Here is a 57,671-nt window from a genome sequence, read left to right as displayed (position 1 = left end):
CGCACGGCCGCCCAGCAACACGATCAATTGATGTTCGAGTTCCTTCTTGCTCATGCTCAAACGGTCTTCGTTTGGCACGTACTGCGTGACGCCGAGTGCGCGACCACGAGGGATGATCGTCACCTTGTGAACGATGTGTGACCCCTCGAGGTGCCACGCCGTGAGCGTGTGGCCGGCCTCGTGGTAGGCGGTCTTTTCTTTTTCGTCTTCTTGCAAGACTTCTTCGCGTTTCGCCCCCATCAGGATTTTGTCGCGGGCAAAATCGAAGTCGCACATTTCGACGACCTTCTTGTCTTGTCGAGCCGCCCAAAGAGCCGCTTCGTTGACCATGTTGCGGATGTCCGCACCGGTCAAACCGACCGTTCCCGCAGCGAGTCGTCGCAGGTCGACGTCATCGGCGAGAGGCACATCACGGACGTGAACCTTGAAGATTTCCTCGCGACCCTTCATCGTCGGGCGACCAACGGTGACGTGACGGTCGAAACGGCCGGGACGAAGCAACGCGGGGTCGAGAACGTCAGGGCGGTTCGTAGCCGCGATGACGATCACCGCATGCGTGCCACTGAAGCCGTCCATCTCGCCGAGAATTTGGTTCAGGGTTTGTTCGCGTTCGTCGTGACCGCCGCCCAGACCGGCACCCCGTTGTCGACCGACTGCATCGATTTCGTCGATGAAGATGATCGATGGCGAGTGTTCTTTGGCGGTCTTGAACAGGTCCCGCACGCGGCTGGCACCGACACCGACGAACATCTGAATGAATTCACTACCGTTGACGCTGTAAAACGGAACCTCCGCCTCACCGGCGACGGCCCGAGCGAGCAACGTCTTCCCGGTGCCGGGAGGTCCATTGAGCAGCACGCCTTTGGGGACTTGGCCACCCAAACGAGAAAACTTGTCAGGCGTTTTGAGGTAGTCGACGATTTCTTCGAGGTCAGCTTTGACACCTTGCAGGCCCGCGACGTCGTCGAAAGTGATGACTTTGTCGGTCGCTTCAAAGCGTTTTGCCGGGCTCTTGCTGAACCCGGAGAGAAAACCGCCCCCGCCCATCATTTCGTTGCGGCTGCGGCGAATCATCGTGAAGATCAGGAACAGGATCCCGAGCGGCAGGACCAGCATCAGCAGAATCTGCATGATCGCAGCGGTCGAATCCGGTTTGCGGAATTCGTAGTCGTCGACGCCATTCTCTTTCAGGCGCTTTTCCAGAGCGGCCGCGTACTCGTTGCCAGCCGGACGCGTGAATACGAATTCCTTCGAATAAACTTCAGGTTGGGTGTCTTCGTCGACGTTCTTTTCTTTTGGAAACGGCTTTTCTGGGCGAACCTTGAATTTGCCCGTCACCTCCAAATCGCCGATCTGAACCGATTCAACGTTCTTTTTCTCCAACTGTTCCTGGAAGAAGCTCGCCGAAATGCTAGAACGGTCGTCAGGACGGTTGACGAACAGAATCGCAGCGAGCGCGGCAATCACCAGTGCAATCATGATCGGATTGCTTCGTCGACCACCATCCTGGTCTGGATCTTTCGAGGGGGACTCAGAGTCCTTGGCCATATTGTTTTCCTATCGTGTCTATTGGCTCTGTAAAAACGAGCCGATTTGGCATTCGCTGCGGGAGTGTAGCAAGGAGTGTACCGGGAATTCGAAATCACGGCCAACCGAGTCTTTTTAGTTACCGATTAGGTACAAAAAGTTTTTGGTTCGCAGGGCCAGTCGGTCACCCAGCGAGATCGGGCTCGACACCGTGTATTCCTGGGTATCGGCGACCTCATTGGTCGAAACAAGCTCTGCTTTCCCGCCGTTTTCTGATTCGGTTCCCCCCAACGGAGCGATGACGGAAGTCCGAGCATCTTCGCCGGTGACGTACAGCCGATCCCCAGCGATCAGCGGTGAACTGCTGTAACTTTGGCGAGTTCGGGGTAATTGCACGGTCCACAAAGTTTCACCGGTTTTTTGTGAAAGTGCGTAGACCGTTCCTTTGTCACGTTTGCCGTCGGAAACGACGTACAGGACGCCGTCACGAGCCGCTGGCGTGGGCACATCGCTGCCGACGTCGTCTCGGAACCAAACGATCGCGTCTTTCCCTTTGCCGGCGACCAACTGTTCCATGTCCACCGCAGTAAGCGTCGCTCCTCGCGAGTACGGGCAGAAAATCAGGTTGCCGTCGGCGACCGGTGAGGAGATTGATCGAAAGAACTTTTCGCCGCCCGGGTTGAATCCGCCGAGCCGGGCGAGTTCTTTGCCGTCGGAGGCGCGGTTGATCGTCAGGTTGTCGGCACCCATGACGGCGATCGCCGATTCGCCATTGATCTCAACGGCGAGGGGAGTCGTGTAACTCTGAGCGGCTTCTTCGGGAGCTTCCGTCGATCGATCGGTCTTCCATTTCATTTCGCCGCTCGCGACGTCAAACGCGACGAGATAACTCGGGCCGGTTTGCATCACGGGGATAACGACCATGGAATCAACGAGCAGCGGTGATGAGCCGAGGTCCCACCACAGCGAATCTTCGCCGAATTTGTCTTGCAGGTTGTGTTGCCAAACGATTTCGCCAGACAGATTCACGCATACCAAATCGCCGCTACGGAAGTAGGCGACAACGTGCTCGCCATCGGTGACCGGCGACGGGTTGCTGCCGCTGCCTTTGCGGTGTTTGTTGCCACGGTCCGAACCCATCGGGACTTGCCAAGAGATTCGTGGTTCTTCGAGGTCGATCGCGAAGAGCATGTTCTTTCCGTCCACGCCGCTCGTTAGAAACGCCGTGTTTCCGACGACGACCGGCGTGCTACCTCCTGATCCGGGGATCTCGACCCGTAGGGCAGTTTCTTCGCTCCATTTGACCGGTAATTCCGCATCGAGCGATACGCCCTGTTGCGATGGGCCGCGCCACTGTGGCCAAACCACGTTTTGGTCTGTCTCTGCCGTGTCACTGCTCACGCCCCGCGTGCGAGTCGCCGTCGCTTCGACCGCGAAACAGGAGGACGTTCCCATGGCTGAAAATGCGACCAAACATGCAGCCATCAATCGGCCGGGCACGATAAACATATTCATTCCTCTTTCAACGGAAGGCGGGGGCAACAGACGAAAGGTCTATTGTGGGGGAAGGAGTGATCACTCGCCAGTAGCGAGCGATTGCGGATCGCGATTGAATCCCTTTTTAACGGGCGTCGAAGGTGCGAAGCGTAAATTCGGCATTCTCATTACCGTGCGATCCAAGCTTTAATCTAGCCGGGCTGTACAGATGGTCGCCTGCGAGCGAGCACCAGCAGTCCGAGCATCGTTAACACGATACCGATCACGAGCGTCGTCGTAACCGGTTCGGCGAACAAGACCACTCCCGCCATGGCGGCCATGGCGACTTGTGACGCGTTGAGCAGATGCACGGCCACGATGGGCAGTACTTTCATGGCCGTCGTGATCGCTATGAAAGCGATGAAATTAAAAACGCCCGCCGCGATCATCGACCACCAAAGCGACGCGGGCATCTGTGCCAAATCTGCCAATCCTCCGCGAAAAGCTACGAGCGCGAACATCGCGGTGAATCCGACCCCGCCGCTGATCCACATCGCCGTCGCCGCTTGCATGCCCTTTTGTAAGTTGAATCGCATCGTCGAACTGAAGACGGCGAAACACAGCCCCGAAAAAATGGCAAACCCGGCACCGATCCATCGCTGGTACGCGAGTTCATCGGCGTTGTCGGTAACAACAACGCCCGCCGCTTCTGGATCGGGATGCCCGGACTGCGATAGCATCACGACGGCCACCATCAAAATCGCCATCGCGATCGCGGTCCGCCGCAACACCGATTCGCCGAGCAGAATTCGGCCCACGATCGCGCTGCCGATCAGTAACGCTCCGAGCGTGATCGGCACGGCGGCGGCCAACCCGATCATGCCCAACGCGACTTGAAACGAAGCGTTGCCGCCGACTTGGCCGATCAGGCAGATCCAAATGAATCGCGGGACGAGGTGTCGACTCGTCGTGATCGGGATACCACGCAGTTTCAACGTGACTAAAAAAGGGGTCAGACAAACGACTGTCGGCAGTGCTTTCACCGCCGTCACTAGCAATGGATCTGCCGAAACGGACTGACGCAGCGAGATGTTTGCCAGCGTGTAAAAAACGGCGGAGAGTAATCCGCACACGGTGCCCAATCCGATTCCGGGGGTCACGATCGAGCCGTACATCCGCTCGGGGAGCCCCGGCATCACGTCCGTTTCGGAGGGCAGCGTTTCGATCATTTTACGGTTTCGATCGTTGCACGGTCGACTCGATGAATCCGTCCGACACTCGACTACGAAGCGTTTGTCCCGCGTTGACATCACCGACATTACGAACGACCGTTCCATCTTCGGTTTGCGTGACGCTGTATCCACGAGACAGAACGCTGAGCGGTGACAATGCCGAAACCGCTGCCGCGAGTTGTTTCACACGGCTTTCGTTTTGTTCCAATCGGCGTCGCATCGCCGATCGAGCCCGTTCGTCGAGTTCGTCGACGATGCGGCTGCGGTTCAATACGAGTTCAAACGGGTTACGGAAGATCGGTCGTGATTCGATCCAGTCGAGCCGTTGTCTGGATGCATCGATCCGCCGGAACAACGATCGACGCATCACGCCGTCGAGTGCATCGAGGACATCGACCAACACTTCACGGTCGGGTAACACTTGGATGGCCGCATCGGTCGGCGTCAACGCGCGGACGTCAGCGACGAGGTCCGATAACGTCACGTCGATTTCGTGTCCGACGGCGGACACGGTCGGAATCCGCGAGCGTGCGAGTGCTCGAACAAACCGTTCCTCATTGAACGACCACAGATCCTCGAGCGAACCTCCACCACGGGAAACGATCAACACGTCAGGGAGCGGGTCGAGCCGGTGGGCAGCCGCGATTCCCTCGATCAACATCTCGACGCTACCCGGCCCTTGGACGCTCGATGGAATCAGGACGATTTCGACCCCGGCGTGGCGTGATGCGGCGGCTTGTAAAAAGTCTCGGATCGCTGCTCCGGTTGGACTCGTCACGATCGCAATCTTGCGTGGCACCCGCGGCAGCCGGCGTTTCCGCTCGATGGCGAACAACCCTTCCGATTCCAGTTTCGCTTGCAATTGCGCCAACGCCAGCTGCAACGCACCCATGCCTTGCGGTTGGCACTTCCGAACCACCATTTGAACGGTACCGCGGGCGGCGTAAACTTCGATATCGCCGAAACACAGCACGCTTTGGCCGTCGTCGAGTTCAAACGGCAACCGTTCGGCGGTGCTGCGCCACATCACGCCGCGAAGTTGCGAACGTTCGTCTTTGAGTGTGAAGTACAAGTGTCCGCTGCGTGGCCGGGCGATGTCGGTGATCTCACCGGCGACCCACATGCTCGACAATGACGACTCAACGGCCTGTTTGATCCGCAGCGTCACTTCGCTGATGCTGAGGGCCTCTTCGGCTGTCGATGCAGGTTTTTTAGCGACCAAGCCTTTCTCGACTTTGGGTTCGCGTTTTTTTCGAACAGCTTTCTTGCGAGCCGCACCGGCCTTTTTCGGCGCGGCGGGTGTCGCATGACCGTCATCGCCGGCGTCCTCACCGTCCTCACCGCCGCCAAAATCGAACGGCAGCTGTTGCTGGTCAGCCGTCATGCGTTGGGGCCGACCGGTCGTCGTGAGCGGCGACGCCGACCCGACCTGGCGAACTTGGCACGGACATCGGCCACCGCGGCGAGCAGTTGATCGACCTCTTCGGTTGTGTTGTAGAGGTAACAACTCGCCCGCGCCGTCGCGGTCACACCGATCGCTTGATGCAGCGGCATGGTGCAGTGATGCCCCGCTCGCACCGCAACACCACGACCGTCGAGGAACTGCGAAACGTCGTGGGCATGCACCCCTTCGATGACGAAGCTGTTGATGCCACCTTTCTTGTCGGCGGTCGGTCCGATCACGCGGACTCCGTCGATTTCACGAAGACCCGCATCGGTTCGCGCGCCGAGGATGCGTTCGTGAGCGTGGATGTTTTCCATGCCGATCGCGGTGAGGTATTTCAGTGCGGCGGCCAATCCGATCGCTTCCACGATCGGAGGCGTTCCGGCTTCGAATTTTTCGGGCAATTCGTGAGTCGTGAAACCTTCCGTGGTGACGTTGAGGATCATGCCGCCACCGCCCAGAAACGCTGGCATCGCGTCGAGCATCGCTTCCTTGCCATAGAGCACACCGATGCCCGTGGGGCCGCAAACCTTATGGCCACTGAAGACGACGAAATCCGCATCCCATTGCTGCACGTCGATCTGATGATGAGGTGCCGCTTGTGCGGCATCGATCAGAACGGTCGCGCCGTACTGTTTCGCCATCGACGTCCATCGTTGCACCGGATACTCGCTGCCGAGCGTGTTGCTCGCCGCGGCGAACGCGAACATTTTTGGACGAAATCGTTCGAGATACTCGGCGACTGTTTCGTCACTGATTTCAAAGTTCTCGTCGATCGGGATGAACTCGACGCGGCACCCGGTTCTCGCGGCGAGCTGATGCCAGGGGATGATGTTGGCGTGGTGTTCACTGATCAACAGCAGGATCACGTCACCGGCGGAAACGTTGGCATCGCCCCACGAGCGGGCAACCGTGTTGATCGCGGCGGTCGTTCCGGCGGCGAAGATGACTTCGCGGGCGGACGCGGCGTTCAAGAATTCACGGGTGGTTTCTCGCGCCGATTCATACGCACGCGTCGACTCTTCACTGAGCGTGTGGATACCACGGTGCACGTTGCTGTAATAGTGCAGGTAGCACTCGTCCATCGCATCGATGACCGCTTGAGGTCGCTGCGTCGATGCGGCGTTGTCGAGATAGATCAGCGGTTGGCCGCCGGTGACGTTTCGCTTGAGTACGGGGAAGTCACGGCGGATCGATTCGGTATCGAGCAAACTCATTGCTCTTCCTCAAGTGATGGGCCGCCGAAGGACGTCTTGGGTTCCACTTCGTCATCGTCTTCGGTGACGCTGGGGGCCGCCTCGGTTCCGACGGGCCGCTTCAGCGCGCCCTGCAACACTTTCCAGCTCAACAGGCAGCATTTTTGCCGGTTGGGCGTCAATTGCGGCCCGAACAGCGAGAGCATGTCTTCCGCCGAAAATTTCTCGACTTCTTCGATCGTTTTGCCTTCGATCGCTTCGAGCAACATCGATGCGGACGCTTGACTGATCACGCAACCGTCCCCGTCGAACCATGCCTCGGCGACACGCCCGTCAGAATCCAGCCGTAAATCGACGTGAATCTTGTCACCGCAAAGTGGATTTTTACCGTCGTGAGCGTGCGTGGCGGATGCCAAATGGCCACGGTTGTAGGGATCCTCGTAGTGATCCAACACGTGCTCTTGGTAAATATCCTGGTCGTTATTGCTGTCCTGCGGGTGGGGCATCGGCGTTAAGACGTGGGGTAGCGGTGAAAGTGGAGTGATTTGGGGTGGAGGCGAGCGAAAAATGAAAACTCGCCCCCTCTTTCACTCTACGCGAGTTGTCAAAAAAAGGAACGCCTCCGAAGTCAACCTGGGCAACACCGGGCCGTCCGATCAGGCCGATTTTCGGAGGTCGGGGTCAGGCCTCAAACTATGAGGTGGGTTTTGCCTCGTCGCTCGCGACGCGGTTTGATCGCTGCACGCCGAAGTCGGGCGGCCGCCGCGAGGCCGAGACTAACGTTTGATGTCGAACGCGAAGATCAAATCTTGGTCACGGACAAACAGGGTTTGGTTCGCGATCACCGGGTGAGCCCAGATCGCACCACGGTCGCGCGGCACGTCTGTTTCGCGAGGCAATTTCGTCTGTCCGAGCGGCTTCCACTCGTTGCGGCTCGGTTGCACCAAAATGATGCTGCCGTCGCCATCGTTGTAGCAATACAGTCTGCCGTCGGCGTAGGCGATCGAGCCGCTCTTGTTGCCGCGAAGTTTCTCTTGCCATAGCGTCTCGCCGGTTTCGAGGTCTTGGGCCATCCAGTTGCCGCCGTCAGCTTTGGTGAAGCCGTAGATCACTCCGTCGACCAAGACCACGCCACCGTGATGATTTTCCATCGACTTCAAGCCGTTGTGGTAAACCGCGTCGGCGCTGATTGAATTGCCGCTGCCGGTCAACCGCAGCAACGCGTTTCCGGCACCATAGGCACTGGTGTGATAAACCTTGTTTTCGCCGACCAGCAGCGGGGTGGGGATGGTGGCGGTGTCATTCCCGGTCAAGCCGTTTTCGAACAATTTGTCGCCGGTTTTGCAATCAAACGCGACGACGCCGATCTGCGATGCGGTGACGTAATAGTTGGTTCCCGCGAACGAGCCTTTGACCGCTGATACGTAGTGGGCCGGAGCATCGACGCCGTTGGAGTTCCACAGCAATTCACCGGCTTGGCGATCCAACGCGATCATGAACTTTTTACCCCCAGGGGTGACGACCACTCGATCGCCGTCGATCAAAACGGATTCGCTGTAACCCCACTTTGGGATCTTGCCCCCGTAGTCGGCGACGATGTCGACTTTCCACATCAGGTCGCCGGTGTCGCGTTTAATTGCGGCGACGACGCCGGTATCCGTCAGCACAAAGATCTGGTTACCGTTGACGGTCGGAGTGCTTCGTGGTCCGCCCCCCCATCCTCGGTTGTAGTCCGAGCCCGTTCCCGAACGCGATACGTTGGTCTTCCAGAGGCGTCTGCCGGTTTTGGAATCGAAACAGCAGGCGAAACAGTTTTGGTCGTCCGAGCCCATCGTGTACAGCCGGCCATCGGCAATCGACATGCTGCTGTAACCGATCCCGACGTTGGCTGCTTCCCATTTCAATTTCGGTGGCGTCGTTTCCCAGGACTGCGCCAGCTTTTGAGGGGCGGCGTGTCCATCACGCTGCGGTCCCCGCCACTGCGGCCAATCGGTCGGATCGGCGTGAGCCGTCGTGGTGACAAACGACACGGCGCACAGGACGGCGCACGGCAAAGACAAACGCCAAGCGATCGAAGGAAAAAGCGTGCGTATCAAGGTCAGACTCGCGGGAAAGTTGGGGATGGTGAAACCAGGATTACAGAACACCCTTGGTGCTCGGAATCGCATCACTACGTGGGTCGTTTTCAATCGCCATGCGGATCGCGCGGGCGGTTGATTTAAAAACGCATTCCGAAATGTGGTGGGCGTTGCGCCCGTGGTGCAAGACTACGTGCAGATTGCATTTCGCGTTCGCGGCGAACGACTGCCAGAAATGTTCAACCAGTTCACTGTCAAACGTACCGATCTTAGACGCTGCGATCGGGGCATGGTATTCGAACGCATAGCGTCCGCCCATGTCGACCGCTGACGTGACAAGGCATTCGTCCATCGGCAGGGTGAAGTGACCGTAGCGAAGAACGCCAGCCCGGTTGCCCAACGCCTTGTCGATGGCGGTTCCCAATGCAATCCCGATGTCTTCGGTCGTATGGTGATCGTCAACGTGCAGATCGCCGGTCGCGTCAACATCCAGATCGATCAACGAGTGCTTGGCGAACAAGTCTAACATGTGGTCGAGGAACCCGATGCCGCTGTTGCGTTTGCCTCCACCGGAGCCATCGAGGTTCACAGAAAGTTTGATTTGAGTTTCGCCGGTTTGGCGATCGACCGTGGCGGTACGTGGCATCAGGCTGGATCGTTAAGAGATAGGAAGAGGAGAACAAAAGGAGCGTTGGCGGCGGTGAAATGTTCACGTGCCGAGTCAATCACCATGCCGTCGGCGATACCTGCGATTTCAAAGCGTTGTGTCGCTTGTGCAAGGCGGATCACGGAGATTATCGCGAACGAGCGGTGCGGGAATGAATGACCGGGAATGGGGGGGCGGTGGCGGGAACTCGAAAGCATCGTCTTAAAACGCCGAGATTCTAACGCAGAATCCTACACCAATGCGAGGTCTCGGACTTCACGAGCGGATGCGCTCCACTCGTGTGCCTCCTCCGCTCGCGTGCCCGTATCTCTCAACAGCCCCAATTGCGTCGCGGATCGCTTTCGAGCCGGCGATTGTCTAGGAAAGAGCGGCTCCGGGCTGGCCAAACGTCCATCGGACCTCAAAACCGTCGTCCCTCAGCCCTGCGGCGATCGTTTCCACCGGACGCTGATCGACGACCGGGAATTGCTCGCCCTGCGAGTGCTCGGCTTCTGCCCCAACATCGGTTGTATCGCTGTAGCCGCCCGGTGAGGTCGAACTGCCTGCACTCATTTGGGTGATGCAGATTCGCTTTAGCTGATCACGCAGTGTGGCCGGTTCGCGTGTCGATAGGACCAATTCGCTATCGGGGAAAGCGAGTCGGCAGATGCAGTACATCCGTATCAGCAATTCGTCGTCAATGTCGAACGGTATCTCGTAGCCTTCGGGCGCGTGACGAATCCGTGGCAAGCTGAACGCCAGTTTCAAGTCAGGAAAGCGATCTTTCAGATAGCCCGCGTGGCGTAGCATCGCGCGAACGTCCTGGACTGGATCGGCGAGCCCGAGCAACACGCCCAACCCGATGCGACCGATACCGGCTTCCGCGACGCGATCGGGAGCTTCAAGACGCCAGTGGTAAGATGCTTTGGGGCCTTTCAAATGAAGCTGCTCATAAACTGACTCGTCGTACGTTTCTTGATACAACGTCACCCCGCTCACGCCCGCTTCCCGCATGGCGGTGTAGGAGTCGGTTGACTGCGCCGCGATCTCAATGCTGAGTTCGAGGTTTTCTTGTCGAAGCATCGAGATCAGATCGCAGAAATAAGGAGTCGACGTCAGACGCGGGAAGTCACCCGCCACGATCAGCTGATGCCGAAAACCGCGTTCGCGAAGAATGCGTGATTGTTGCAAGACCTCATCTCGATTGAGATGAATGCGGTCAATCTTTAGCGGGAACTGAAAGCCACAGTACCTACAATGGTTGACGCAGTGACTTGAGACATACAACGGCGCGTAGAGAAGCATTCGACGTAGATCGAGATCACTATGAAGGTCGGCAGATTTAATCGAGAAATGCTCGCTGGTGACTTGAGTCGCCATGGCCGTTAACGATTCGAGATCGCATTCACGATCGAACCACTCGCTGAGCAGTGTGTTTGTATTGTTCGCGGCGGAGGATGCTTTGACCGCGTGCCGAGCATGGCGAGGTGAACGCGGTTTCGTCCCGCGTAATTGGTTCGCCCATTGATCCAGTTGATCTAATATTGATTCATCCATGCGGTTGCGCGAATGGCCGCATTCGTTGAATCGCTGATATCGCCACCGTTCGAGTTTGGAGGCAAGTTGGCGGCTTTCGTCCGATGGTAACGCCGTGGGATTGCTTAGTAGCAATCGAACTTGCTCGGCCAACTTCAGGTGATGGTCAGCGTGGTCGTCCGTGGCAGCAATCCAATTGTTGATGGACTGTGATTCGGCGTAGGCGGAGTGGGACATGGTGGGGAATTGATTTTCTGGTGACGGTTTCGTTTGCCGTCTGGGCCGGTGTATCTGAGTGTTAATGAGACCCGGGTGAGAATACCGAAACCAACGAGCCGCGGGCATGGCGATCCCATCGATGTGCCTGCGTCAATTCATCGCAAGATGTCGGAATGGGGCACGCGTGGTCGCCAGTTCGGCATGCCAGCATTGAGAAGGTGATTGTCACTTTGGGTGGCCGTTCGTAGACTGCGGTGTGCTCGGAGGAATTTTTCGTGCAAATTCGGTAACCGATTCGGGAATCAGTTTTGACTAAAGAGAATGCTGCCGACGCCCCTCCGCCAACGCATCGATGCGTGATCAATTCGGCGGCCTACCACAATGGGGTGCGTGTTGCGGACGTTCCGATCCCCGATCTTGGTGACGCGTGGGCGCATTCAGACCGCTTTATTTGGGTCGGCTTGTACGAGCCCAATGAGCAAGTCCTCTCGCATATCCAGAATGCGTTTGGGCTGCACGACTTGGCCATCGAAGATGCTCACTCGGCCCACCAGCGTTCCAAATTGGAAGTTTACGATGACTCGATGTTTGTGGTCATGCGTACGGCGAGGTTGTGTGAAAGCGGCGAGCAACGGATCGAATTTGGGGAGACTCATGTCTTTCTAGGGCCACGCTACATCATTACGGTGCGACACGGATCGCTGCAATCTCATGTGGGGCTGCGTGCCCGATGCGAATCGACGCCGAAGTTGCTGGCTAAAGGCGAAGGGTTTGTGTTGCACGCGTTGATGGACTTCATCGTTGACCAATACTTCCCCGTGCTCGATGCGTTGGAAGCCGAGCTCGATGAATTGGAAGATCATATCTTCAGTGGCAAGTTTGTTCGTAGCGTTACGGCCCGAATCTATCATCTCCGCCGAGACCTGCTCGCGCTCAAGCATGCTGTGACCCCGCTCAGTGATGTGTCGGCCCACCTCACCCGGATGGATTCAAAGCTGATCTCATCAGAGTCGCAACCGTATTTTCAAGATGTTCACGATCATGTCAGCCGTATCGCCGAGTTGATTGACAACCTTCAACAACTCTCGCACACGGCGCTCGAGAGCAACTTGGCTTTGATCTCGGTCTCGCAGAACGATGATATGAAACGTCTCGCAGGTTGGGCGGCAATCTTGGCCGTTCCCACCATGATCGCCGGGCTTTATGGCATGAATTTCAAACACATGCCCGAGACCGAGATGGAGTGGGGGTACCCCATCGTCCTCGGGATCATGCTTCTCTGCTGCGTGCTGCTCTACCGATGGTTTCGCCGAGTCGGCTGGCTCTGAAACGCCGTTTCGCATGCCTAACCGAAAGAACAAGTTTAGGGAGTGGCTGACAACGTAGTGTCTCTCTGGTCATGCGATTTTCGCATCACGGTGACTCGTCGCTGACGAAGACTGGTCCTCGTGCGTGATTTTGGTAGCCTTAGAGGTCAAACTGATTTCCGGCATGTCGACAGAAAGGTTCCGCTTGATGACTCATCGATCGCGACGAAGCTTTGGCCTCGTTTGTCTTATCATGTTTCTGGTGCCGTTAGTTCCAAGCGTTGATGCTCAGGAAATCGTCGATCTACCAACGCAAGTGGACTTTGATCAACTCACCGCTGAGACAGCAAACGCTTGGGCGGAATTGGTGCTAAAGAACATCGACATCGAGTTTCCAAACAAGATGTCGTTGGTATACGTCGACGCCAGCCAAGTCAAAACACCGAAGGAACATTTTCCGGCGTTCTATGGTTGCTTTGATTGGCATAGCAGCGTTCATGGACACTGGGTTCTCGTGCGACTGCTACGCTCGATGCCAGATTTACCAAACGCGCCGCGTATTCGGGCAACGCTCAATGAGCACCTGAGTAAAGAAAACCTGGTACACGAAGCGGCGTTTTTTGAACGTGACGAGCACAAGTCTTTTGAACGCATGTATGGATGGGCGTGGTTCCTGCGATTGGCGATGGAGCTGGAGGAGTGGGACGATACCGATGCTCTTCGTTGGCGTGAAAACTTGCGTCCGTTGGAAGTTGTGCTACGTCAGCGTATTGACGCTTACCTGCCGCTGCTCTCGTATCCGATCCGAGTGGGCCAACATACCGACACCGGTTTCGCGTTGGGCCAGTTGCTGGACTACGCCGCTGCTCTCGACCAGCCCGATCTATCGGATTTAGTGACCCAAACCGCAAACAGGTTCTACTCCGGCGATCGAAGGTATCCGGTTCGTTATGAGCCCTCCGGGCATGATTTCTTTTCGTCGTGTTGGAATGAAGCGGATTTGATGAGACGCGTGTTGCCCGCTGACGAATTTGCTCAGTGGCTAGGAGATTTCGTTCCGAATGCCAAAGCACAATTGACCGACGGGACCATCGAGCCGGTCGAAGTGCCCGACGTCACCGATGGCAAGCTGGTCCATCTTGCCGGATTGAATTTGAATCGCGCGTGGTGTTTGCGAGCCGTCGCCAACGCATTGCCCGTCAATCATGAACTGAAGGAACCGCTGATGACCAGTGCTCGGCGGCATTTGCAAGCCGGTATGAAGTACGTCAACAGCGGCCACTACGAAGGAGACCACTGGCTCGCGACGTTCGCACTTTACGCGATCACCGAGCATGGCTTAACACCCGGTTCCACTCTCGAAGACGCTGAGGCTGGGCAGTGACCGCAGATCGCGGTGAAGACTCGGCGCCGCGCAAGATGCCGCTCGGGCCAGGTCTACTGGTCACGGCCGCCTTCATTGGGCCTGGAACGGTCATCACAGCGAGTCGCGCAGGCACTGAATTTGGCTGTGAACTGCTGTGGACGATCTTGCTGGCCAGTGTCGGAACGATTTTGCTACAGTCGCTTGCGGCCCGGTTGGGAATCGAAACGGGGAGCGGTCTGAGTGAAGCGATCAGGTCGACGCTATTCGGGACGAAGTGGCTATTGCCAACGCTCGCGTTGATTTTGCTGGCGATCGGATTCGGAAATGCCGCCTACCAGACCGGAAACCTAACCGGTGCTGTGGTCGGCGTCACAGGTTTGTTTGGTGGCTCGGCAAAAATTTGGGTAGCACTTCTAGCGGTGATCGTCATCGCGTTGATGGGATTCGGGAAAGACAAGTTGCTGCAGCGGACTCTGGTCGTCTTGGTATGCGTCTTAAGCCTTGCCTTCTTAATTACCGCCGCGATCGCATTACCAGCACCGGATCGAATTCTGAAAGGGATGTTGGTTCCAAAAGTAACCACCGCGAATCTATCGCTAGTCGTCGCTTTGATCGGAACGACGATCGTTCCGTACAACTTGTTTTTGCATGCGAGCCGATCGGCGACGACTTGGAAAGACACGCCGCGGAATTTGGCGCTGCGGTCATCACGCATCGATACCGTGTTCTCCATTTCGCTCGGTGGCCTGTTAACGGCGGCGATCATGCTGACTGCCAGCAGCGCGTTTCATGATCAAGGAACCACCTGGACATCGCCTGACCAAATCGCGATCCAGCTTCGCCCAACCTTGGGCGCTTTAAGCGGAGTCACGTTCGCGTTGGGGCTGTTTGCCGCCGGATTGACCAGTGCCATCACGGCGCCGCTCGCAACCGCCTACGCCGTGTGCGGTTGTCTAGGCTGGTCCACGCAAACGGACTCGCGAAGATTTCGCGGCATCGCAATTTTGATTGTGCTCGTCGGAACACTGGCGGCCATCTTTTTGGATGCGAGTCCCGTTTCAACGATTGTGGCGGCGCAAGTCGCAAACGGCCTGCTGCTGCCCATCGTCGCCATCATCATGTTGCTGATCGTCCAGCGTCAAGCAAAGATGCATCACCGTGAAATGTCGACACCGTCCATCGCGGCTGCATGGACCGTCGTGTCGCTGATCGGTGCCCTAGGACTGTGGCGCATGATCACGGGCGTCCTGAAACTATTTTGAACGGCACGAGACGGTGATCTTGACGGTTCGATGTTCCATCGCCGTACCATATGGATGTCGCCCGCCAAATTGCTAGACCCCAAAATTGCTAGACCAACGCAGGCTGGTATCCGAAATAGGCTTTGCGTTTGATGATGTCTGCGACTTCCGAAGGCACCATGCTTTCCCACGTCGGGTCGCCCACTTTGATCAAGCGTAGCACTTCACGCGAGAACACTTTCAGGCACTCCGGATCATAGTTGTCGAGTTCATTGATTCCGCCGCGATCGAAAAGATAGCCATAGAGTTTCTGTAGCTCAGGAGCGATCTTTAGGTTTTTGCATGTCATCAGCTCACCCGTCTCTTGGTCAAGTAACGGGTAGCAGTAGATCTTCAGTTCGTTCTTGAACAGCCGACCGAATGATTCCAGTACGCCACCTTCGAGTTTCGTGTAGTATTTCTCGTCGAACAAATCCTGGAGGCTTGCGGCACCCATCGTGATCGCGATGCTTTCTTTCGTGTATCGCGATAGGTATGCGGCCAAGCGGTAGTATTCGAAGTAGTCGGAAATCAGCACCGGCAAACCGTAAGAGCTCATCACGTCCGCACGCGCCAAAAAGTCACGCAGGTCCACTTCGCCAGCCGCCTTCAAGTTGCGCATCGTGATCTCCATCACCTGCACAATCTCTTTTCCTTGCACGCTCGGGAGTTGTGAAAACTTCTCTTCGGCGCAACGAAGCATGTCCAGGTTGACGTTGCAGAAGGGCCGAAAACTGCCCCGTTCAACGAGGATCGGCTTGCGATAAAAGAATTCCGATGGCTGCAGAACGTCACCGTTGGCGGCGAACATCGCTGCGCCGGAGAGTCCCAGTTCGACGAGTTTCAAACTCATCGCGCGATTGTCGACATGTCGAAACACGATTCCGGAAAACTCGATCATGTCGATCTCGATCCGCGACGTCGACAAGCCATCGAGCAGCGAGTCAACGAGCAGTTCCGGTTCGTGGTTGAGGGTCAACGCACCGTGAACCAGATTGACACCAACGATTCCTAACGCTTCTTGTTGCAACGCCGCTTCATTGTCTAGCATGCGGACGTGAATGATGATCTGGCTGTCATCATCCCGCGGGTAGGCTTGGAATTTGATGCCCATCCACCCGTGGCATTCATTGGTGCCGTGAAAGTTGCGGGCCGATACCGTGTCGGCGAAAACAAAAAAAGCGGTCGTGTCGCCGCGGGCGTCTCGTAGACGATCAAGGTTGAGTTTGTGCTCGTAGTCGAGCATCGATTGCAAGCGTTCGCGACACACGTACCGCGACGCGCGGCCGTAGATCGCGTCACTGACCGTCATATCATACGCCGAGATGCTCTTGGCGATCGTTCCAGCGCCCCCGCCGACACGGAAGAACCAGCGGACGACCTCTTGGCCGGCCCCAATTTCCGCAAAGGTTCCATAGCGGCGGGAATCGAGATTGACGTCGAGCGATTTTTGGTGGGTGTCAATCAGTTCACGTTCAGATTGACTGGGGAGGCGACGTTGCATGCCTGGGCGATTTCCGACAAGAGGTAGACGAGGCGGACTGCGGGCGCAGAACCAAGGTGCGGAGTTAGCAATGCCTATGCCAAGCAGTGAGCCATTTCCTTTTTCGCGAGTCAGTGTCCCAAAACACGTGGATTTGCACGGCTTTACGGAAAAACGCGGACAGCTTGGTGGATTGAAGTGTCGCGAAAATCGCCAATAAATTAAGCACACTGCTCTTCTGGCGCGCATCGACTGGCGAACGGGACGAGTCAACGGCTGGTTAAGTTTGCCGCCCGATGTATGAGATTTGTGGTGAGCGCGATTGCAGTCTCGGGTTGCTCCGAGGGCACCTGTGGGGCCAGAGCGACAAATAGGAAACGATTGCGTTAAACGGGAGTGTAATCATCCGGTCGCTCCCGCAACCCGTGTCAGAATGCGGCATCGCGCCATCGCTAGATCGAACAAAGAAACAACGTTTGGCACCCTAAAAGGGTGGTGTCGAGACTGTCGCCTATCCGTACACGGAGGCGAGAATGAATTGCATTCGAATAAGGCGGACGCGACGGTTTTTTGAGGACGTCGGTGCATTGGCGTCGCATGGGGGCGGCATTCATGTCGACTTCAGATTTTGTACGCAAGCGAGACGGCAAACAGCCATCCGTTGGTTTTGCAATTGGGGAACCTAGAGAGACGCTGGGAGTGATTCCAATTAATCGGAAAAATAGCTGGTAGACATTTCTTGTGTGAGCGCTAATTAATGGAGTATCCCACTTCACTGATGCAAGGATTCTGAGATGTCGAGAAACAGATGCCCGAAATGCCCAGGAAATCTGCTTCGCGTGAGAAGACGTTGGTACGAACGCCTGTTATTCGTGGGACGAGCCTACGAGTGCGATGAGTGCTTTCACCGCTGCTTTCGATTGTTCCGGCCGCGAGCTTCCGAAACGACGCGGAAACTCCCCGCGTGAGTGGTGCCGACCATCCTTGTTGCCTAGCTAAACGTAAAGATGTAGTGAATGGGGGCTAAAGAGACAGGTGGTTTGGCGGCCGAGTGGAGCAAACCTAGCTCGTTGCTTGGCTCCCCGTCGCCTCGCTGATTCCAGGTCGACTCGATGAATGTTGGCGACATTCATGAAAGAACGCTCGTCCTCACATAGGTGCTTCCGACCAAAACAACTCCACACTGCTTGAGCGACTTCGATACATTTCGTATTCCCAGTACTGCAACGTTGAGTACTAAGCACGAAGCCCTCGTGCTTAGTCAGCCTTCAAGCTCGGTGTGGGACTGGACGGTTCATGCCGTTCCGCCAAGTCTTTTGGCGGAAGGACGCGAGCCCATCACGTTCTGAATAGACGAAGAAGTAGTTTGCCGCTGAAAAACGATCCGTTGATGCAACTATCGCCGTAATCGTTCTGCCCCCAGGTCACACTAATTGAATGATTGGGGCGCAGTCGTGCTCGTTAGAGTTGATCGAGGAATCGGCGGATCATTAGCAGGCAAGCGTCAATTTGTTCGTCGGTGCCGACGCTGATTCGCAGTCCGTCGCCCCAGTCGGGGAACTCCATGTAGCGGACGAGGATTTGGCTGCGTTTCAAAAACTCGTAGATTGCTTTGTGCTGGCCGCTCGGGTGTGTGCACCAGACAAAGTTGGCGTGGGACGGGACGACATCGAATCCCATCTCGGCAAGTTCATCCGCTAGGCGTTGGCGGGTGACATTCAACACGGCAACTTTTTCGGCGAGCCAGTCTTGGCTGTGCATCGCGGCGGTCGCCGCAGCGATCGAGATCATGTCGCAGTTGTAGCTGTCTTTGATCTTGGTCAGTTCCGCGACCACGTGTGGTTGAGCGACGAGGAATCCGAATCGTAGGCCCGCCAACCCGTAGGATTTGCTCAGCGTTCGGGTCACGAGCACGCGTTCGTTTTGCTTGACCAATTCCAAACAATTTTCTTCAGCGAAGTCCACGTAAGCTTCGTCGATCACCAGCGGGCAGTCCAGCGAGTCGGCGAGTTCACTGACTTGCTGCGGTGGAACGATCGTGCCACTGGGGCTGTTGGGGTTGGGAAGCAGCACGAGTCGCAGGTCTTCACGAGATTCACCGAACGAAGCGGGCAATTGCCAGTTGTCAATGAACGGAACTTGCTCCCACGAGGCGCCTTGGATGTCCGCGAGTGTGCGGTACAAGATGTAGCTCGGGTACGGCAAACGCAGCGATTGACCTTCACCGACAAAACCGCGAACAAGGATCGTCAGGATCTCATCGCTGCCGTTGCCCGCGAGGATCCATTCCGGGCCGGGCAGCCCGAGAGCGTCCGCCGCGGCGCGGCGAAAACTGGTTGCCATCGGATCGGGATATCGATTGAGCGGTCCCGAAGCGGCCGCGGTGATCGCCGAAACGACTGCCGGTGGTGGAGGGAACGGATTTTCGTTCGTGTTGAGCTTGATGAACTTGCCCGGCGGAGGTTGTTCCCCCGGGGTGTACGGCTTCATCGCTGCGAGCGCGGGACGGAATTGCACAGGAGTGTTGTGTAGCAATAGGAATGGAGGCTGGTATCACGGCGACCGCCGCTTAGGACTGACAACGCTTGGTCAGTTATTAATAGCGAAACTCGTCAACGATCTGTTGATTCAATCGCGATTCAAAATTCATCGATGCAATCATAATCTGATGCATGAGCGACAGATTAGCTGAACGTCGCTTTAAGGTAGCCACGAGCGAGAGCGCGGGAAACGCCGGGGACCCACCTGCTGGCGAAGGTTCCTACCTTTGACTGCCGATTCACGATGTTTGTTGTGCAAAGTATCACCGCTGCGTTAGGTGCTATCCCGCCTTGACTCTGCGGTGTTGAAGTCGAGTGGTCGGCGTGTGTGTTGAATGTTCGTTGAAAGTCCTGGCAAATTCCGCTACCTGAGAACCGCAAAAGCCGGTTGGGACAAAACGCTGTAGGTGGACCACGTTCTGGCGAACGTATGGGAGTGGTCGCCGCTCACGTCGCTGAGTCTCCCTTGGCTGTGAATCTATTCGCCGGGGAAAGTTGATTGTTTTAGTGCTTTTTTAGCGGAACGGCGCGAGCCGTCCGGTGACTCGGGACCGGACGGCTCGCGCCGTTCCGCTATTTTTGAAATTGCGCAGTCATTAAATCAATGTCCCCCGCAAACGAAGTTTACGGAAACGCTCGTTCGCGGAGCGAACGGCCACACTCATCACTTCAAGGCCTTTCTGAGACTCCGAATAGCAAGTAACGCCCGCGATGTTTTGTCTCATCTGAACTTGGGGGGCCTGAACCGGAGGGCTTGCGCCCTGCCGCTAAAAGACGTAGCGGAACGGCGCAAGCCGTCCGGTCTCACCACCAATTTCAATGCCGATATAACGCTGACCAACAGCATTGTTAGACTTCGTATCGTTCGCCAATGCCCAAGACGATCGGTTTGGAAATGGTGTTCTCGCGAACCTTGCGTGCCCAGGCGTTTGGGTTTTGGGCGATGGGTGGCCATGTGCCGTAATGAGTCGGCAGGGCGATGCGGGGTTCGATCACTCGAATCGCTTGGATCGAGTCGTCGATGCCCATCGTGTACAGGTCACCGATCGGCAAGATCGCTACGTCCACGCCGTGAGCGTAGTGTCGCATGTCGGTGTAATAAGCCGTGTCGCAGGCGAAATACACGCTTTGTTTGCCCGAGGAGAGCACGAATCCGATCGGATTGCCTCCGTAGCTGCCGTCGGGGAGGCTGCTCGAATGCAACGCGGGCACCATTTTCAGGTTTCCAAACGGAAGTTGGATTTGTCCGCCGGTGTTCATCCCGATCGGTTCAGGTAGGTCGTCTTGCCCGAACCCTTTGGCGGTGAACCACTGCGCGATTTCGAAGTTCGAGATAATCGTGGATTGGTTCTTGCGGGCGATCGACTCAGCGTCTGCGATGTGGTCCGAGTGACCGTGGGAAACCAGTACGTGCGAGATCGAGTCGAGCGAATCCGCCGTCACTTCGGCGGTCGGGTTATCGTTCAAGAACGGATCAAGAAGGACTCGGTGCGAGTCGACTTCGATTAACCAAGTAGCGTGGGATAGCCAAGTCAGTGCGATGCTCACGAGATCTCTCCGGATTTCTCCACGGGAATACGATTTGTCACGGAGCCATCATTGCGCCCGCGAGCGGATATCGTGACGCATGGAGTGGAATATTCCAAGCCGGTTAAAAAACGTGTCGTCAGCAGAAGACTGCGATTCGTCAACGTTCTTGCGTGTCTTTGCAAGATGCGAGTCGAATTGCCGCATCTCCGCCAGCAAATTGCGAAGTCGATCATTGCCAAGACGGAGACAGCAACGAGACGTTAACAATCTCATCACGCGTTGGGGCTTTGTAGCGATTGGACGCGAACGTTTTGTTCAAGCTCGTTGGAGGGCTGCCTGATCCGGCGGGCTAGGACCTGCCGCTAATAAGGTTAGCGGGGCGGCACGGCCCGTCCCGGTCCCTGCCACATTTGAATGATGGACAAAGTGCTCGTTTCGATCGGGCACCCACGCGGTGATGCGAGTACGCGGCCGATCCGGTTCAGTGTCTCCTGCCGAACCGTTAGGCGTTTCGACGGGCTTCGACGGCGTCACTGAGGTCTTGGAGAATCAGCAGTGTTTCGTCCCAGCCGATACAGGCATCGGTGACACTTTGGCCGCGAACGAGTTCGCCTTTACCGAGGCTTTGTTTGCCTTCGACGAGGTTGCTCTCGATCATCACACCCATGATACGCATGTCTCCGTCGCCAACTTGGCTACAGATGTCACGGCAAACGTAACGTTGTCGGGTGTGTTTCTTGCAACTATTCGCGTGGCTGGTGTCGATCATGATACGCGACGGCAAGTTCGCTTTGCTGAGCAACTCGGAAGCCGAGTCGATACTCGCGGCGTCGTAATTCGTGTGCAGGCCGCCGCGCATGATCACGTGGCAGTCGCTATTACCCGTCGTCGCGAAAATCGCCGAGGTTCCCTCTTTGGTGACCGAGAGGAAGTGGTGAGGGCGTTGCGCCGAGCAAATCGCATCGACTGCGATCTGGACGTTGCCGCTCGTTCCGTTCTTGAAGCCGACCGGGCAGGACAGCCCCGAGGCAAGTTCGCGGTGCCCTTGGCTTTCAGTGGTTCTCGCGCCGATGGCGCCCCAACCGACGAGGTCGGCGATGTATTGGGGACTGATCAAGTCGAGGAATTCGGTTCCGGTGGGCAGTCCCATCGCGTTGATGTCACGCAACAGGCCGCGGGCGGTGCGGAGGCCGCGATTGATTTCAAAGCTGTCGTCGAGCCCGGGGTCGTTGATCAGCCCCTTCCATCCAACGGTGGTGCGTGGTTTTTCGAAATAAACACGCATCACGATCAGCAACTGATCGGCGTATTTCTGTTGTTGGGCGGCGAGCAGCTCAGCGTATTCGAGTGCGGCATCGGGGTCGTGGATCGAGCACGGTCCGATGACGACCACGAGACGGTCGTCTTCTTCGTTCAAAACACGGCGGATTCCGTTGCGTGCGCTCGCGACGGTTTCGGCGACCTCCGGTGAAACAGGGATTTCTCCCATCAGTTCTCGCGGCGGCATCAGCGGTTTCATTTCGCGGATTCGGAGGTCGTCAGTTGCCGGAGATTGAGTCTTTTCGGTCATCGCGTTGTCTACGAGGATTGCGGGAGGGTAACAATATTCTCGACTATCGTTGATCAACGTAAAAAAACAACCGGGTAGGCGACGCCGAGCGACAAAAAGGCGTCCCGCCAAGGAGGGGCAAAACGCGGATAACCCCACCTTTGTGGTGCCCTCTTTATTATCAGTGTTCTTTTGCGGGGACGCGCCCGCACGATCCGACCAATCGGCCGATCGGTGACGAATTTGATCGCGAAAACCGTCGATCCGGTGCGGGAATCGGTTACGATTGGGCATCTTGCCGGTGTCCTGTGCTGTACGATCTCTCGGCGAGATCCTGCCGGGTGATGTTTCCTGCATTGCCTTTCTTACCCACCCGACCGACGACAACGTGCCCGTAGACAACGCGCCCCACGCCGCCGATTTCCGCGACGATCTTCGTCAAACGCTCGCTCAACTGCGTCGCCAATTGTTGGACGATCGTGGTGAGGAATCCCATTGGACAGGGCAATTATCCGCATCAGCGCTCAGCTCCGCGACCGCCATCAGTGCCCTCAGCGTCGCCTGCGAGCGGATGCCGCCCGGCGAGCGGCGCGAGCGATATCTCGATCTGATCCGCCGCGGAGTGAAATGGATTGATACCCAGCAGAACGCGGACGGCGGTTTTGGCGACACCGACCTGAGCCACTCAAACATCGCGACGAGCTACCTCGTCTTGGCGGCAAAGACGCTCGCCAAACGCGTCGACGCAGCGTCTTCCAGCCCGGACGCTGCGGATCGGACGCCGTCAAACACCGCCTCACGCAGCGATGGCGCAGGCCACGGCGATGATGCAGGCCCCAGCGACGGGGCAAACGAAGACGGCACCGAACGATTGCGTCGGTACCTCGACGAGGCCGGAGGGATCCCCACGCTCCGCAGACGATACGGGAAAGATAAAACGTTTGTTGTTCCTATTTTGAACAATCTCGCGATCGCGGGCTGCGTGCCGTGGTCCGAAGTCGCCGCGTTGCCTTTCGAAGCCGCGGTGTTTCCGCAATCGATGTATCGATTTCTCGGGATGCCAGTGGTCAGTTACGCGGTGCCCGCGCTCGTGGCGATTGGGCAAGCCAAGTTTCTCCGGTCGGGGTGCCTGCCACCATGGTCTTGGGTGCGAAAGTCGGCGATCAATCCGACATTGAATGTGCTCAGGCGAATGCAGCCCGATAGCGGCGGTTACCTCGAAGCGACGCCCTTGACCGCGTTCGTTGTCATGTCGTTGGTGGACGCGTCGTCGTCATCGGCGGCGAGTCCTAGTCCTGCGGCTGATGCGCGAGCCCAGGTCATTGAACTGGGCCTGAAATTTCTCGAGCAGTCGATTACCCCTGAAGGCAGCTGGCCGATCGACACCAATTTGGCCACCTGGGTGACTTCGCTGTCGGTCGCGGCGTTGGCGTGTGATCCGGCTGACGGCCGAGAATGGTGCAACGAGCAACTCGTTGACTGGATCTTGTCATGTCAGCACACCCGCCGGCATTCTTTTACGGGCGCGGACCCTGGCGGATGGGGATGGACCGATTTATCCGGCGCCGTTCCCGATGCCGACGACACACCCGGTGCGTTGTTGGCGCTAGCGAAATTACGCGATCATTTGAAAGAAAAGCATGTCGAGAAAATCGACACCGCGTCGGCCGCTGGCAAGTCATGGTTGCTCGGTCTGCAGAACCGCGATGGGGGTTGGCCGACGTTTTGTCGAGGTTGGGGAAAACTGCCGTTTGACCGCAGCAGCACCGACCTGACGGCACACGCGATACGGGCGTTGGCTGAGTTGCCCTCGTGTCCGAAGAGCGAGGGGGCGATCGAGGGCGGGCTCAAGTTTCTTCGCAAATCGCAGCGTTCGGATGGGTCTTGGGTGCCGCTGTGGTTTGGCAATCAGGATCGCGTCGAGGAAGACAATCCGATTTACGGCACCGCCAAAGTACTCGTTGACATTCACCCCCAATTCGAGAAATCGGCGGTGTTGCGGGGGATCGAGTATCTGGTCAACGCCCAAAACGAAGACGGCGGATGGGGCGGTGGCGACTCGGTTTCGCGGTACTGGACATCCGTAAATTCGCAGAATCGTTCAAATGGCAGCGAGCGGGTTGACGCTGAGCGGGGTTCCAACGAGCAATCGCCTGCAATCGGACGCGAAACGACCGTGCCCGAGATCGCCGGGGGCAACACCGCGACGCTGCCCCATGCCGAGGTTCGATCGGAGGAAGGTGAGGTGGGGGCGTTGGGCATTAGTAGCGTGGAAGAGACCGCTCTCGCTGTCGAAGCCCTCGCGAGCCTTTGGCATCGTTTGAACACCAATGAATTGACCGAAAATTGCGAAATCGCCTCCGACGCTCCTTCCCTGACTCGGCGGACACGAGTCGCTATACTGGCTGGCTCACAGTGGCTGATTCGGGCTGCTCGTGTCGGGCGATTAGAAGTCGCTTGGCCGATCGGATTTTATTTCGCCAAACTGTGGTATCACGAACGACTTTATCCATTGATCTTCACGACGGCCGCCCTGGGCCGCGTTGCCGGTTTGGATGACACCATTTCCCGACCCGAGACGACTCTCCCTAGGTAAACATTTTGTCGACCGGACTCCCCTCAACGCGCACCGATTCGAATCGCAGCACCGCGACCCGACGTAATCGCCGCAACACCAGCCATCTCAAAGATGTTCCCGAAACACTCGCGATGCGAGAAAGTTTGCGGGATCGTTGTCGCGAAGTCGCCGACCGGCTCGATCACGATCATCCGTTAACCAAAGACGAGATGGAACAGGTCGCACGTCGGATGCTCGAAGAAGCTGACCTGCCCGAAGGTTTGCTGGGCTGGACGATGGTCAACATCAGCAGTGCGTTTTGGCGAAACCAGCTCTCGACCGTGCCACCGGAACGACGTCTGTTCCTGTTGCCACACTGTCTGAAGCATGCCGAAGGTTGCCCGGCCGACTACGACCAATTCGGAATGAATTGTAAGCAGTGCGGCGCCTGCAGCATCGCGGACTTCCGCAGCGTCGCCGAGGACATGGGCTATCGCGTACTCGTCGCCGAAGGCTCGCCGGTGGTCTTGAAAATTATTGTCGGCGGATACGTCGACGCGGTTGTCGGCGTGGCGTGTTTGAACGTGCTCGAAAAAGCGATTGACAAAGTTTTGCTGGCGGGCATTCCATGCATGGCGGTGCCGTTGCTTTCGAGCGACTGCCGCAACACCAAAGTTGACGAATCGTGGGTGGAGGAAATGATCCGCACGCCCTATGTCCCCGCGGCAACGCAGACCCGCAGTTACGTCCATTTAATGCGTGCCGCCGGCAGCCTGTTCGGGCGTGACACGTTGCATCGCCTCGCTCCGCCGATGCGCGGGATCGGTTTGCCAGATCCGAATTCGCCACTTATCGCGGCACCGCGGCGAGATTCCGTTTCGCTCGAAGCGGGCGTGAACGGGGCGGTCGAGCGACTCAATGGCGAGGTACCTGATTACTCCGACGATGCGATTCGGCCGGAGCACCTCGAAGGGGTTGATCCGATCGCCGCGACCGAAGCGATTGCCTACGACTTTCTCGCCAGGGGCGGCAAGCACTCGCGTCCGTTCATCACCTTGGCCGCATACGATGCGATGATGGGTGGTGAAGCAACCTGTGGTGAAGGCGAATCCAAAGCCGCGGCGATCCCGGACGCCGTCCGCCGCGCCGCACTCAGCATCGAAACGTTCCACAAGGCCAGTCTGGTTCACGACGACATCGAAGACGACGACGCTTACCGATATGGCCAACCCGCCGTCCATCATCGGTTCGGCGTCGCATCGGCGATCAATGTCGGCGACTACATGATCGGTCTCGGCTACCGTTTGCTCAGTCGCAACATGCTGGGTGATGACGTCGAGGCCGCGACACGAGTCGATTTGCTCGATTCGCTGGCCGCCGCTCACGTCCGATTGTCCGAAGGACAGGGCGCCGAGTTGTTGTGGCGAGACGCGAAAGATCGCCGTTTGCAACCGATCGATGCACTGAAAATCTACGCGTTGAAAACCTCTCCCGCGTTTGAAGCCGCTCTGTACAGCGGTGTGCGAATGGCGGGAGATGCGGAGGGACTCGTCGAGCCGATTCGGCGATTCTCACGCAATCTCGGTGTCGCTTTCCAGATCATTAACGACTTGAACGATTGGATCGGTGATGATTCGAACAAGCTCAGCGCCGGTGCCGACGTGATTGCCGGTCGACCGACTTTGTTATGGGCCTTGGCGCTGCAACATCTCGACGCCGACGATCAAGAAACGCTGCTCCAGATCGCGGCGGATGATTGCGAGATGTCGGTATCCGAACGCTTGTCGACCGCTGGCCGTTTGTATCGCAAGGCGGGAGTGTTTGATCTTTCCCTACAATTGGTCGACAAACACCAAGCCAGGGCGGAACAGGTCGCCGACGAATTGGAATCCGAACCGCTCCGAAGGCTGTTCTACTTCCTCGTCGATACGGTTCTCGAACGCCCTGAAATGCCGACTCCCAATACGATCCAATTGTCCATCGCCGCGCCGGTCGCATAGCAAGTGCCCGTTTTGCATTAAATGCCGTTTCGCATTACGTGATTGTTGGCCCCGCCCGACACGATTCCCGCCTCGATGATCCTGAATTCGTAGAAACGCCAGTCACCGATGGCGTGGCTCGAAACCGCCGACGGATCTCCCACCAGCTCGCAAGTCATCATGTCAGACAAAACCATCTCGGCGGCTGAGCCTCAACGCGGTCGTCATCAGGTCAACATTGCATCCTTGCTCGCTGAGTTCTATGCGTCGGCGTCGACGTTAGCCACGTTCGAGGAAGTCACCGAGTGCCCGCCGATTTACAGCCAGCTACTTGATCACCACAGCCACATGACGGTGACGTTGGAAGTCTTTCATAAGGACGAAGTGGATGTGGTCGTGCACCGGAGTCGCAGCATTCTGAATAGCGGCGAATCGGTTTGGCAGAACGATCCGCTGCTGAAGACCGACGCACGGTTGGCGATCGCCGAACGAACGGTGAAGTATTCGCGGGAAATCACTCTGGTGACGCAGAAGACTCGCAAAGTCGTGCAGTACGGACTCGTGCGGTTGGACCCGGCAGCGCTGGGACGCGAGGTTTGGCTGGAGATCGCGAGCGGCGAGATTCCGTTGGGCCGAGTCTTGATCAAGCACAACGTCTTGCGATCGGTTGAGCGTTATCAGTTGTGGAAAGTGACGCCCGGTGTCGCGCTGGCTTCCCTACTCAAAACCGCCCCCGGCGAAACGGTCTACGGACGCACCGCGCTGATCCGCTGCAACGACCAACCCGCGATTGAACTGATCGAAATTGTCCGATAGCGATTGACGCGCAAGCCATGGCTTCGGATCAGATTCGCAGCGAGATCGCGCCCCAAATCAATGCGATCATGACGCTCGCGTAAACGGCAAACTCGAACGCTCGAACCCGCAAGTGCAATGCGATGGCTCCGCCGAGGTAGGCCGTCAACAGCACTCCGCCGACCTGAGCGGTCGAGGGCAGGAGAAAGCAGAGGGCCGCCGTGATTTCGAGCACCGCCGCCCATACCCGCATCGAATCAGGCATCTGCAGCTGCCGATTCCACTTGGCGTTCATCCCTGGCAGATTGAGCAGCTTTACCGCCGCGCTCCCGATTGCCATCGCTGCGACCATCGCGGTGACGGCCCAGCCAAACATCTGCGACGGGAGAAGATCGGTCATGTGGAGAGACCCTCTCGCAACGAGCGTTTGCGGTCGTCGAAGTGGCAACCGTCAGGGAAAGTCTGAGTGTGTGGGCTCGCCGGTTCCTGTGCAAGGGGATCAGGCTACGACGCGGCGAAATGCTGCCGCACCCTTTCCACATTCGGGCTCTCGATCACGCCGAGTTCGGTCACGATCGCGGTTACCAGTTCCGCCGGCGTGACGTCAAAGGCCGGGTTGATTACCGCGGCTTCGCGTGGCACCGCCATCCTGCCGTTGGCGTGAATATTTGATTCCGCGCCAAGCGTGTAACGCATTTCGTCTTCGCCACGCTGTTCGATCGGGATCAAATCTCCCGACGCAAGTTCGAGGTCAAACGTGTTGGTCGGGGCGACGACGTAGAACGGCACGTTGTGATAACGGGCCAGCACGGACAGCGGGTAGGTTCCGATCTTGTTGGCCACATCGCCGTTGGCGGCGATCCGATCAGATCCAACGATGACCGCGTCGACTTTGCCGTCACGCATCAAACCGCCCGCCATCGAATCGGTGCAAACCGTCACCGGCACACCGGCTTGCGCGAGTTCCCACGCCGTCAGTCGTGCACCTTGCATCAACGGACGTGTTTCATCGGCGTAGACGTTGAGTGTGTGTCCCTTTTCATGCAGGAAATAAATGGGCGCCAACGCAGTGCCATACATCGAAGTCGCCAAACCGCCCGTGTTGCAGTGAGTGAGCACCGTTTGACATTTCGTCAATAAAGCTGAGCCATGACGCCCCATCGATCGACACATCTCGCGATCTTCTTCGTGGATCGCAATCGCTTCGTCAGCGAGTCGTTGTGCAAGGTTGCCGATCGCGTCGTCCGTGGCAGCGTCAACGATGCCCCGCATCCGGTCCAGTGCCCAGAACAGATTCACTGCCGTCGGGCGGCTCGTGGCGAGGTAATCGATCGCTTCGTAGTAGCTCTGGCGGACTTCTGCGGGGCTCGCGTTTGCGTCGATCGGAGCGAGCGTCACGCCGTAGGCGGCCGCAATTCCGATCGCCGGTGCACCCCGCACGACCAACCGCACGATCGCGTCATGCAGTTCAGGCAACGTCGAACAAACCAGCCGCACGGTTTCGGCCGGCAAACGTGTTTGGTCGATTAGATCGACCGCCGCGGCGGAGTTTTCCGTCGCGGCGTGGTAGCGAATCGTTTCAGCGTCTGCTGACATTAAACCGCTTCCGCGGCAGGCACTTCGAATCCTTCGCGGTACTCACGCGTCAGCATCGCATTGGCGTCATCGTTGCCGAGATACCGTTCCGCTTCCGGATCGAAATTCAATTGGGGACCGAGCGACAGTTGCTCCGATTCTGGATCGACACCGTTGTCACGGAGGTGTCGCAGCGTTCGACGCAGCGTCGTGGTGTCATCATCGAGTGATGAGAACTTCTCAACCGCTTCGGCAATCACATTCGGAGCCACACGGTTTTCTTGACCGAGATAGTAGGACGTGTTGCCCAGGTGAGCGATCGCCGCGGAAAGGTGACCGCAGCGGGCATCTGCGTTCAAGATTGAACTGTCTCGCGCGACGACGGCGTCGAGGAAGTTGCTCATGTGAACGTCGTTGAGCTGGCCACTCGTCCGTGCATTATGCGTGAACGCGCGAGTTTCCTTTTTGTTGAGATCAAACGCGCGGCAAGTCGTGTAATTGGGACCCTGGACGACGTATCCTTCGCTGCCGTAGAAAACCACGCCGATCTTGTTGCCGCGATTTGAACCGAACAATTCATTGAGTTCCGTGTCAGCTGAATTATCGACACTCAAGCCGCGAGTTTCAAAGACGATCGTTTTGTCGCCGTAATCGTAAATCGACACTTGTGTGTTTGCGGTGTCACCGGCATCGACGTAATTCGGATCTTTCCGTTCGGCTTGATAACCCAATCGGCCGCCGTAGGTGAGGATCGAATTGGGGTGACGTTCGAGGCCGAGACCCCAGCGGGCGATATCGGTTTGGTGTGGTCCTTGATTTCCCGAGTCGCCGTTTCCGTAGTGACGCTGCCAGTGCCAATCGTAATGGAACTTCTGGCGGGTGACCTTCGGATCGGTGTAGGACGCTGGGCCGCTCCACAGGTTGAAGTCGACGCCGTCGGGCACTGGGTAATCACCGAGAGGACCGATCGACTTGCGGCGTTTGTAGCACAATCCGCGAGCAAGCTTGACTTCACCGATTCCGCCGTCGGCGATGAACTTCATCGCATCAATGCACGCGAGGCTGCTGCGGCACTGCGTTCCCGTTTGGAACATCCGCCCGTACTTCTTCGCCGCGGCGACCAACGCGCGACCTTCGTGAATGTTGTGGCTGATCGGTTTTTCGATGTAAACGTCCTTGCCCGCTTGCATCGCCCACACCGCGATCATCGCGTGCCAGTGATTGGGCGTCGCACAAGTGACGATGTCGATATCGTCTGACTCGAGGATTTCGCGGACGTCGCGAACGACCCGAGGGCGGCTACCCTGCATCTTTTCTACTTTATCGGCCTGCGATTCACCGACTTTCGCGTCCACGTCGACCAGCACGCGGATCACCGAACGCGGGTCGTTGTGAAAACCAGTCACGTGAGACATTCCGCGGCCGTTGACGCCGCAGACCGCAACGCCGAGTGCTTCGTTGGGCGAACCGGCCGTGGCCGCGGCGGCACTCGTGTGGACACCAAGGGCCAACCCGGTAGTCAGGGTCGCGGCCGATGCGGAAACGGAAAATTCACGCCGATTCAAACGTTTCATTGGGGATACTCGCAGGCGGGGGGAGGGGGAGCTAGAGGTGGGAAATCAGACCGCTGTATTATGCACACCGCCGCCGCAAACGCCAGTGTTCCAGTTTGCCTCGATCTCCGCCGCCAGCCACCAAAATTGGAATAGTTGCCCCAAGGTGTGCGTCTCGAGATTGGGAAGAATCAGTTCCGTTGACGGATGACCACTATGGCGAAGCGATTGTCGTGAAAATTCGATCGCTTTGCTCAATAGATCCGGGATCGCCGGCACGACCGGTTTGGGGGTCTTCTTTTTCTTCTTAGGCGGCTCGAGTTTCATTACGTCGTCATGTTCGCCGGCGGGCTGCCGCCTCGCGATTTCGACGCGATCGGTACGTACCGACTCGACGAGTAATTGGTTCACGACGACGTCGTCACGAAGCTGATTCGCCCATCTGGAATCACCACGTAATTCGGTCGACGAACGCAGCGACCGGCCGAGTACACGATCCGTCCAATGACGATGCCATGTCCCGCACCCGCAGAGTGCCGGATTCCAAATGTTGAGCAGGCGTTCGCGTTTACCACACGCGACCTTCAACAATCGCTGCGTGGCGACATATTGCAGGACAGCGTTTTCGGAAAAGTCGGCGGCGAGGAAATGATCGTTCATCGCGGCGGCGCCGACTAGAAATTGAATGCAATCGAGTCCGAGGAAAGCGGCCGGAAGCAACGTCGCGGCGGAATAAATCCCAAACGGGCCACCCATCTTTTCGTTGCCGATAAAAATTTCCGAACACTCCAGTTCGATCGCCGCATCTCTCAGCAGTCCGGCTTCATTCACCACCGGAACGACCAGTTTGGGCATCCACTTCGTCCGTTCTTCACCGAGTGACCTAGCCAGTCGATCGGCGAGCAATCCAAGCGAGATCGATACGTGACGCGATGTTTCCTCGTACCCATCGATCGCATCCACCGCGATGACCGCAAACCGAGATTCCGGCCCTTGGCAATCGGGATCGCAGACCGCCAATCGTCGCAGCATCCCTTCCACCGAATCGTTTTCGACCGTGCTGTTTGCGAAATACGTACGAGGCTTGCTGCCCCGTTCCGCCCGGGACAGCTCGTTGTGATAGGGTTCGCAGCACGCTTGCATCAGTGCAGAAGGGCCAAGCAACGCTGACGGGTCTCCGGTTACCCCGATTGCGTCGAGATGATCGTGCAACCGGTTGGCGACCCGGAAAATCCTACCCAGGTAAGATTTTTCGCGGAGAGCCTCGTAGTCGATCAGCAATTGTTCGGGGCGGTCGAAACCGCAACGAATTCCGGTCCCGGAGGTGTGCCGGAATTCGCTCTGAAGACGCATTAGCGGCTCTCGCTGGGCCTCGATTTGCGCTCGCGAGACACCATTCGGGCGGGGCGGCGATGATTCCCCGAGTGATTCATCGGGCCTGAGTGATTCATTGAGCGCGCCCGCCGAGTCAAAACGCAGCAGGCTCATCATTGATCTCTCTTGCGGTCAGGGGGGCGTTGGTCGAGAATCGGAAACACACGCACAACACTGTGCCGGGGATGTTCGGGCTGTCTCGATTCGAAAGTGGGCGCCCAGATGATGCCACGTCCGCGACTTGGCCGAAAGTGGCACTCTCGCCGTCCACCTTTAACACGCCTGCGGGTACGACCCGAGTTTTCATGCTGGAACTGATTTCTTCTTATTCGACGCTTGCGATTATTGCCGCAGCGATCGTCCATTTGCTCGCTTTCGCCGTACTGACTTTGTGGGCCCGAGCGGACCGAAAACGCATTGCTCAAACTTTGCAGCGGTTCACGTCAGGTTTGCCGCACCGCAGCCGGATGGATTTCAATGTCCATTTGTCAGACCAAATCGAGGCCTTCTTGGCCGACATCGGCGATGTGATGGCACAGCCCCACCGCAGTCCTGACCGCGTCCGGCTCGCCGATCGTATTCGCATCCTCGACGAGCGACGCGAGTACCTGCATTCGCTGCGTTTCGAAACCGCCTGGAACGTCGCCCGGACGATGATCGAGGCCTACCCGCTCGCTGGGGTTCTCGGCACGATCCTCGCAATCGGTTCGGCCCTGGCGGCCGACGATCAAGCGTCCGTCAGCATCATCGTGACTCGGTTTGGTGACGCGATCTGGAGCACGTTCGCGGGGTTGTCCGCCGCGATCCTGTTGATGCTGATCGGCAGCGTTGTCGAACCCGGTTTTGCGAGCCTTTCTGAAAATCGCCTCGGTGTTCGCGAAATGGCCGCCAAGGTCAAACGCGAACTGTCCGTCAACGAGCAGTCAGCGGCCGGTCACGAGACGAACGGAAATACCACCAACGAACACGCAACGGACGCTCCGGCGTGAACGACACAACGCCCCTCCCCGCCGCACCCCATCAACCGCCGAACCGTTCGTCGAACGACGTTCGGCTGTCGAAGAATTGGTGGTCACGACGAACACGTTTTCAACTGACGCCGTTGATGGATCTGTTGTTGATCATCGTCTTTGCACAATTTCTCGATGTGCGGGAGGTGTCCAAGCAGCAGACGGCGTCACTGCAATCAGAGCGTGAAAAGCTGACCTTTCAAATCGCCCGCGAACGTAGCGAACTAACCGGGATCCGCGAGGCGCTGCAGTCGCAACGTAAATTGCTCGAAAAGCAACGCGACGAAGCCCGTGCCGCTCGCGATGAAGCCGTGAACCAGACCCAATCGCGTCTCGCCGAAATGGAATTCGCGATGCAGAAAATCAGCCGTTGGTTTTCGCTCGACGAGCAGGCGATCGCGGACGTCGAATCCCAGCTCGTTCCGAATCCTTCCGAAGAAACAACCGTTGACCCCGTTTCCAGCGCGATCGCGCAGGCCAGTCGACTCGGGCAAGCCGATCCGAACGCGGTCATCCGGTTCCTGATCGGACACGCCGAATTACTCAAACGTGCCGAAATCTGGACCATCCACGCCGCTGACAACGGTAGCATCAATATGCTGGCAGGCGAGCGAAGGGAATCTTTTCGGCTCGAATCACGGTCTCAATCCGCCCGGACGAGCGAGGTCGCAGATCGCCTGTTCGCCGCCTACAAACAACTGCCGCAACCCAAGGGACTCGTGATTCTGCTAGTATCGTATGCGCCGCAGAGTGTCGCGGGTGTCTACCAACCTCTCGTCGATGCGATGCCGCAGGCACTCGAACGGCTGCGTGCCGACACCCCTGAAACCCGTTTCGAGTACACCGTGCTCGGCACCACTCCCGATCCCAACTGACCGATTCTTTCATTGTTACGTACGTTAATGATCTTCCGATCAATGTCCCCTCATCTATTGAAGCAGTTCCGATATGCGTAAACGAGTTCCAATCGTCATCGGGGGCGGAATCGCGTTGTTGATCGCGAGTCAGTATTTGAATTTTGGACTTGGGTTCCGCGACGGCACCGGCAGCGACCCCGACGGCCAAGTTTCGATCGCACCGAGTGTTTCGCGGCCCGCTGAAGCGGAACCAACCGATGCGCCGGAGGAAGACGCCCTCGACGATGCGACCATCACGGACGAAGAGGCAGCGATGCGGGCAGCGGCGTCGGAATTAGACGTCACTCCCGTGGTCCCCGTCCTGCCAGCGGTCGTCGACATACTCATCGACGGCAATCAATATCTCGTGCTCAAAGCTGCCGGCGAAACCGAACGTGAGCCGATGAGTATTGAACAAATCATCGCCTTTGCAGGCACCATCGAGGGGGAACCCAACGGGATCCTCGTGCGAGTATCCCGAACGCCCGACGCGATCGCTGCTGCCGAAGCCGCGGTAATGCGGCGGTTGTCTGAAGCCGGATTGACCGACGACCAAATCGACTCCCGCCGCCAGCTCGTCGACCTGGAATAACGCCCGCCGGCCGATGTCCAGACGAACACTGCGGCTCAGGCGAAACGCCTGGGCTCGCCCTATTCCGGCATGCCGGGCAGTCGACAGACGGTTTCGATCTGGCGATTGAGTTTTCATATCGATGGCATGTGTTTAAACACCCGCGGCGTTGATTCGATTACATTGGTGACGCGATGTTCTCGCTCGATCGAGATCACTCGCAGGCCTACCTCTCACCTCACACGTTTAGTTCCAACAACATGAAAATCACTAACTTGAAATCTCACCGGTTTGCATCGTTTGGACAGGTCCTCGCGGTTCTCTCGTTATGCGTTGTGGCGTTTTCGTCAGCGACCGCCGACGATCGCCTCGTCATCGAGCCTGCCGAAGGAACCGCCAACGGCAAGCACATCGTTTTGATTTCCGGCGACGAAGAATACCGCTCGGAAGAATCGTGTCCGATGTTCGCCAAGATTTTGAGCCAGCGTTACGGATTCAAGTGCACGGTTTTGTTCGCCATTGACAGCGAAACGGGCGTGATCAACCCCTACGATCAAGGCAATATCCCCGGGATGGAAACGCTCGCCGACGCGGATCTTTGCGTCCTGACGACACGTTTTCGAAAGTTGCCCGACGATCAAATGGCACCGTTTCTCGATTACTTGAAAGCGGGCAAACCACTCGTCGCTTATCGCACCGCGACTCACGCGTTCAAGGGTGGCAACTATGGCGGTATTGAGTGGAAGAATTTCGGCATCAACGTGCTCGGTGAAAACTGGCACAGCCACCATGGCAAACATAAAGTGGAAGGGGCTCGCGGATTGATCGTTCGCGAAAATGCCGATCACCCGATCCTCAACGGCGTCAAAGACGTCTACACGCCGAGTGACGTGTACGGGGTGGTTCATCTCGATGAAGAGGAAGCGACTGTGTTGCTGCGTGGTCAAGTGCTCCAACTCCTCGACCCCGCCTCACCACCGGTCACCGACGGTCGCAACAGCCCCATGATGCCGTACGCGTGGGTGAAGCCGTATTCAGTTCCGTCAGGCGAAACCGGTCAAGCGTTTACAACGACCGCGGGTGGAGCGGTTGACTTCCGCAACGAAGATCTGCGTCGCATGATCGTTAACGCTTGTTTGTACTTGTCCGGTGAAGAGGTCCCTGAGAAAGCCGATGTCAGCTTCGTGGATCCGTACCAACCATCATTCTTCGGATTCCTCAACAGCGAGTACTTCCAAAAGCGAGGCCTCAAACCGGAGGACTTCCGCCTCGGGCACTCCGCCACCACGTCCGATCCGCCCGCGACGTATGTCCCCGAGTCGGCCGAGTAGTACTCGCGTCTTCCGCTCGTAGCCCGCACCGAAGCTTCCGCCGGACTTGACCTGGCGGAACTGGTGTCGCTAGAGCGTTTCTGTAAATGACGTAGGTTTTTAAAGGTAGCTACGTTCGCCAGAACGTGGTCCACCGTCGGGCGACGGTGGCTACGACAAAAATGGAAATGCTCTAAAGCCGCAATCCTGCTAATTTACGGGGGTGGCAGCATCCGGGGCCGGTTCGGCGGAGATCTCCAACCACACCGGTTCCTTTGCTGGCATCGGAACGGTAATACGTACGTTCTGGATCGCGGGCCCGCCGGGAATCAGCAGTTGTGCGGTTGGAAAAACAGCCGCACCTCGAACCTCAACCGATATCTCCGACTCATCGTCGGAGTCGAGCATTGGCAGCCACCAAACTTGGCGATTTGGTAAGCCTGTGTATTTCCATTTTTGATCCAGTCCCGCTGGGTAGGTAAGCGCGGTCGCATTACTCACGTCGGTAAGAAGGTTGAGCTGAGCCATCTCGAAACCGTCCTCTTGCAATTTGGCAAGCGGCAATTTGGAAGTCGCGATTCTGCGCCAGGCGAAGGGAGCGATGTCATAGGCCGTCAGATCGGGCGGTTCGCTGAAATCAATGTTTGGGTACAGCGATGCGAGCGGTCGACGAGATCGTTCATCCGCTTCGTCGTCAATCATCTCAATCTCACGCCACAGGTATCGGGCATCGAATTGTGTCACGAATTGGCATGCTTTCATGGGCACGCTGTCAGGTGCGGCACGTGGAAGGAAGCCGACGCGATCGGGGTGGGCAGCATCGAAGAGAATCTCAACGATGGGTTTAGCTCCTGATTCAAACGGTTTGTAATGTGCGAAGACTCGCATCGTCTGACCATCTTCGTCAACGGATGCTTCGGTAATCGATTCGCGTGCGTAACTATCGTCGTATTCCTTTGGCGGATCGATCGAGTCTCGCAGCGAAAGAGGAGCACCAATCGATGGATTGGTTTTCGCTTCAGGAGCCTCGGGAGCTGATTGGTCGCTGACGACCGGACGGACAGAAACGCCGAGTGGGCAGTACGGATAGAAGTGGCGCTTGTCGCCCAGCGTTGAGTCCAACGACGGCAAAATGCCAATGACTCCGACTAAGCCTGCGTGGTTTGATCGGAACACCTTGATGCCCTGTCGGTGGCCGACGCCCTCGTGCCCGTGCTTGTCCTGCGAGTAATAGAAGATGGGAGCTGGGCTGGGCACAACCGAGGCGGGTGAAATCCACAAATAGTTGCCCTTACTATCGTACTCGCCAGGAAGTTCCATCGACTCGTATTGAATGAGCGGATGGCTCTGTGAGAAACGTTGCACCTTGAGATTGGGCGGCTGGTCCAGTTCATAGGAGGTGGACTGGTTCGATGCGCTGCCCGTGCTCGAACTGCCGCTAGTCGTGATCCACGATTTGGGATGATGTTTTTGCAACACAGCTTCGGCATCGAGGTAGACCACCGAATGGTATCCGTCCGCATCGCTGGTGTGTTTAAAGTGGATCGAATGTTCCCCAGTCGGCAACGCGACGGCTTGATAGTCCGACGGTGAGGAGACTGAATTAATGAACTCGGTCGCCAGTCGCAGTTCGAGGTCAGCACCCTCGGGCAAGTGGTATTTCCAACTGTCAATGTTGCTCCAGATGTCCGGCAACGCCCGAACTGTGAGCTTTTGTTCGTCGGTGACAATGAGCTCTGATGTCGAGAATCGCATGGTTTCGATTTCCGACTGAAGTTTCGGAATCAAACGCCGCGCAAGGACAACCGGCAACCACGCGGCCACGACGGTCGTCAACAGAAGCAACTCCAGCAATCCGAAACGCATCCGTTTACGTCGATTGCGTGAAGTGGCCGCGTGTTTGGTTGATGTAGCGGAAGGGGATGTTGATGTGTCGGAGGTTGGGGCATCTTTCATGGCATTGCCTCTTTCATGGACGTCGCATTGCCCTTGGCCCAAGCCTCGAAGGCGTCTTTGTGATTACTGTTAAAGACGTAAACACTGATGCCGCGATAAAGGCCATCCTCGGTCCCGCCGCGGCGTTTTTTCGCAAGCTGTTTTTCACGCACTCGGATCAGACAGATCGCTTCATCGGTTTCGAACGTTCGGGTTTTGTCGCCCGGTGAGACGAGGGGCTCGAAGACGAGATTATCGAGGTCTTCGAAATTGAAATCTTTGGGCAGGCTGGACGTGCTCGAACCGCCTCCGACGCTACGACAAAAGATCCATTTACCGTCGGTCTTCAGCAGAGCCATCGTTGCCAACACGACTTCGGCAGCCGGCTTAGGGCTAGACCAGCTGCTTCCTGATCCGCCGCGTCCCTGAGGCGAATCCGCTTTCACAAGTCCTCGCTGTGTCTTGTAGCATGTCCCGTAATTGGCGGGAAAGTGAATGCGGTATCGCCACACATACGCCTGCTCAACGCCGGGCGGTATGTCGTCCTTGTCGAAAGGGACAAACGACACGGCAACTTTGCTCGGATCTTCGACGTCAAGAAAGCCGGCTTGCTCGCGAAGTTTCGAATGCGTCTTGCGCAGCCCCGACAGTTTCCAGTTGGATTGAATCGAGAACACCGCCCCCACGACCACCAAAGTCACCAGCAAAATGCGTGTGAGGGAAATCGAACGTAAATTTTCAAAAGACAAACGCAACTCCAAGGAAATGCCGCCGGTAATCGATCCGCCGACCGATCTACCTGGTGGTTTTATAGCGGAGCGGCGCGAACCGCCCGGTGAATCTCGAGAATCTAACTCACTGCAACCGGGCGTCCTACGCCGCACCGCTAACAAAGTAGATGCCATGTGGCGTAAGTCTTCCGGTTGCAACCCATTTTCAATGTTGATCGAGAACTAGTAGACACCGGTTCTTAACCGCCTCCCAGCCGCCTTGAATCCAAACGCGTGGCCCGATTTCACCGTTCTTTAACCCACATCGAAATCTGCGACTCGAACTAATCGTTGGCGGCGCGGGTTCCCAACGCTCCCCAAGCTCCGAAGGCGCTCGGGCTGCCCGGGGCAAGATCGCCTTGCATACCCAGCCGGATGGTTCCACCCCAAAGATTGCCGCAGTCGATCGAATCGAAAATGAATTTGGTTGAACCGTCTGCTAGCAACACGTGTGCGCCCCCTGGGTGATTGCTGCTCGGTGGCACCACCGCGGGACCGCTAATGTCCATGCCTGCAACCTGGACACTGCTATTGGGAGGCAGAATCGAGTTAAAACCGGTGCACACGGCTCGCGCATCCGACCAACGCATTCCCCGGTACTCATCCGGACGCATCGGCAATTTGGGAGCGGACCGATCATTGGGACCGATCCAGAATCGTGGCCTCATCGGGTTGATCGACTGATCACTGCAGCGAGGCGTGTCAAAAATTCCACCTCGAACCGGAATCGCCGGTGTCTGTTCGCCATATCCCAGCGCCGGGCTGGTTCGAGTATCTCGCGCACCTTGACTGGTTACCAATTCACTGACCAGCATCGTGTTCGACAGCCCGTCGGTGATATCAGACAACGTCATGTCTTCGCGAAACACGAAGGCTCCCCGTGCCGCAGCGTCGACTCGTCGACGCGCCAGCGGATCGAGCTTCCAGCTGTTGGAGGGTTCGTGAAATCGGATCGCTGAATCCATTTGGAAATCGAGTGCATCGCCCAAGCAGGCTGCATAGTTGGTGCGTCCCGTAATTGGGCCGTTTCGGGGGTCGGACGGGCAGCGAAAAGCGGCGATGTCGGTGACCCAAGGCGGATAGGCTCGTTGGCTCGTCGCGGGGCCCATCGCGTTCCAAACCGCACCCGGGGCGAGATCCCCTCTCACCGTTTTGGAGGATGGCGTGCGAATCGTATCCCAGATCGCCTGCTGCTCCAGGTGCGGAAGAATTCCTACCAGGAAGCTGAGAAACTTTCCGTTGTTTCCTCCTCCTGTTCCACCCGTGCCGCCTGGGCCCGCATCACCTTCGTCTGCCGTCGCCGACGCTTCATCGTGGGTTCCGGTGCCATGGATGGGAAGCTGTTGGTGGACATCATGGTAGTGGGAAATGGCGATCCCAATGTTCCGGATGTTGTTTCGGCAGCTATCGACACGAGTCGCCTCACGTCTTCGTTGCAAGTCGACGAGTAGGAATGCGAGACCGATGCCGAGGAATACCAAGATGGCAACCACATCGACCGGGTTGGATCCGCAACGTCGCTGTTGGGTAAAACACTTCAAAAAGTTTGAACGTCTCGTTCTCATCGGGGAAAATCCTGTTGAATGCTGACCGAGATGGTTTCGATCTGATGTGACGGCTTGAAAAACCCGGCCAAGAAATCTGTTTCTGGCAAACGGATCTCATAAGAAGGCAACCCGTTCAATCCTTGCTCGATTTTGAGGGTTGGCTTCAGGTTCGTGCCTCGCTGATTTGGAAACGCTTCCAAGAGATCGGCAGTGACGTCTGACAGCCAACGCCCGCGTTTGGCAGACTCGATACGTAACACCTCAACGCACCGCAGCCCACAAAGTCGTCGCCGGAAATCGTTTTGCGCTCGATCGAGGACGCTCTTATCCAGAGATGTGTCGACGTATTCGGCAAGGGCCGGGATGTTCATCGTCATTTGCATCCGCAACTGTTGGCCCGGTTTCAATGTCTGGACTTCCTCGAGTCCGCCATGTTCATAATTTATCGATATGCTTAACGCTTTCACTCGCGGCCTTGTCTGGACCATCGTCTGAAGTTGCCGCCCCAAACGTTCGGCTTCCTCATTCGAGTTGGGCGTCAAGTCCGCGCGTTTGAACGTTTGCAAAGTCGCAGCGACATCTTCACGCCACTCGCTCGGCGTTCGCGGGCGATCGATCAATACGGGCATCGATTCGCATACCTCCTTCCAGATCGAATGATCCAGTGCTTGCGGCGCCATCTGACTTGCGTCAAGCCGAGACAGCATGGCCCGCATATCAGGCGAGCCGAGTGATTGCAGATCGGCGATGGCATTCGTCATCACTGACTGCAGGACGATCCCCATGACAACGTTCAGCGTGCCGGTTGTACGCATCAGGTTATGAGCAAACGCGTATCCGCCGGCGAGCGTTTGAGATGCCGACTTAACTCGTCCTTCGGAAAACTCTCGGATCGCGTATAAGTTGGTCAGGTAAGCCAATGCCTGAATCTGATAGCGAACGCTAACAATTTCAAAAGGGACGATTTCGTTGGCTGCGTTTGACCAGCGAATTGCTTTGAGCTTGTCGATGATCGGCTGATGGGTCTGACAGAGTCTATCGATGCGGGCTTTCAGATTCGTCATCTCCCAATCACGAACCATGAGGGCCCGGTCCGCGTGAGCGATCTTGAGTTCCTTCATCGTACGGTCGTCGAGTGCGGACAACATCTCCACCAACTCGACCATCGCCTCTCGTTGATCCGTAATCGAAGGGCGATTATCCGGATACCAATGCTGGGCTGGAAATTCCCCCGGCGTGACTCGATTCAGATGCAAGGTCAGCAGCTCGTCTGCCGAACAGGGCTTGTCGACAATCAACGGGACGCAGACGCAGAACAACGCTGCGAGTCGCCGAAGAAGCTGGCGCGGAATCATCAGCACTCTCAATCCATAAAGAAGCAAAGCATGGAATCTGACTTTATACCACTCGCCGCGTCGTTGCGTGCGGTGAGCCGACGCGGGCGCAATGGCACGCAAACCGTCCGGTATCGCGAGACCGGCCGGCTTGCAGGCTGTTGATTTAGTGAGCCGTCGGCGCTAGCCGCGGGCCTTCCGGCTACGATGCGCGCATTGGACGTCCGCAGCTATCGCTGTCGGCTCACTCATGTTTGCGAAATGACTAACTCAACAGACAGCTTGCTTTGTTCCGCTAAGAAGAGCACTAAATCACTCGACGTCTCAAGTGACGACATGCGATCGCCACGGAGGTAAGTCCGTGGTTTAGGAAAAACAAACGCAACGCGATGACAATCGAACTTTAAAGCCGACAGATCAGAAGTTCGCGTTCGAACACGGTTTCGGGTGGAAGACGATCGTGGAGGTTGATGAACAGCTCCTCATGTGCGAGCACTTCGGCACGCCACGCCTCACGGTCGACGGCTTGCATCTCTTCAAAATTTTCCCGCGGGAAGTCGAGACCGTTCCATTCGATGTCTTCGTAAAGCGGCACCCATCCGATCGGTGTTTCTTTGCCGAGCGATCGCCCGCGGGTCCGGTCAATGATCCACTTCAAGACACGAAGATTCTCGCCAAATCCCGGCCACAAGAATTCACCATCGTCACCTTTTCGGAACCAATTGACATGGAAAATTCGCGGCGTCTCCGTGAGCGATCGTTGCATTTGGATCCAGTGTCGGAAGTAGTCGCCCATGTGATAACCACAGAACGGTAGCATCGCCATCGGATCGCGGCGTACTTCCCCCACCGTCCCCGCCGCTGCCGCCGTCCTTTCGGAGCCAACGGTGGAGCCGATGTAAACGCCCGCACTCCAGTTGAATGCTTGGTAAATCAACGGCATCGTCGCCGCTCGCCGGCCGCCGAAAATGATGGCGCTAATGGGAACGCCGTCGGGGGCTTCCCAGTCCGGATCAATGGTCGGGCACTGTGAAGCGGGGGCGGTAAAACGGGAGTTCGGATGTGCCGCTTTCGCGCCGGTCTCTTTGGCTATTTCGGGCGTCCAGTGTTGTCCCTGCCAATCGACGCATTCGGCCGGTGGAGCGTCGGTCATCCCTTCCCACCAAACGCCGCCTTCGGGTGTGAGTGCGACATTCGTAAAGATGGTGTTTCGGGAAAGTGTCGCCATGGCATTCGGATTCGTTTTTGCTGACGTCCCTGGCGCGACACCAAAGAAACCCGCCTCGGGATTGATCGCTCGCAGTCGCCCCTCGGCATCGGGTTTGATCCAAGCGATGTCGTCGCCGACCGTCCAAACTTTCCAGTCCTCAAAGCCCTTTGGCGGGATCAGCATTGCGAAGTTTGTTTTTCCGCAAGCCGAAGGGAATGCGGCGGTGACGTAGGTCTTTTCGCCTTGCGGGTCTTCCACGCCAAGGATCAACATGTGTTCGGCCATCCAACCTTCGTCCCGCGCGATGTTGGATGCGATCCGCAACGCGAAACACTTTTTTCCCAATAACGCGTTGCCACCATAGCCGGATCCGTATGACCAGATCTGACGGGTTTCAGGGAAATGGACGATGTACTTTTCCTTATTGCAGGGCCAAGCAACGTCCTGCTGTCCGGGTTCCAGCGGAGCGCCCACCGAATGCAGGCAGGGCACGACCCGTTTTTCGTCCTTTTCGATCTCTTCGAGGACCGGCATCCCGATCCGAGCCATGATTCGCATGTTGACGACGACATAGGGCGAGTCCGTCAATTGCATACCCAGCTGGGACATCGGCGAACCGATCGGTCCCATACTAAATGGCAATACATACATCGTCCGACCGCGCATTGATCCGCTAAAGAGCCCCTTGAGCTTTCGCCGCATCTTGTAGGGGTCTTCCCAATTGTTCGTCGGTCCGGCGGCATCCTTGGAAAGCGAACAGATAAACGTGCGGTCTTCGACGCGAGCGACATCGCTGGGATCGGAGCGTGAAAGAAAACAACCGGGCCACAAGTCTTGGTTCAATTTGATGAACGTGCCGCTTTGGACCATCTGATTGCACAGCGTGTCGTATTCCTGTTGGGACCCATCGACCCAGTGGATCGCATCTGGCTCGGTGAGTTCGACCATCTTCTCAATCCATCGCAACAGGTGCGTGTTTTGGCTGAGCGGGGTGGCCGGATCACGGCCACCCCATTGCGCATTGGAGTCATCGACTGACTGGGCATCCTGTTCGTGTGTCGTCGCCATCTATTCATCCCTTTCCTGAACTTGAACCGTTCCAAAAATGTAGCGTCCTAATCCTGCATCGATCGCCGGGGGTGTTCCACACTCGACGTAAACCCATGCTCCCACCGAATTGTAACACTTCGCGATTCGGTCTTTGGGCTTGGCGTGCAAACAAATCATCGCGACAACGTTTGTCGGCGAATGCCGATGGCCCAATCAGCCGCCCGGTCCCGATTTGGGACCAAACGCTGGGAACCGTATGCGTCGAAAACCGCTGGCGCGGTTTGGTGGTCGCTGAGGACGAAGTCAGCCGGCCTCCGCGACTTCGATCGTCAGAAGGCGTGTTGCCCAGCCGGCGAGTCAATCAAACGCCTTCGCATGATTGAGAATGGATGTTTTATGGTCGAGGCCACGTGATTTTCGAGTGCATTTCGGATACGGCATACGCCGAAGCGACGCACATCGACCAATCAACTCGATCCGCAGAGGTTCGACCGCAGTTCATCGAGCGAACGCTTCGAAGGACTCGACGGCATCGGATTGCCGATGATCGACGATCGATGGCTCCGCTGGTCGACAGGTGATAGACTGGGATGCCGGGGGAATTGGAGTCGAGTTCTGCAAGGGTGCATTTAATCGTCTATCTGTCAGCCGCATGAAAGAATCCGCCCGGTATCTGCTGCCCATCCTGTTCTTTGTTGCCTTGGTGTTGTCCGTAGGCACCGGGGGCTTTCTCTTGCTTGAGGAAGGGATCAGCGTTCATGATGCGTTCTACATGGCGGTGACCGCGATCACCCCGACTCAGTTCCATGAAGTTCACAAGCTGTCGATCCATGGAAGATATTTCACCGTCGTGCTCGTGTTTTGTGGATTTGGAGCCGTGGTGGCCTTCGCGACCCAGTTCGCCCGCTTGATTGTTCAAAGCGAACTGGAAGGCGTCGGGATTTTTACTCAAAAACAAATGCGAAGGAGAATCCGGATGATGAAGAATCATTACATCGTTTGCGGGTTCGGCGAAATTGGCGGTGCCATCTGCGGAGAACTCGTTCAGCAACAATTGCCATTTGTGGTCATCACCGCCGACAAAGACTCGACCGAAGTGGTCGAACGCGAGGGGTACGCGATCGTGAAAGGCAATCCGACCGCAGACACGTCGCTTAAAGAAGCAGGGATTGAACATGCCAGTGGTGTCATCGCGGTGCTCGCCGACGATGCGGATAATCTTTTCATTTCGCTCGCAGCCCGTGAACTGAATCCCAAAATCCTGATCATCGCGAGGGGAGAAGACTCAAGCGTCGAAGATCGTATTTTGCGTGCTGGTGCCGATATCGTTGTTTCACCAATGAAATTGGGAGGGCAGCAAATCGCGAACTTGATTCGTCAGCAGGACGGATCCTCATCGCCCGGCGAATCGTCCCTGTCCAGTGTCGGAGGCTTTGAGCTGGCGAGCTTCAAGAACGAAACCCGGACGCCAATTTCCGTCGCTCAGGTTCTGAAAGAGTGCGGTGCCATTGGACTCTGTGGAATTGAACACGTTGATGGTGCCTTCGAATCAGACTCATCCGTCCAAACGCGACTCGGGCCGGGTGAGACGCTGGTGATGTACAAACGCGTTCGATCAACCGAAGACTTTGTCAACGCGGTTTCCCAGCCGCGGACCGTTCTGTTGGCGGATGACCATCGCGCCTTGCGACTTCTGTTTTCTCGTAAACTGATCGCCGCCGGCTACGATGTCATTCAAGCAGAAAACGGCCTGAAGGCGTTGGAGTTGGCGAAGTTGCAGCAGCCCGAACTGATCGTGCTCGATGTCAATATGCCTCAATTGAGTGGCTACCAGGTTGCCGCCGCGCTCCGAAAGGACGCTCGATTCGACGAAGTTCCGATCATTTTATATTCTGCCGATGAGGCGAATGAGTTCTTGCACCGCGGCAAAGAGGCTGGCGCGGACATGTGCATCCGCAAAACAAGTAAAAGTTCAGAACTGTTGGCCTGTATTGAAGAGGCGTTTGCCAAGAAACGTGAGTCCCACGCCAGCCGAAAGCAACCGTCAGCGAATCAAGTGGCTTCCGAGGTCAAGTGTGAAGACCAATCGGATACTCCGAGCGAGTTCAGTTTTGAGGGACTCAAAAAACTCACCGGTGACGATCCGAAGTTAATGGATGAGCTGATCAAAGCCATGCTGGACGAGACTCCTCGTCTGTTGCAGGAGCTGGAGTACGCACTTGATCAAAACGATGTTGAACAAATTCGGAGTTCGACACACACGCTGAAAGGATCGTTGGATGTGTTCGGGGCGTCGGGTCTCCATCAACTCGCCACGGAATTGGAGTCAATTGCAGCGGGCGATGAGCTGGACGCAGTGCATCCGGTCTATCGAGAATTCAAACGACGCTGTGAAGCATTGATCGATCAACTCTCGGCGATCCTCCAACGTCAGTAAGAGTGCGAACAGAAGATGGCTGACCGTCCACGTGATCGGACTGTAGTCCGGTCGAATCACGTTTGTGGCCGGTTCTGTTTGCTTGATGGTTGCCTGGCACGTTGCGTCCATTTGCGGAGCAAATGGGCGACTGTCGCCAAATCGCTCCGCGATTTGCCACGCTGTTGCAAACAAGCCTAGCGCGGCAATTGACTATCAACACTGACGAGGTTCGTTCAAACCCAGGGCGACCGATTTCAAATTCGCAACTCCGACTGGTCACGACGATTCGCCGCGACCAATTTTGACTCGATCGTCATTGCCACCGGATGGCGAAGTGTTGGCAAGGTGATCTGACTGTAGGCAAGTCGAATCACGTTTGTGGCTGGCTCTGTTTGGTTGGTGGTTGCTTGGCACGTTGCGTCCAATTGCGGAGCAAATGGGCGACTGTCGCCAAATCGCTCCGCGATTTGCCGCGCTGCTGCAAGCCAGCCTAGCGCGGCAATTGACTATCAACACACGTGGCGATTTGCTCAACAGGCGAGGCGAACGCCTCGGCTAGCTCGCACGCTGTCGTGCGAGTACGCGTTGTCGACGAGCAGTTCCGAGAATCAGCGGCTCGCTATTCCGAATCCTCAGCTTCCGATATGTCGGTCGCTTCTGAGTCCATCGCACCCATTCTCTCCGCCTTTTCTTCCGGAGTCAGTCTTCTGCGCTCCGACGTATCGATCACGCGATTCTCGGAACTGCCTGAGCATCCGATCGTAAAAGGAGCGAAAAGGAACACGCAAATCAAAAAACGGAGCAACATCAATTCTCTCTTCAACAAGATAACAGAAAAGTTTTAATTACGAACGATAAGCATCGATCTTCGTTTGCCACGAAAAACGAAAAACGAAGGCTTGAAAACTCCGCACCGTAGTTCGGTGCGGCGCATCGTGGCGATAACGAGGCGATTAGAATTCCTCGTCGATGACCTCTTTAGCGGCACGTGTTCCCAGTGCCCCCCAGAGTCCATATGGGCTTGCAGAGCCAGGAGCACGAGCCCCCGTCCGACCGAATTCCACCGGACCGACACTGTCATCGCCTGCTTCGATCGAATCAGTGATGAACCTGACTGCCCCGTCCGCCATCAAGACATGGGCGCCACCTTGGTGTCGACTGCTAACGGTCCAGGTACCGCCTCCGGCGGTATTGTGGCCAGTGGCACAAACTTCACGATTGGGCGGAAGGATTGTGTTGCACATCGTCCAGCCCATCGTAACTCCCGCCCAGCAGGCTCCACGCCTCGTTTCGACGAAGTTGTTCTTGTGAGGTGACGTCCGCCAAAACTGTGGACGCGAAGCCTCGACTTGCCCACTGCAGTTGGATGGATTATTAGAGACACCCCCACCGCGACGTGGCGAGGTTGTGATGTGTTCGTCACCCAAGTCTGAATTGTTTTCGCCCATGCAGATGGTGTTCGACAAGCCGTCAAGAATGTCGCGAAATGCCGTTTGGGTGTAGAGACCGAAACAGCCCCGAGCAGCCGCTTTGTACTCGGAGTCTGCTCGAACATTGCGGGCCCATGTCGTATAGGGGCCGAGATGCATATGAGCGATCGCATCCCCGTAACAAACGCCATAGTTGCTCCGTCCACCTAGCGGCAACCCGTAGCCGGGGTCACTGGGGCATCGAAACGTGGTCACATCGGTGAAGCAGGGTGTCCAGTCAGTCGAGTAATTGTTGGTTTGGGCAACGACGTTCCAGGGGATCGCACCAAACGCAGGGTATGTCTCGGTAACTGAGCCGCTGGTGACGATTAGCGGATTGCTAATTTGCTCCCACAACGCTTGCTGTTCAACAAACGGCAACAACGCCACTTGAGCGCTGAGTCGCTCGTGTTGGAAGTCACGCTCCTTAGGCCAGTTTTGCCCAATGGCGCGGACAGCAATGGGGCCCGTGCCATGCTTAGGCATTTTTTTGTAAGCGGAATGGTAGTTGTGGATGGCGAGACCAATTTGCTTGAAATTGTTGCTGCAGCTCATTCGCCGAGCAGCTTCACGCGCGGCTTGGACTGCTGGTAGGAGCAGCCCCACCAAGACGCCAATGATTGCAATCACGACAAGCAATTCGACGAGGGTAAAACCCGTTTATGATCGGTAGGATGGATTGGACGAGACATTGAAGACCTCAAGAACGATAAGGAATGGAGTAGAATTCGAATCGGGGGCGTGTCCCCCATCTACTGCCTTAAGCGAATCTCGGGCCCGCAATCTATACACACGGAGCAAAATATTTCCCTTTTTTCTCTGGGCGTCGCTCGCCTTCGAACATCGCATCTGGAGAGGGGGTGGTGTCTCCGCGTGGCGGGTGGGCTGTTTTCCCGAAATCGTGCCTCGCTTTTTCCATTCGGACGAAGCCGAAACACGACAACAGAAAACGGAGGTGCGCGCGAACGAACCACCGAGGGGCGAAATCTATCGTCGCTTCGCAACTTGGAACTCGCGGGGGGCGACGTCAACCTCGGACTTGCGTCCGGAGCTCTCGCATGCCGTCGCTATCGCGACTAAGAATCGAAGCAAGACTACGGATCCCCAAACGACAATGACGGCAAGTTCGTATTGCCGATCACGAGCTCAATCGGGTTTAGGACCGAGCGGACTTGATCGACTCATCGCAAGTACGACGTGAGGCTTGCCATGAATGTCTCGAACACACGAAAGTTGCGACTGTTCCCTTTTGGGTGTGTTGACGTCGTTCTTCTTGTGCCGCGATGGGCGGGCCACGGAACACAAGTAGGACGTGAAAGTTGTGGATGCGATTGGTCGCGAGTGATTCGTGTTTTTCTCGTTAACGACTCGGCCATAAAAGGAGATGGCAAAACCGGTGAGAAAGCGAGACTGGGTAAAACGAAAAAAAGAGGGTGATGGCGACGCACCATCTCGAGGCTTTGCGCGTCAGTGAAGATTGCCGGTTGGGCGAAATTGACGGGCTAGTGTCGGAGCCGGAATCGATGTGATAAAACACTGAGGTGTTCAAACCCCCCGGAGATCTTCCTATGTCCGAGTCTGTGGTTGTTTCAACAAGTGTCCCCGAGAGCGTTGACGCTTTGGGCGATGTGATCGTACGCACGTTGGCGACGTTCGAGGAGCCGGCAACGATTGCCACGCTTCGCAAAAAGCTGCCCGGCCCCTACCAATGCGAAGAAGAGGAACTTCAAATCGCGTTGGACTCCCTAACGCAACGGGGGTTGGTTTATCGCTTTGCTCCCTATCGTGGCAAAGCCGATCGTTACTGGGATCGTTCTGCCAAGGAATATGCAGAGGTTTTGCTGACGACTCAAACGGTTGGGCGGTTTGCAACCAAGAATGAATTGGTCAAGCAGTTCAAGGCTCGGCTCAAAGATCTACGCGAAAAAGAAATCGGCGATCTTATTCAACAGTTCGTTCGCGCGGGAAAATTGCATTCGGGTCAATTCCTGGGAAGTCGCTCAACGCGATATTCCGCCAGTCCGTTCGATGCGCAAGCGGTTTTGGATAACGCGATTGAACAGATCGCTCGGCGTTTTTCGACCACACCTGACCAAGTACGGTTGTTGGTCGCTGAGGCTGCTGAGCCGCCTGTACAGCAGGACACCGTTCCGGCGCGTGAGTCTCTCATCTTGGACGCGATATCGGAATTGCGACCGGGCTGTGGTGTTAGCGAAGGCGGGGGCGGTGGAACGATCGTTCCGATCGCCGAGTTGCGTCGATTCTTGAACTTCAAGATCGATGGAGACTCGTTCGACGACACGCTGCGTGCGTTGGAACGCGACGGTCGGATCGACTTCACCGTCCATCCTGATCCGATGTCGCTCAGCGAGGACGACCGGCAAGATCGCTTGGCGGGCGAAGGTGGGAAAGTCTACGACATGTTGATTGTGCGGAGGTAACGGATTTCATGGCAAACGCAAACGCGGTAGTGGATTCTTCATTGCCGAACCCATTTCTCGGTGGCATCGTGCCGGACGCGTGGCGAGGTGCGACCGCTGACGTGCCGGAGATCCACGGCGACGTGTACTCGCAGTGTCTCGCCGCGGTCCAAACCGTTCGAACGCAGCAGCAGAGTTCTTCCGTCCTCATTCACGGTGAACAGGGCAGTGGTAAGACGCACTTATTGGCGCGTCTGCAGCGGCGGTTGACCGATACCGATACGTATCCGGACTTGGAAGACGAATGGCAGATTTTCGTCTACCTGCGGATGCGAACCTCGTCGGGACGGATCTGGCGAAAGATCCGTACTGAGCTCGTTACGGATTTGATGCGGCCGATGCCCGATGGTCTGACGCAGCTCGATCATGTGCTGGCCAAACGGCTGGCAACCAAGTGTGACGGACATGCGGACCTTGCTCTTTGGTGGGACCATCACCGCGAAGACCGCATGGAGGAGTTGATCGATGCGTGGCATGAAACGGCAATGCAGCTGAGCTTGCGAGATGATTTCACGCAAGTACTTGAGTGGTTTATTCGTGGCAAGCATCGCCGCCATGTCCGCGCTTACCTGGGTGGTGGATTGGTGAGCGAAGTGGGGTTTCGGCACCTCTTCGGAAACGTCGATGCCAGCCACTACGCTCCCGACAACGAGGACGACGCCTTTGCTGCGGTTATCGCCTTGTGTCACGTTGCCGGTCCACAGATTCCGATCGTCTTTTGCTTTGATCAGATCGAAGCGATTGAGGTGGAAGACGCGTCGCATAAGCCGGTTTGGTATCTCGCTCGCGCGGTTGCGGACTTGACCGATGAAGCGACAGTGGCGGCGATCTCATGCGTGCTGGCGAACTTCGCCGACAACGAGATTCGCGCCCAAGATCGAGCGAGACTTGTATCGGGTGGCCAAACCGCATTGCAACGGCTTGATCGGAATCAGATGCGACAAGTCATCCGCTCGCGTGTTACCGCGATGGCCGCCACCGCGGCCGCGGCGGGCGATAACGAGCATTGGCCGTTCGCGGATGACGAAGCCATGTTCGCGTCGCGATCAACTCCGCGCGAATTGCTGCACGCCGCCGCGACGCGATTTGACGAATTGCGAGGTGTCGCGGTGGCGTCGCCTGCAACCGATGAAACGCCTGCACTGGCCTCGTTGTTTGAACAGCGTGTGGAAGACGCGATTCGCTTGCAAAAACCCGAAGACACCGACGACCTCATCGCGTCGACGCTGCCTAACCTGTTGTCAATTCTTGAGCCGGGTTGGACGACCGAATATCCCGCTGGCCCGCATAACAGCAAGCGTGACATCGAACTGGTTTTGATCGGGCTGGACAAAGAGGCTCGCGTCGGCGTGGCACTTTGTAACCAGCCGAGCATGACGAGCTTGGCCGCCCAGCTCAAACGTCTGATCGAAAATCGCAATGCGTTCAATTTGCACAAGCTGGTGTTGATCCGTGATGGCCGATTGCCGATTTCGCCAGGGGCCGTCGCGACCCGGAAACGCTTGGATCAGTTGACGAAAGACGAATCCGTCTTGGTGCGTCCGACTCGCGAAGTCATGGCGGTGCTCGATGCGGTTCGTTCCCTGATCGCCGACGCGACTTGTGGCGATCTCACGCTCGATGGTCAAGCTGTCGCCGTTACGACGGTGCGTCAATGGCTGGCCGATCATCTTGATTCCGTGACTCGTGAATGGGTCGATCAGTTTTGTCGACCACCACGTCCCGGATGGATCGACGACGCACCGCCCGATGACACCGAAGTGGACGCGGTGCTCGAATATTTGGAGGCCAGTCCCGTCGCGTCGGTCGATACGGCTTCTCGAGCGACAGGCGTTGCGGAATCTCGAATCGTAGAACTTGCGGGCGTCGCCAGTGACCGACTTCAAATCGTCAGTGGCGATCCTTCGGTGATTTTTCGCGTTGTTAATTCCACGCCGTTGAGCGAGGAAGGCCAGTCGATGCAAAGGAGTGAAGCACGGTGAGCATGTCAAATTCCCATTGTGTTGAAATCAGTGTCAGCGACGTGCGGCAGCAGATCTATTTCGCGAGTTCCCAGAGCGGCCCCGGCAACCCTTCCCAATCCGAACTGGGCACCACGTTTCATCGCTTGATCGCTTCGTTGTTACATAGCAGCGAACAAGAGCTTTCGACAATCTTCAGCGGCTCGTCGATCGAAGATTGGGTCGCCGAAATGAAAGACTTGGCTTACCGAAAAGAGCTCGGTCCGTATTTGGTGGATCACGCCGCGGCGCTGCACGGTCGTGGCGCTGCGGTATTGGATCTGTGGACGGCCGTCGGTGAGGCGACACGTTGGCTGGCTGAACTGTTCTGGGACCACCGACAGCGACAGCTTCGCCAAAGCAGCCATTTCAACCCCCGAGAATTTGCCGGCTGGTTTCGCAACGAGGTGCCGCTGCGATTGGAACTGACCGATCCGAACTGGAGGTGCCCCGTTGTTTTGACCGGGATCGCGGATTCGCTGTTAACGCTCCCGCAGGGACGTCGCTGTGTGATTGAATACAAGTTGGGGAAAACCGCCCCCGAGGCGGATCTTTGCCAGACGGCGTTGTATCACTGGATGCTCGAGGGCGACGCCGTCGATTCGTTGGCCGTCGTTAGTTTCTTGCCCGAGAAATCAGAGCGGATGCTCGATGGATCGAACTTGAAAGAAACGCAATCACGACTCAAAACGCTGATCGGCAAGTTGGCGAACGTGACGAAATCGTCGTCATCCAGTCGACCGTCGCCTCCGCAGACAACTCCGACGCCAAGCTCACGGCCGCATCTCACACCGACGGCCACGACGCAGCAGTCATTGGTCGGTATTGAAAAGCTAGGGAAACAACTCAAAGCGGCGCTCGTCGAAGCGGGATGCGATTCAACGTTCGTCGGTGCCCCGATTCTGGGGCCTACGTTTGTCCGTTTTACGGTGAGTCCAGCACGTGGAATTGCCCCTAAGAAATTCTTAGGCTGTGGCGACCTGCTACAGGTGCGAATGCAGTTGAAGCGGCCGCCCGTGATCCAGATCGGCGCATCGATCACGATCGACTTGCAGCGTCCGGATCGTCAGATTGTCCCATGGAGTTCGATCGAGCTTCCTGTCTCCGATCCGCTGCACGGCTGCGCCAAGGTACTTGTGGGAGTCGGGATCGATGGGAAGCTGCAGACGGCCGATTTGGCGGATACGGCCAGCTATCACCTGCTCGTCGCTGGAACTTCCGGAAGCGGCAAGAGCGAGTGGTTACGCACGGCGGTGGCAGGGCTGATTGCGACGAACACGACGGAACAATTACAGATCGTTGCCATCGACCCGAAACGCGTTGCATTTCATGACTTACAAGGCTCGCCGTATTTGCGTCGCCCCGTCGTGTTCCCGGGTGACGAAGATGCCGACATGGTGGAAGTCTTTGATGAGTTAATCGATGAGATGGAACGTCGTTACGCGATGCTCGAAGGTTGTTCGTCATTGGCCGAGCTGATTGACCGACGCGGTGAACCGATCCCACGCATCGTATGCGTGTGTGACGAGTACGCCGATTTGATGTTGGGCTCGGCCAGCCAGCGGGCTGCGATTGAGATGCGTATCACGCGATTAGGAGCCAAGGCGCGAGCCAGCGGTATTCACTTGGTATTAGCAACTCAGCAGCCCAGCCGAAAAACGATCACCGGCGCAATCCAAACCAACTTGCCCGGTCGCGTCGGATTGACGATGACTTCGGCCACCGAGAGCCGGATGTTGTTCGGAGAACCGGGCGCAGAAAACCTTCTTATGAAAGGCGACCTGCTCTACAAAGACATCGGTGACCCCAAACGCTATCAAGCAGTCTATCTTTCCGACAACGAACGCCGAGCAATTTACTCGGGTTCACTCGTCGCCGAGGAAGTGTGAATGGAATTGCGATCGTCTTGGTGGAGTTGACCGATGGGTTGGTTGGCGCGATTGAAAGGAGCGGTTGTTGGCCGTGTTGCGGCCATTTGCGGAGCAAATGGGCGACTGTCGCCAAATCGCTCCGCGATTTGTCCCGCTGTTCAAGACCAGTCAAGCAAGACCATGATTCATCAACACTCGTGGAGGTTTGCTCAAGCGGCAAGGCGAACCATTTCAAATTCGCAAATCCGACCGGTCAAATGAATTCTCCGTGACCACGGTTTACTCGATCGTCATTGCCACAGGAGTACGAATCGCCAACAACGCGATCCATTTGTTGACCGGTGACTCAGCCATGGGAGACTAAAATAACTAACACGTTGGAATTACCGGCAACGGGTTTGCCATCTTCTACTTCTTCATCACCCAGACGGCGTGGTTCAAATTCAGTAGTATTGTGAATTGGTGCGTCATCGCGAATTGATCGAAGGCGTTGGCGAACGCCGTGTGGCTGTTATGTGTAAAATGCGGTCTTTTAAATGCGTTTGGCTTGAATTGAAAGGAATCCCGTGCCCCATTTCACCGATACCCAAGGCAAATGCCTTTCTTTCATACATGCTTACACCGACGGGTTTGGGCAGCCGCCTTCGATGCAGGAAATTGCGGATGCGATGAATGTCTCCACCCCTTCGGTCAATGGAATGCTCAAGACACTCGAGAAGAAGGGACTGATCAAGCGGCAACCAGGAGTCGCCCGTTCGATCGAAATTCTTAGCGCCCCGGAAACCCTGCCCCGATGGAAAAAGGTAATGAAAGCCACTATCCAGTTTTGGGCATCCCAACGATGCATCGGAGGAAATGCTCGATCAGATCGCCACTCAAATCGTGGCCAACCGCAAAGCCAACGTGGGTCGATCGGGTGGTTAACCCGTTATTCGTCTCGACCGGAAGTGCTGACGATTTTGCGAATGAACTTAAGCGTCAAGGGATGGGCTGGAGTTGCCATTTGTCCATGGTCGTAACCATCGAGTTCCAATAATTCGACGTCTTTGTTCCCGACGATCTTTAGCATTCGCCAAAAGTAGGCGTTCTCTTCATATCGTCCGAGCATCTCCAGTTCACGATCTCCGGTGATCAGCAGAATTGGCGGGGCGTCGGATCGAACATGAAACAGCGGTGCCATCTTGTCAATTATCGGCTGGGTTCCCCCGATGCCCTGTTCCTTGCGAACCGTGAAGTGCGTGATCGTATGGCCGCTATAGGGAATCAATCCGGCGAGATCATTCGGATCTAAACCGTGAGCCGCCAAATAGCTGCGGTCCAGTCCGACCATGCTGGTCAAATAACCACCAGCGGAATGCCCCGCGACGAAAATGCGATCGGGCGCCCCACCGCGTGATTCGATGTTCTTCATCGTCCAAGCGACTGCCGCAGCGGCGTCGTCGATAATAGCGGGTGAGCGAACTGATGGGCTGAGCCGATAGTTTGCTGCCACGACAGCAATGCCTTGGCCCTTTAGGCCGTCTGGTATCGACTTGTTCCCGCCGGTCAACCCACCGCCATGAAACCAAACCATGGTCGCAAAGCCTTTTCGATTGACGGGATAATAGGCATCCAGTCGGCATCTTTGTTGAATGTCCTCACCGAGATTCTCACCGGAACGATACAACACATTTTGTTCGGTTTTGTACTCAGTGGCTTGTTGGGCACTGTCCTGGGCAAGGGGCGATGAACTGTACAGAACTGCCGCGAGAAAAACCGGCAAGACTCGATTCAAAAAACAGTGCATTCGTTAACTCGGGAGGGCACGTAATCGCTTCAGGACGAAGCATTGGTGGGAACGGTATCAAGTTGAAGCAGAATAAGTGTTGGTCAGGCCTTTGTGAACTCAGAGGTTTTGTGAAATGCGCCTCCTGATCAGGATCGGGAATCGGGGTTCGACGATTCACCAACGCAAAGACTCGATTCTGGCTGCGACTTTTGTGAAGCCCGGGCGACGTCAGACCGCCAGCGTGATTGGCCGCTTTCCGTTTGCAGTTGGTTTGCAGTTAGCGTCTCAGAATGCTGTCGAACGCAATCTCAAACCGGAAGCCGAATAACGAACCTGCCGCCGGAGAACCCGTCCGGCGATTTCGCCGCACTTGTCTTATCTATTCCGACCACAGCAATATATTGCGTTTGAGATGCAGGCGTCGGTTTTGCGTGGACATCGCTAACAGTTTTAATTGAGATTCAATCATGTTCGTCACGCCATCGAAAGGTCGGGTGTCCCAAAGACAACTCCTGTCCCTGCAGTCGAGTCGTCAAGCAAAAACCAAACATGAGATGGAAGACGGTTGAATGGATGGAAGTGAACTAGGAGTCGTCCCGGGACTGGCGTCCGGGGCTTTGGCATGTCGTCGCGTCGCGACGATGAATCGAATTATTGCTAGCGCAGCCTTCGTTTTTATGACTTTGCAAAGTTCTAGCGGCCCAGTCGCATGCCCGAACGGCGAATCGGAATCGGGCCGATGGCTCCTGCCCACCTGCTCAGAGCCCGCGCTGGGGTGAGCCTCCAGGATCAACCGGTTCCGCGAATCTGATTTGCGGGTATGTTTGCTGGCGATGAATTTTAGATCGGATCCTAATGCGGAATAGCAGAGCTTGATGAACATGCAGCTGATCGTGACCCATCCGGGCAGCGCCCACAAAGACGACTTTCTTGCCTGCAGCCTGCTGGCGTTCCTGCACCAGGTTCCGATCCAGCGACGCGAGCCAACGGACGAGGACTTGGCTGATCCATCGATCTGCGTTGTTGATGTGGGTGGAGTTCACGATCCAAAACTCGGAAACTTTGATCATCATCAGTTCCCTCGCGATGCTCCGCCGCTGTGTGCGTTGTCGCTGGTGCTTCAGAGCATGGGGATTTACGAAGACGCACTCAGGTTCTACGCCTGGCTTCGCCCGGCAGAGTGGCTCGATACGATGGGCCCCAACAAAACCGCCGAATTGATGGAAATTCCACGTTCTGCTCTGGGAGCACTCCATTCACCGCTCGATACGACACTCCTCAACCGATTCGCCAAGCAGACCGAGCTGAAACCTGAGAATCCGATCTACCAAGTCATGTGTATGGTGGGTGAAGATATCGTCAGTTACCTAAGGTCGTTACGACAGCGGCTCGACTACTTAAAAACGCATGCTCGATACTGGTCGATCGAAACCGAAAGCGAGCCGATCCAAGTGTTGTTCTTGGAAAAGAGCGACACGCTTTTGGAAGATCCTTCGTTCGGGGTGTACGCCTTTATCGAGAGCGAAGGAAAACAGAATGAGCTCCACGCGATCGTCTGTCCTGATCGGCGGGGCGACGGATACGGGTTGTCGCGTTACAACGATCACCCGCGTATGGATTTCTCGAAAATTGAAAGCTGTGACGACGTTCGTTTTGCACACAAAAATGGCTTCGTCGCCAAGGTCACCGCCACGGAACCGAGTCGTCTCAAAGAGCTATTAAAAAACGCCGTGGTCAAAAACGATCGCTAAGCAGGTATGCAGGAATCATCTGGCGAAACTGCCGCGAA

Annotated in this window: 42 protein-coding genes and 1 pseudogene (1 of these 43 cut by a window edge); 17 read left to right on the top strand and 26 right to left on the bottom strand. The window is 56.7% G+C overall.

Features of this window, described 5'->3' with window-relative positions; genetic code table 11:
* The 10 genes from ftsH to NB063_RS00270 all read right to left on the bottom strand — a co-directional run.
* On the bottom strand, positions 1-1,548 hold the 5' portion of the coding sequence (ftsH, locus tag NB063_RS00315) for an ATP-dependent zinc metalloprotease FtsH (protein ID WP_250926728.1). 465 nt of this gene lie to the left of the window's left edge; 1,548 of the gene's 2,013 nt are visible here — the first part of the coding sequence; its start codon is at positions 1,546-1,548; the stop codon falls past the left edge of the window.
* A 114-nt stretch (positions 1,549-1,662) separates the two neighbouring features.
* Positions 1,663-3,042: an outer membrane protein assembly factor BamB family protein gene (locus NB063_RS00310; protein WP_250926727.1), complete on the bottom strand. Its 1,380-nt coding sequence runs from the start codon at positions 3,040-3,042 to the stop codon at positions 1,663-1,665.
* 173 nt (positions 3,043-3,215) lie between these two features.
* Entirely contained in the window at positions 3,216-4,232 is a 1,017-nt protein-coding gene (locus NB063_RS00305; protein ID WP_250926726.1) for a DMT family transporter, read from the bottom strand.
* Position 4,233: 1 nt separating this feature from the next.
* On the bottom strand, positions 4,234-5,619 hold the full coding sequence (gene xseA, locus NB063_RS00300) for an exodeoxyribonuclease VII large subunit (RefSeq protein WP_250926725.1): 1,386 nt from the start codon (positions 5,617-5,619) through the stop codon (positions 4,234-4,236).
* On the bottom strand, positions 5,616-6,896 hold the full coding sequence (locus tag NB063_RS00295) for an aminotransferase class V-fold PLP-dependent enzyme (protein WP_250926724.1): 1,281 nt from the start codon (positions 6,894-6,896) through the stop codon (positions 5,616-5,618). Before NB063_RS00295 ends, xseA begins: the two co-directional genes overlap by 4 nt.
* A complete protein-coding gene (gene sufU / locus NB063_RS00290) occupies positions 6,893-7,381 on the bottom strand; it encodes a Fe-S cluster assembly sulfur transfer protein SufU (protein ID WP_250926723.1) in 489 nt (162 codons plus the stop codon). The genes NB063_RS00295 and sufU overlap by 4 nt, the downstream gene beginning before the upstream one ends.
* A 270-nt stretch (positions 7,382-7,651) precedes the next feature.
* On the bottom strand, positions 7,652-8,971 hold the full coding sequence (locus tag NB063_RS00285) for a PQQ-like beta-propeller repeat protein (RefSeq protein ID WP_250926722.1): 1,320 nt from the start codon (positions 8,969-8,971) through the stop codon (positions 7,652-7,654).
* A gap of 40 nt (positions 8,972-9,011) precedes the next feature.
* Positions 9,012-9,599: an imidazoleglycerol-phosphate dehydratase HisB gene (gene hisB, locus NB063_RS00280; protein ID WP_250926721.1), complete on the bottom strand. Its 588-nt coding sequence runs from the start codon at positions 9,597-9,599 to the stop codon at positions 9,012-9,014.
* A complete protein-coding gene (locus NB063_RS00275; protein ID WP_250926720.1) occupies positions 9,599-9,742 on the bottom strand; it encodes a hypothetical protein in 144 nt (47 codons plus the stop codon). The genes hisB and NB063_RS00275 overlap by 1 nt, the downstream gene beginning before the upstream one ends.
* Before the next feature lie 235 nt (positions 9,743-9,977).
* Positions 9,978-11,372, bottom strand: coding sequence for a radical SAM protein (locus NB063_RS00270; protein WP_250926719.1), 1,395 nt, complete (start codon positions 11,370-11,372; stop codon positions 9,978-9,980).
* A gap of 290 nt (positions 11,373-11,662) precedes the next feature.
* Here NB063_RS00270 and corA point away from each other — a divergent pair, with 290 nt between their 5' ends.
* From corA to NB063_RS00255, 3 genes are all read left to right on the top strand, one after another.
* Positions 11,663-12,682: a magnesium/cobalt transporter CorA gene (gene corA, locus NB063_RS00265; RefSeq protein ID WP_250926718.1), complete on the top strand. Its 1,020-nt coding sequence runs from the start codon at positions 11,663-11,665 to the stop codon at positions 12,680-12,682.
* Between the two features lie 232 nt (positions 12,683-12,914).
* A complete protein-coding gene (locus NB063_RS00260; protein ID WP_250926745.1) occupies positions 12,915-14,045 on the top strand; it encodes a DUF2891 domain-containing protein in 1,131 nt (376 codons plus the stop codon).
* Positions 14,042-15,289 (top strand): Nramp family divalent metal transporter, encoded by a 1,248-nt coding sequence (locus NB063_RS00255; protein ID WP_250926717.1) that lies wholly within the window; start codon positions 14,042-14,044, stop codon positions 15,287-15,289. Before NB063_RS00260 ends, NB063_RS00255 begins: the two co-directional genes overlap by 4 nt.
* An 88-nt stretch (positions 15,290-15,377) precedes the next feature.
* On the opposite strand, the gene NB063_RS00250 is transcribed toward NB063_RS00255, so the two are convergent.
* The 4 genes from NB063_RS00250 to NB063_RS00235 all read right to left on the bottom strand — a co-directional run bounded on the left by NB063_RS00250 (position 15,378) and on the right by NB063_RS00235 (position 22,430).
* Positions 15,378-16,811: a TonB-dependent receptor gene (locus NB063_RS00250; protein WP_250926716.1), complete on the bottom strand. Its 1,434-nt coding sequence runs from the start codon at positions 16,809-16,811 to the stop codon at positions 15,378-15,380.
* A gap of 1,440 nt (positions 16,812-18,251) precedes the next feature.
* Positions 18,252-19,307 carry a histidinol-phosphate transaminase gene (gene hisC, locus NB063_RS00245; protein WP_250926715.1) on the bottom strand — a complete coding sequence of 352 codons (1,056 nt, stop codon included), beginning with the start codon at positions 19,305-19,307 and terminating at the stop codon, positions 18,252-18,254.
* 872 nt (positions 19,308-20,179) lie between these two features.
* Positions 20,180-20,878, bottom strand: a complete 699-nt coding sequence (locus tag NB063_RS00240; RefSeq protein ID WP_250926714.1) for a metal-dependent hydrolase — start codon at positions 20,876-20,878, stop codon at positions 20,180-20,182.
* Between the two features lie 484 nt (positions 20,879-21,362).
* Entirely contained in the window at positions 21,363-22,430 is a 1,068-nt protein-coding gene (locus NB063_RS00235) for a 3-deoxy-7-phosphoheptulonate synthase (RefSeq protein ID WP_250926744.1), read from the bottom strand.
* A gap of 367 nt (positions 22,431-22,797) precedes the next feature.
* Here NB063_RS00235 and NB063_RS00230 point away from each other — a divergent pair, with 367 nt between their 5' ends.
* The 3 genes from NB063_RS00230 (at position 22,798) to NB063_RS00220 (ending at position 27,761) form a co-directional block, all read left to right on the top strand.
* On the top strand, positions 22,798-25,005 hold the full coding sequence (locus NB063_RS00230; RefSeq protein WP_250926743.1) for a prenyltransferase/squalene oxidase repeat-containing protein: 2,208 nt from the start codon (positions 22,798-22,800) through the stop codon (positions 25,003-25,005).
* 5 nt (positions 25,006-25,010) lie between these two features.
* Positions 25,011-26,966 carry a polyprenyl synthetase family protein gene (locus NB063_RS00225; protein ID WP_407652512.1) on the top strand — a complete coding sequence of 652 codons (1,956 nt, stop codon included), beginning with the start codon at positions 25,011-25,013 and terminating at the stop codon, positions 26,964-26,966.
* A gap of 108 nt (positions 26,967-27,074) precedes the next feature.
* A complete protein-coding gene (locus NB063_RS00220) occupies positions 27,075-27,761 on the top strand; it encodes a hypothetical protein (protein ID WP_250926713.1) in 687 nt (228 codons plus the stop codon).
* A 28-nt stretch (positions 27,762-27,789) separates the two neighbouring features.
* On the opposite strand, the gene NB063_RS00215 is transcribed toward NB063_RS00220, so the two are convergent.
* From NB063_RS00215 to NB063_RS00200, 4 genes are all read right to left on the bottom strand, one after another.
* Positions 27,790-28,140: a DoxX family protein gene (locus NB063_RS00215; RefSeq protein WP_250926712.1), complete on the bottom strand. Its 351-nt coding sequence runs from the start codon at positions 28,138-28,140 to the stop codon at positions 27,790-27,792.
* A gap of 104 nt (positions 28,141-28,244) precedes the next feature.
* Positions 28,245-29,336, bottom strand: coding sequence for an S-methyl-5-thioribose-1-phosphate isomerase (mtnA, locus tag NB063_RS00210; RefSeq protein WP_250926711.1), 1,092 nt, complete (start codon positions 29,334-29,336; stop codon positions 28,245-28,247).
* A complete protein-coding gene (locus NB063_RS00205) occupies positions 29,336-30,889 on the bottom strand; it encodes a Gfo/Idh/MocA family protein (protein WP_250926710.1) in 1,554 nt (517 codons plus the stop codon). The genes mtnA and NB063_RS00205 overlap by 1 nt, the downstream gene beginning before the upstream one ends.
* 45 nt (positions 30,890-30,934) lie before the next feature.
* The gene (locus tag NB063_RS00200; RefSeq protein WP_250926709.1) at positions 30,935-32,356 is read right to left on the bottom strand and encodes a glucose-6-phosphate isomerase; all 1,422 of its coding nucleotides are present in this window, start codon (positions 32,354-32,356) and stop codon (positions 30,935-30,937) included.
* 191 nt (positions 32,357-32,547) lie between these two features.
* Here NB063_RS00200 and NB063_RS00195 point away from each other — a divergent pair, with 191 nt between their 5' ends.
* The 4 genes from NB063_RS00195 (at position 32,548) to NB063_RS00180 (ending at position 36,050) form a co-directional block, all read left to right on the top strand.
* Positions 32,548-33,231, top strand: coding sequence for a MotA/TolQ/ExbB proton channel family protein (locus tag NB063_RS00195; protein WP_250926708.1), 684 nt, complete (start codon positions 32,548-32,550; stop codon positions 33,229-33,231).
* Positions 33,228-34,127 carry a hypothetical protein gene (locus tag NB063_RS00190; protein ID WP_250926707.1) on the top strand — a complete coding sequence of 300 codons (900 nt, stop codon included), beginning with the start codon at positions 33,228-33,230 and terminating at the stop codon, positions 34,125-34,127. Before NB063_RS00195 ends, NB063_RS00190 begins: the two co-directional genes overlap by 4 nt.
* Positions 34,128-34,200: 73 nt before the next feature.
* Positions 34,201-34,740 carry a hypothetical protein gene (locus NB063_RS00185; RefSeq protein ID WP_250926706.1) on the top strand — a complete coding sequence of 180 codons (540 nt, stop codon included), beginning with the start codon at positions 34,201-34,203 and terminating at the stop codon, positions 34,738-34,740.
* Positions 34,741-34,979: 239 nt separating this feature from the next.
* The gene (locus tag NB063_RS00180; protein WP_250926705.1) at positions 34,980-36,050 is read left to right on the top strand and encodes a ThuA domain-containing protein; all 1,071 of its coding nucleotides are present in this window, start codon (positions 34,980-34,982) and stop codon (positions 36,048-36,050) included.
* A gap of 189 nt (positions 36,051-36,239) precedes the next feature.
* On the opposite strand, the gene NB063_RS00175 is transcribed toward NB063_RS00180, so the two are convergent.
* From NB063_RS00175 to NB063_RS00155, 5 genes are all read right to left on the bottom strand, one after another.
* Positions 36,240-37,985, bottom strand: coding sequence for a hypothetical protein (locus NB063_RS00175; RefSeq protein ID WP_250926704.1), 1,746 nt, complete (start codon positions 37,983-37,985; stop codon positions 36,240-36,242).
* Entirely contained in the window at positions 37,982-38,665 is a 684-nt protein-coding gene (locus NB063_RS00170; protein WP_250926703.1) for a hypothetical protein, read from the bottom strand. Before NB063_RS00170 ends, NB063_RS00175 begins: the two co-directional genes overlap by 4 nt.
* Positions 38,666-39,018: 353 nt before the next feature.
* Positions 39,019-40,299 carry a DUF1559 family PulG-like putative transporter gene (locus NB063_RS00165; RefSeq protein ID WP_250926702.1) on the bottom strand — a complete coding sequence of 427 codons (1,281 nt, stop codon included), beginning with the start codon at positions 40,297-40,299 and terminating at the stop codon, positions 39,019-39,021.
* Positions 40,296-41,636: a hypothetical protein gene (locus NB063_RS00160; RefSeq protein ID WP_250926701.1), complete on the bottom strand. Its 1,341-nt coding sequence runs from the start codon at positions 41,634-41,636 to the stop codon at positions 40,296-40,298. Before NB063_RS00160 ends, NB063_RS00165 begins: the two co-directional genes overlap by 4 nt.
* 382 nt (positions 41,637-42,018) lie before the next feature.
* On the bottom strand, positions 42,019-43,893 hold the full coding sequence (locus NB063_RS00155) for a phosphoenolpyruvate carboxykinase (GTP) (protein WP_250926700.1): 1,875 nt from the start codon (positions 43,891-43,893) through the stop codon (positions 42,019-42,021).
* A 95-nt stretch (positions 43,894-43,988) separates the two neighbouring features.
* Between NB063_RS00155 and NB063_RS00150 the strand changes: the two genes are divergently transcribed.
* Positions 43,989-44,258: a hypothetical protein gene (locus tag NB063_RS00150; RefSeq protein ID WP_250926699.1), complete on the top strand. Its 270-nt coding sequence runs from the start codon at positions 43,989-43,991 to the stop codon at positions 44,256-44,258.
* Between the two features lie 269 nt (positions 44,259-44,527).
* A complete protein-coding gene (locus tag NB063_RS00145) occupies positions 44,528-46,312 on the top strand; it encodes an NAD-binding protein (RefSeq protein WP_250926698.1) in 1,785 nt (594 codons plus the stop codon).
* A gap of 601 nt (positions 46,313-46,913) precedes the next feature.
* Here NB063_RS00145 and NB063_RS00140 read toward each other — a convergent pair.
* Positions 46,914-47,102: a hypothetical protein gene (locus NB063_RS00140; protein WP_250926697.1), complete on the bottom strand. Its 189-nt coding sequence runs from the start codon at positions 47,100-47,102 to the stop codon at positions 46,914-46,916.
* 145 nt (positions 47,103-47,247) lie between these two features.
* Positions 47,248-48,420, bottom strand: a pseudogene (locus tag NB063_RS00135) (DUF1559 family PulG-like putative transporter); the annotation flags it as partial.
* Positions 48,421-49,331: 911 nt separating this feature from the next.
* Here NB063_RS00135 and NB063_RS00130 point away from each other — a divergent pair.
* From NB063_RS00130 to NB063_RS00115, 4 genes are all read left to right on the top strand, one after another.
* Positions 49,332-50,204: a hypothetical protein gene (locus NB063_RS00130; protein ID WP_250926695.1), complete on the top strand. Its 873-nt coding sequence runs from the start codon at positions 49,332-49,334 to the stop codon at positions 50,202-50,204.
* 8 nt (positions 50,205-50,212) lie between these two features.
* Positions 50,213-52,225 carry an AAA family ATPase gene (locus NB063_RS00125; RefSeq protein ID WP_250926694.1) on the top strand — a complete coding sequence of 671 codons (2,013 nt, stop codon included), beginning with the start codon at positions 50,213-50,215 and terminating at the stop codon, positions 52,223-52,225.
* 2 nt (positions 52,226-52,227) lie between these two features.
* Positions 52,228-54,132 carry an FtsK/SpoIIIE domain-containing protein gene (locus tag NB063_RS00120; protein WP_250926693.1) on the top strand — a complete coding sequence of 635 codons (1,905 nt, stop codon included), beginning with the start codon at positions 52,228-52,230 and terminating at the stop codon, positions 54,130-54,132.
* A gap of 548 nt (positions 54,133-54,680) precedes the next feature.
* Positions 54,681-55,133, top strand: coding sequence for a LexA family protein (locus NB063_RS00115; RefSeq protein WP_250926692.1), 453 nt, complete (start codon positions 54,681-54,683; stop codon positions 55,131-55,133).
* Here NB063_RS00115 and NB063_RS00110 read toward each other — a convergent pair.
* Complete coding sequence (locus NB063_RS00110; protein ID WP_250926691.1) at positions 55,043-55,900, bottom strand: alpha/beta hydrolase; 858 nt, start codon at positions 55,898-55,900, stop codon at positions 55,043-55,045. The genes NB063_RS00115 and NB063_RS00110 overlap by 91 nt on opposite strands.
* Positions 55,901-56,757: 857 nt before the next feature.
* On the opposite strand from NB063_RS00110, the gene NB063_RS00105 reads away from it, so the two are divergent.
* Entirely contained in the window at positions 56,758-57,633 is an 876-nt protein-coding gene (locus NB063_RS00105; RefSeq protein ID WP_250926690.1) for an MYG1 family protein, read from the top strand.
* Positions 57,634-57,671 lie beyond the last annotated feature (38 nt).

This window comes from Aporhodopirellula aestuarii (assembly GCF_023701485.1).
In the GTDB taxonomy this organism is placed as follows: domain Bacteria; phylum Planctomycetota; class Planctomycetia; order Pirellulales; family Pirellulaceae; genus Rhodopirellula; species Rhodopirellula aestuarii.
This window is presented reverse-complemented; position numbering and strand designations above follow the sequence as displayed.

Coding starts and splice junctions, on each gene's coding strand:
- NB063_RS00305 (WP_250926726.1), bottom strand. CDS start 4,232: ATGATCGAAACGCTGCCCTCCGAAACGGACGTGATGCCGGGGCTCCCC.
- NB063_RS00220 (WP_250926713.1), top strand. CDS start 27,075: ATGGCGTGGCTCGAAACCGCCGACGGATCTCCCACCAGCTCGCAAGTC.
- NB063_RS00125 (WP_250926694.1), top strand. CDS start 50,213: ATGGCAAACGCAAACGCGGTAGTGGATTCTTCATTGCCGAACCCATTT.
- NB063_RS00105 (WP_250926690.1), top strand. CDS start 56,758: ATGAACATGCAGCTGATCGTGACCCATCCGGGCAGCGCCCACAAAGAC.
- NB063_RS00160 (WP_250926701.1), bottom strand. CDS start 41,636: ATGATTCCGCGCCAGCTTCTTCGGCGACTCGCAGCGTTGTTCTGCGTC.
- NB063_RS00155 (WP_250926700.1), bottom strand. CDS start 43,893: ATGGCGACGACACACGAACAGGATGCCCAGTCAGTCGATGACTCCAAT.
- NB063_RS00215 (WP_250926712.1), bottom strand. CDS start 28,140: ATGACCGATCTTCTCCCGTCGCAGATGTTTGGCTGGGCCGTCACCGCG.
- sufU (WP_250926723.1), bottom strand. CDS start 7,381: ATGCCCCACCCGCAGGACAGCAATAACGACCAGGATATTTACCAAGAG.
- hisB (WP_250926721.1), bottom strand. CDS start 9,599: ATGCCACGTACCGCCACGGTCGATCGCCAAACCGGCGAAACTCAAATC.
- NB063_RS00175 (WP_250926704.1), bottom strand. CDS start 37,985: ATGAAAGATGCCCCAACCTCCGACACATCAACATCCCCTTCCGCTACA.
- NB063_RS00185 (WP_250926706.1), top strand. CDS start 34,201: ATGCGTAAACGAGTTCCAATCGTCATCGGGGGCGGAATCGCGTTGTTG.
- NB063_RS00145 (WP_250926698.1), top strand. CDS start 44,528: ATGAAAGAATCCGCCCGGTATCTGCTGCCCATCCTGTTCTTTGTTGCC.
- NB063_RS00140 (WP_250926697.1), bottom strand. CDS start 47,102: ATGTTGCTCCGTTTTTTGATTTGCGTGTTCCTTTTCGCTCCTTTTACG.
- NB063_RS00205 (WP_250926710.1), bottom strand. CDS start 30,889: ATGAAACGTTTGAATCGGCGTGAATTTTCCGTTTCCGCATCGGCCGCG.
- NB063_RS00165 (WP_250926702.1), bottom strand. CDS start 40,299: ATGAGAACGAGACGTTCAAACTTTTTGAAGTGTTTTACCCAACAGCGA.
- NB063_RS00120 (WP_250926693.1), top strand. CDS start 52,228: ATGTCAAATTCCCATTGTGTTGAAATCAGTGTCAGCGACGTGCGGCAG.
- NB063_RS00260 (WP_250926745.1), top strand. CDS start 12,915: ATGTTTCTGGTGCCGTTAGTTCCAAGCGTTGATGCTCAGGAAATCGTC.
- mtnA (WP_250926711.1), bottom strand. CDS start 29,336: ATGTCAGCAGACGCTGAAACGATTCGCTACCACGCCGCGACGGAAAAC.
- NB063_RS00250 (WP_250926716.1), bottom strand. CDS start 16,811: ATGCAACGTCGCCTCCCCAGTCAATCTGAACGTGAACTGATTGACACC.
- NB063_RS00310 (WP_250926727.1), bottom strand. CDS start 3,042: ATGAATATGTTTATCGTGCCCGGCCGATTGATGGCTGCATGTTTGGTC.
- NB063_RS00200 (WP_250926709.1), bottom strand. CDS start 32,356: ATGAGCCTGCTGCGTTTTGACTCGGCGGGCGCGCTCAATGAATCACTC.
- xseA (WP_250926725.1), bottom strand. CDS start 5,619: ATGACGGCTGACCAGCAACAGCTGCCGTTCGATTTTGGCGGCGGTGAG.
- NB063_RS00270 (WP_250926719.1), bottom strand. CDS start 11,372: ATGTCCCACTCCGCCTACGCCGAATCACAGTCCATCAACAATTGGATT.
- NB063_RS00110 (WP_250926691.1), bottom strand. CDS start 55,900: ATGCACTGTTTTTTGAATCGAGTCTTGCCGGTTTTTCTCGCGGCAGTT.
- NB063_RS00195 (WP_250926708.1), top strand. CDS start 32,548: ATGCTGGAACTGATTTCTTCTTATTCGACGCTTGCGATTATTGCCGCA.
- NB063_RS00295 (WP_250926724.1), bottom strand. CDS start 6,896: ATGAGTTTGCTCGATACCGAATCGATCCGCCGTGACTTCCCCGTACTC.
- NB063_RS00235 (WP_250926744.1), bottom strand. CDS start 22,430: ATGACCGAAAAGACTCAATCTCCGGCAACTGACGACCTCCGAATCCGC.
- NB063_RS00130 (WP_250926695.1), top strand. CDS start 49,332: ATGTCCGAGTCTGTGGTTGTTTCAACAAGTGTCCCCGAGAGCGTTGAC.
- NB063_RS00150 (WP_250926699.1), top strand. CDS start 43,989: ATGCTCCCACCGAATTGTAACACTTCGCGATTCGGTCTTTGGGCTTGG.
- NB063_RS00180 (WP_250926705.1), top strand. CDS start 34,980: ATGAAAATCACTAACTTGAAATCTCACCGGTTTGCATCGTTTGGACAG.